A 57,671-nucleotide genomic window follows, 5' to 3' on the forward strand; every position below is an offset into this window, starting at 1 on the left:
GTAGCGAGCTTAAGCCGATAGGTGTAGGCGTAGCGAAAGCGAGTCTGAATAGGGCGACATAGTTACTGGTAGAAGACCCGAAACCGAGTGATCTAGCCATGGCCAGGCTGAAGGTGCGGTAACACGTACTGGAGGGCCGAACCCACGCCTGTTGAAAAAGTCGGGGATGAGCTGTGGCTAGGGGTGAAAGGCCAATCAAACTCGGAGATAGCTGGTTCTCCGCGAAATCTATTGAGGTAGAACGTTGCGTATTACCCTCGGGGGTAGAGCACTGGATGGGCTAGGGGGGCCCAAAGCCTTACCAAACCTAACCAAACTCCGAATACCGAAGGAGTATTAGCGCAGCAGACAGACAGTGGGTGCTAAGGTCCATTGTCGAGAGGGAAACAGCCCAGACCACCAGCTAAGGCCCCTAAATCGTGGCTAAGTGGGAAAGGATGTGGGGATTCCAAAACAACCAGGAGGTTGGCTTAGAAGCAGCCATCCTTTAAAGAAAGCGTAATAGCTCACTGGTCTAATAGAAACCCTGCGCCGAAAATGTAACGGGGCTCAAGCCACGTGCCGAAGCTGTGGGTGCATATTTAAGATATGCGCGGTAGCGGAGCGTTCTGTAAGCCTGAGAAGGAGACGGGGTGACCCTCTCTGGAGGTATCAGAAGCGAGAATGCTGACATGAGTAGCGACAAACAGTGCGAGAAACACTGTCGCCGAAAGTCCAAGGGTTCCTGCGCAAGGTTAATCCACGCAGGGTGAGCCGGCCCTAAGGCGAGGGCGAAAGCCGTAGTCGATGGGAACCAGGTAAATATTCCTGGGCCTGCTAGAAGTGACGAATGAGAAATGTTGTCAGGTCTTAATGGATTGACCTGGCTTTTGGACCATTCCGGGAAATAGCTCTAGCGAATAGACCGTACCCGAAACCGACACAGGTGGACTGGTAGAGTATACCAAGGCGCTTGAGAGAACGATGCTGAAGGAACTAGGCAAATTGCTCGTGTAACTTCGGGATAAACGAGACCCATGAGTGGGCAACCATTTATGGGTGGCACAGACCAGGGGGTAGCGACTGTTTAGTAAAAACACAGGGCTCTGCGAAATCGAAAGATGACGTATAGGGCCTGACGCCTGCCCGGTGCCGGAAGGTTAAGAGGAGATGTGAGAGCATTGAATTGAAGCCCCGGTAAACGGCGGCCGTAACTATAACGGTCCTAAGGTAGCGAAATTCCTTGTCGGGTAAGTTCCGACCTGCACGAATGGCGTAACGACTTCCCCGCTGTCTCCAGCATCGGCTCAGCGAAATTGAATTCCCCGTGAAGATGCGGGGTACCCGCGGTCAGACGGAAAGACCCTATGAACCTTTACTGCAGCTTTGCAGTGGCATCAGGAAAATTCTGTGTAGGATAGGTGGGAGGCTATGAAGCATGGGCGCCAGTCTGTGTGGAGCCAATCTTGAAATACCACCCTGACTTTTTCTGATGTCTAACCGCGGCCCATTAGCTGGGTCCGGGACCCTGCATGGCAGGCAGTTTGACTGGGGCGGTCGCCTCCTAAAGGATAACGGAGGCGCGCGATGGTGGGCTCAGGTCGGTCGGAAACCGACTGTCGAGTGCAATGGCATAAGCCCGCCTGACTGCGAGAGTGACAGCTCGAGCAGAGACGAAAGTCGGCCATAGTGATCCGGTGGTTCCACGTGGACGGGCCATCGCTCAACGGATAAAAGGTACTCTAGGGATAACAGGCTGATCTCCCCCAAGAGTCCACATCGACGGGGAGGTTTGGCACCTCGATGTCGGCTCATCACATCCTGGGGCTGGAGCAGGTCCCAAGGGTTCGGCTGTTCGCCGATTAAAGTGGTACGTGAGCTGGGTTTAGAACGTCGTGAGACAGTTCGGTCCCTATCTGCCGTGGGTGTAAGAGACTTGAGAGGATTTGTCCCTAGTACGAGAGGACCGGGATGAACGAACCTCTGGTGCACCGGTTGTCACGCCAGTGGCACAGCCGGGTAGCTAAGTTCGGAATGGATAACCGCTGAAAGCATCTAAGCGGGAAACCAGCCTTAAAACAAGGTCTCATAGAGCCGTCCAAGACCAGGACGTTGATAGGTCAGGTGTGTAAGTGTGGTAACATGCTGAGCTAACTGATCCTAATCGCTCATATCTCTCACACATCAAAACACATGCACAGTCATCTTTTACTCAAAAACACACTAACAACTTCTCCTCAGACCTAACTTTGTTAGGGTGAGCGGGAAGACCTGGTGGCTATGGCAAGGGGATTAGACCCGATCCCATCCCGAACTCGGCCGTAAAAACCCTTAGCGCCTATGATACTGCACCTTAAGGTGCGGAAAAGTCGGTCGCCGCCAGGTCCCCTCGCTCACCCAACTCTTTACCCACCCCCGCGGGGTGGAGCAGCCCGGTAGCTCGTCAGGCTCATAACCTGAAGGTCGTAGGTTCAAATCCTACCCCCGCATCCAATAGCTCTGACAGATTCCTATCTCATATCTATATGATCTGTTACTCTCTCTCTTATTATCAATCTATATATACTTCCAATAAAATACTTCCGTATAAAAATATAAAAATTACACAATACCTCCCATATTTTCTACATTGTAGTAGTTTGCCGTTCCAAGAAGCATTTTACGCTTCCTGTGTTACGCGTTGGCCTATGAAACAGACCATGCCATCTTATGTCGTCAGACGACGTAAGGCCCTCTATTTTTGTACGCGTATCGGAATAGAGCATGTATCTGTTTTGGGTAAGGAAGTCGTCGTCTCTTTAAAAAACGGCTGATGTGACTATAGCGTGTCAACTCGTGGCTTCGGTCTTAGCGACATTTCATGACTATATAAAACAAAGTGGTAAAATCACACGCGATAGCTCATTAAGAGCGTTGCAGAAGGCGGTGTTATCTACGGAGATGAGACCGGTGCGTGAATATTCGGGGGAAAAGATTTCTCGTATGTTGGAGATGTTTGCTCAGCCGGGAGTGGGTGAACTTCTTCGACATAATATGCGTAATGCGAGCAAGAAGCCGATCCCGCCCAAACCCGAACAGTCCGGCAAGAAAACGTCCTACACATTGGGCGACAGGCTGCTCAGAAACACGCAAGAGATTATTCATCAGAGCAGCAAAGTCGCCTAAGCGTCCGAGGAACTTTTGGTGCCCATGAAGGGCGGGGACGGGACAGAGCAAGTCGATACCAACCCGATCCAGCTTTTACAAGACATGCTTAGTCAGCTTGTCGAACTCGAATTGAGTAACGTTAAGCGTCTAACAGCCATAGAAATTGTCTTGAAAAGCTTGATGCGCAGCATCAAGAATTCCGTAAGAGCATAGGTATCGTTGAAAACACGTGCACAGTTAAGTTCGGTACGAAATTTAAAGTGTTTTCATAGCGAGGTTCTGGTGAAACAGCTTGATCATTAACAAAGCTTAGAAGGGAGAGGACGGCGGAACGACGCCCCAAACGATAAAATATGAGAGCAGCCCACACAGACGAGATACGTCATGACCAGGAGCCGAAAGCTCTTCAATAACAGTTCAACAAGTTTTTCTCATGCCGAGCCCGATCATAATTACACTTACAACTTTGTACTTCTTTAGACCGATCCTATTTTGAAGATATCTTCCCACGGAATGATGTGTGTGACCCCGTTTCTAGGAATATAGCCTATAGAGAAAAACGAATACTCGCTTATTATCATGGTTGTTATGACGGGGGCTGAACGACTAGTGCGTGCCACGTCATGGGTGGAGGTAGAGAACGGGCATATCACGGTCAGACTGAAAAAAGGCGATCAGTTCAGAGATTATGGAGAGCGGATGACCTGCCCAATTGGGGGATATTAAGCCCAGAACCGCTCGGGAAATAATCTTGTCAGCCAAAGCAAAAGGCTGGTCCGCCCTTGGGGTCACGGGGTCTCAGACTTTCAAAAATGAGATCGCTCTTCATGGTGCCCTTAACGATATACCCTGCGATCATAAGCTTTCAGAAGAAGGTGTAAGAATCTTAGAGGATATCTCTGAAGAGAGAAGCAAAAGATTGAGAGAAATGTTTTAGTCACTGTTTTGAGCGTGTTTTTGCGTGTAGTAAAAAGGTTCCGACAAGAATTGGTCGGCACGTTTTAAGAGAGAGTTTTTCAGATGATAAGTTCCCAGCAACGTCAAGCGTTACAAAATCAGATTTGGCAGATTGCGAATGATGTGCGTGGTGCTGTGGATGGCTGGGACTTTAAGCAATATGTATTAGGTACGCTTTTTTATCGGTACATCAGTGAGAATTTTTCAGATTATATTGAAGGAGGAGATGAAAGCATCACATATGCGGATCTTCCTGATACTGTCATCACACCAGAAATTAAAGCTGATGCGATTAAAACAAAGGGATACTTTATCTATCCTAGCCAACTTTTTAAAAATGTTGCGAGAGATGCTGGGACAAATAACGAGCTTAACACCATGCTTGCCGATATATTTACCTCCATTGAAAGCTCGGCCCAAGGCTTTCCCTCGGAGAATGATATTAAAGGGCTTTTTGCTGACTTTGATACAACAAGCAATCGCTTAGGCAATACGGTAAAAGATAAAAATGCGCGCCTTGCACATATTCTTAAAGGCGTAGAAAAAATAGACTTTGGGGCATTTGATGGTCATCAAATTGATGTGTTCGGCGATGCCTATGAATTCCTGATTGGCAATTACGCTGCCAATGCGGGGAAGTCAGGAGGGGAATTCTTTACCCCGCAGAATGTCTCTAAGCTCATTGCCCAGCTTGTTGTGCATAATCAGAAGAAAGTGAACAAAATCTATGACCCTGCCTGTGGGTCAGGATCGCTCTTATTACAGGCTAAAAAGCAGTTCGATGAGCATCTGATTGAAGATGGATTTTTTGGGCAAGAAATTAATCATACAACCTATAATCTCGCGCGTATGAATATGTTTCTGCATAATATTAACTATGATAAGTTTAATATCCAACTGGGCAATACGCTGATTGATCCTCATTTTGGAGAAGATAAGCCCTTTGATGCAATCGTCTCTAACCCTCCTTATTCTGTCAAATGGGTTGGGTCGGATGATCCAACATTAATCAATGATGAGCGATTTGCACCGGCGGGTGTGCTTGCTCCTAAATCAAAAGCTGATTTTGCCTTTGTGCTCCATGCGCTTAGTTATCTTTCAAGCAAAGGGCGAGCGGCGATCGTGTGTTTCCCCGGGATTTTCTACCGAGGGGGGGCAGAGAAGAAAATTCGTCAATATCTGGTTGACAATAACTATGTAGAAACCGTGATCTCTCTTGCGCCAAACTTATTTTACGGAACGACAATTGCCGTGAACATCCTTGTTCTTGCTAAGAATAAAAAGGATATGGATACGCAATTTATTGATGCCAGCAAGTTCTTTAAAAAAGAGACGAATAATAACGTTCTTACAGATAAGCATATTTCTGAAATTCTTGAGTTATTTGCAAGCAAAAAAGATAAAGAATACATCGCAAAGTCAGTGCGTTTTGAAGATATTCAGGCCAATGACTATAATTTATCGGTCAGCAGTTACGTCGAGGCAGAAGATACGCGGGAGGTGATTGATATTACCGAGCTCAATGCGGAACTTCTTACGACTGTGGCCAAGATTGATCAGTTACGGTCTGATATTGATGCGATCGTCGCAGAGATTGAAGGCGATGAGGTGACGGCATGAAGGCCCATATGCGTTATATGGAAAAGCTGCTTGAAGGTGTTGAGGTCGAGTGGAAGCCGCTGGGAGAGGTGCTCATAGCGAATATAGGAGGTGGAACGCCCTCTAAAGCAGAGCAGGCGTATTGGAGTGGTACAATTCCATGGGCATCCGTTGGCGATTTGAGCATTGATGATGCATTTGTTGAGAGAACACGTAATTATATTACTGACGAGGGTCTTAAGAAAAGTTCATCGAACTTAATTCCAAAAGGTTCTCTTATAGTGGCGATCAAAATTTCACCAGGAAAAGTTAAGATTGCTGGAGATGATATTGCGATAAATCAAGATTTGAGAGGGTTGATATTAAAGAACTGCATTTTGAATAAATATTTATATTACTATCTTAATACAGTTTCTTTTTTGGGAAACGGAACTATTGTAAAATCCGTAACGTCAAAATATCTTGAAAAGATAGAAATCCCCATCCTCCCGCTACATATACAATCTAAAATAGTCCAGATTCTAGACACATTCACAGCCCTTACAGCCGAGCTTAGGGTCGAGCTTAGGGTCGAGCTTACAGCACGTAAAAAACAGTACAACTACTATCGCGAGAAATTATTACAGTTCGGCGCTGATGTTGAATGGAAGTCGCTGGGGGAAGTGGCTACTTTAAAGCGGGGGCGTGTTATGTCAAAAAATTATTTATTTGATAATTATGGCCCTTATCCTGTTTATAGTTCGCAGACAGCCCGTAATGGGAAGATTGGTAATACAGATAACTTTGACTTTGATGGTGAGTATGTAAGTTGGACTACCGATGGAGCTAATGCAGGAACCGTTTTTTATAGAAAGGGGAAATTTTCAATAACTAATGTTTGCGGCCTTATTGAAATAAAGAATGTACATTTTTTATTACACAAATTTTTATTTTATTGGCTTTCAATTGAAGCAAAAAAACATGTCTATACTGGTATGGGTAATCCCAAGTTAATGAGTCATCAGGTCTCTAAAATTCCTATCCCATACCCCCACTATCAGAACAAGAACGCATTGTGTCGATCCTCGATAAGTTTGACGCGTTGACGCACTCTATTAGTGAAGGGTTGCCACGTGAGATTAAGCTGCGTCAGAAACAGTACGAATATTATCGGGATATGTTGCTAAATTTTCCGAAGCCAGAAAAAGCGTAAGCTGAAGAAGAAAATACTATGGCAGAGGAAAAAGTCCCAGATCTCTTAGATGCTTCGCTTTTGGATGTAGCGCAGCGTTTAAAAGATAACAACTTAAAAGCACAATTGATCTATGCGTTTAATGGAACGGGGAAGACACGCCTCTCAAAAGAGTTTGTTAAATTTATTTCTACAAGAAAAAATATAAAAGATGATGAGCATGATGAAATATCATCGTTATATTTTGATGAAATATTATATTATAATTCGTTTACAGAAGATTTGTTCTACTGGGATAAAGATTTAAATGATAATCCGAAGCTCAAAATTCATTCTAACATATTTACAAAATGGATATTGCAGGATCAGGGAAAAGGAGAAGCTGTTAAGGAAATTGTCCAGAAATATATAAATAGTAAGATAACCGCTGATTTTGATGAAAATTTTGATGGAGTTACATTTTATTTTGCAGGAGGTGATGAACGTGGGAAAAAAATAGTTAAGATTTCAAAAGGAGAGGAGAGTATTTTTATATGGAGCATTTTTTATGCTTTAATAGAAGAAATCATCAGTGAAATTGAGGAAGAAGAAGATGATTCTTCGCTAAATAAATTTAGCCAATTAAAATATATTTTTATTGATGACCCGATAAGTTCCTTGGATGAAAATCATCTTATAGAGATGGCTATTGATACGGCTGAACTTATTAAAAAAGGAATTAAGGGAAAAGAACTAAAATTTATTGTTACTACTCATAATGCCTTTTTCTATAACGTACTTTATCAGGAATTAAATAAATTGTCCTCTAAAAAGGGATTTTTGTTGGATCGAGATGGTACGGGGAAATTTTCTTTGAAAGAAAAGTGGGGAAATAGTAATCAGAGTTTTTCTTATCATTTACACATTAAAAGTATCCTCGACGAAGCACATAAGAAGAATGAGTTGGGAAAACATCATGCAATGTTATTACGCAATTTATACGAGAAAACAGCTAGCTTCTTAGGATATAGAGAATGGACTGATTTGCTGCCATCCCCTCAAGAGTCCTATGCTCAAAAGTTATTGAATTTTTATTCTCATAGTAGGCTTTCAGGTGAAACAGTTGTAAGCTTAGCAGAGCATGAAAGAAACATGCTGTCTATCTTGCTAGAAAATCTGAATCGTTATGGCTATTTCCGGTCGGGAGTAAAAAATAATGATTAAGAAAACGACACCGATTGCAGAAACCAATCAATTTATCGTTTTAGATCGTTATATTTCAGAAAAACAGACAGACGGAAGCTATCAGAGTGAAGCTGATTTAGAGCGTGAATTGCTTCATGATTTGGAGCAACAAGGTTATGAGCGTATCAACCTTAAAAGCCAAGATGATATGCTGGCTAATGTCCGGACACAGCTTCAACAATTAAATAATGTTTCTTTTACAGATAAAGAATGGATGCGTTTTGTTGGGGAGTATTTAGATAAACCGAGCGAGAATATTGTCGATAAGACGCGAAAGCTTCATGACGATTATATTTATGATTTCATTTTTGATGACGGAAAAATTCGCAATATCCATCTTGTGGATAAAAAGGTCATTTCGCGTAACAAGATGCAGGTCGTTCACCAGTTTGAACAGCGAGGGAAGCATCTTAATCGTTATGATGTGACCATTTTGGTAAATGGCTTGCCTCTTGTTCAGGTAGAGCTGAAAAAGCGGGGAGTGGCGATCCGCGAAGCCTTTAATCAGGTGCATCGCTATAGCAAAGAGAGCTTTAATAGCGATAATTCTCTTTATAAATATCTCCAAATATTTGTGATTTCAAACGGGACAGATACACGCTATTTTGCGAACACCACAAAGCGCGATAAAAACAGCTTTGACTTTACGATGAATTGGGCAAAGTCCAATAATGAATTACTTAAAGATTTAAAAGATTTTACGGCAACATTTTTCCAAAAAAATACTCTTCTTAAAGTTATGCTGCATTATTCTGTTTTTGACAGCAGCAATACATTATTAGTGATGCGCCCTTACCAGATTGCGGCGAGTGAGCGTATTTTATGGAAAGTGAAGAGCTCCTATGAAGCCAAAAATTGGAGCAAGCCTGACAGTGGCGGGTATATTTGGCATACGACAGGGTCGGGGAAAACGCTGACTAGCTTTAAAGCAGCGCGCTTAGTCACAGATTTAAAGTTTATTGATAAGGTCTTTTTTGTCGTGGATAGAAAAGACCTCGATTATCAAACAATGAAGGAATATCAACGTTTTTCTCCCGATAGTGTGAATGGCTCAGAGAGCACGGCAGGTCTTAAGCGGAATCTGGAGTTGAACGATAATAAAATCGTTGTGACCACCATTCAAAAGCTTAATAATCTGATTAAAAATGCAGATGAATTACCGATATATAATAAGCAAGTCGTTTTTATCTTTGATGAATGCCATCGGAGCCAATTTGGTGAAGCGCAAAAGAATCTAAAGAAGAGATTTAAAAAGTTCTATCAATTTGGCTTTACAGGGACACCGATCTTTCCTGAAAATGCTTTAGGGGCGGAGACTACGGCAAGTGTTTTTGGCAATGAGCTTCATTCTTATGTGATTACTGATGCTATTCGAGATGAAAAAGTTCTTAAATTTAAGGTAGATTACAATAATGTCCGCCCGCAATTTCAGGCGTTTGAGACGGAGCAGAATGAGAAAAAGCTCATTGCTGCGGAAGATAAAACAGCTTTGCAACATCCAAAGCGGATTGAAGAAATATCGGGATATATATTAAAAAACTTCCGTCAAAAGACGCATCGTCTTCAAGTGGGGGCGCGTGGCTTTAACGCAATGCTTGCGGTGAGTGATGTTCATGCTGCGAAACTTTATTATGAGACGCTTAATCGATTACAAGAAACAAGCGAAAAAAAGTTAAAAATCGCGACAATTTTTTCATTTTCTGCGAACGAAGAACAAGACGCCTTGGGTGACATTCAAGACGAAAGTTTTGATGTCTCGGCAATGAATAGCAGTGCGAAAGAATTTTTAGAGCATGCTGTTGAAGATTATAATAGCTTTTTTAAGACAAAATTTAGCGTAGATAGCCAAGGCTTTCAGAATTATTATCGCGACTTAGCTCAACGTGTGCGTTCTGGAGATGTTGATCTTTTAATTGTGGTAGGGATGTTCCTAACAGGGTTCGATGCGCCTAGCTTGAACACATTATTTGTTGATAAAAATCTGCGTTATCATGGTTTGATACAGGCATATTCACGCACAAATCGTATTCATGGGGCAACGAAAAGCTTTGGCAATATCGTCACATTTCGCGACTTGGAGCAGGCCACAATTGATGCGATTACGTTGTTTGGGGATAAAAACACGAGGAATGTTGTTTTAGAAAAAAGCTTTAAAGACTATATGGAAGGTTACGTGGATGAGGAAACCGGTAAAAAGAAGCGAGGCTTTGCTGATATTGTTTCAGATTTAAAAGAGAAATTTCCTAATCCTGAGAAAATTATATCAGAGAAAGAAAAAAAGGATTTTGCAAAGCTCTTTGGTGAATATCTAAGGGCAGAAAATGTTCTTCAAAATTATGATGAGTTTACCAGCTTAAAAGAATTGCAAGAAATTGATTTGCATGATTCTGAAGCTGTTGAAACATTCAAAAGTGAGCATAACCTAACAGATACGGAGTTAGATGATCTCAGATCTGTTAAGATGCCCATGCAAAGAGACGTGCAGGATTATCGGTCTACCTATAATGATATTCGTGAATCAGTACGGCGTGAGAAGCAATCTGACGAGAAAGAAACGTCCGACACTAATTGGAATGATATTGTTTTTGAAGTTGATCTCTTAAAAACGCAGGAGATTAATTTAGATTATATTCTGGAGCTGATCTTTGAGCGTAAGAAAAAGAACGAAAGCACGGAAGAGTTAATTACAGAAGTTCGCAGGCTTATTCGGTCGAGCCTTGATAGCCGAGCAAAAGAAAGCTTGTTTGTTGATTTTATTAATCAGACTAACTTGGACGATATAACGGACAAAGCTGATATTGTGGAAGCCTTCTATGAGTTTGCGCGGGTTGAGCAGAAACATGCGGCCCAAGAATTTATTCATGATGAAAATTTGAATGAAGAAGCGGCCAAACGCTATCTTATCGTTTCTTTAGAGCGTGGTTTTGTCAGTGAAAATGGGACTGGGCTGAATGAAATGCTTCCGAAAATGAGCCCTCTAAATCCTCAGTATCTTACAAAAAAACAGACTGTCTTTCAGAAAATTGTTGCTTTTGTTGAAAAGTTTAAAGGTGTTGGCGGTGAGGTTTGAGGGCTTTTATCGACGATATGGTTGAAGAAAATAGAAATTTTGTCTTCCCGAGAATTATTATGCGTGTTTCCTCTTACATAGCTCATCCTCGATTTTCATAAGGGACACTCTGCTATTTTTAATAGAGGAAGATGAGCATGACGTGTTACACATGTGTGATGCATGCAGGAAACGTCATACTCGTTGAGTTTCTGGGAGTATTGAGGTTTTGCGATTTTTGAATGTGGGGTCGATAGTGTCCTATCCCCGCATCCAATCTCTCTATATTATACCAAGCCCAGTTCGTATGTTAGAGAAATCAGGCTCCATTGCCGATAAACAATATACCGTGAAAAGCCAAAACCTCGGCTAAATAAACAGAGGTTTCCTGACGTTAAATCCCACTGAACAAATTTGTTGATAAATAACGCTCAGCAAATGACGGCGCTATCACCACTATCTCCTTATCTCCATAATCCCCCGTCCTCGCTAATTCTATCGCAGCATGCAAGGCCGCCCCAGATGAAATACCGATAGGTAGCCCCTCAGTGCGCGCACAGAGGCGAGAGGTTTCGATTGCTTCTTGTTCAGATGACGTAAGAACTTTATCAATAAGAGGTAGATCGAGCGTTTCGGGCTTAAAACCTGCTCCGATACCCTGAATTCCGTGCGGACCTGGATCATCGCCGTTAATAACAGCACTTTCCAGTGGTTCAACACCAAAAATTTTTAATGTCTCTTTACGAGGTTTCAAAGCTCGAGCAATGCCCGAAGCAGTTCCTCCCGTACCCAATCCGGCAACGATAACATCTACCGATCCTTGGGTGTCAATCCAGATTTCTTCGGCTGTGGTGTCTGCATGAATTTGCGGATTAGCTTGGTTTTCAAACTGGCTAGGCATCCAGGCATTTTCCGAGCTTTCAACAATCTCTTTAGCGCGTTTGATAGCGCCAGACATTCCTTGCGAGGCTGGAGTTAATTCGAGCTCAGCGCCCATTAATGTCATCATTTTCCGCCGCTCTAATGAGGCAGATTCTGGCATTGTGACAATGATTTTATAGCCCAAGGCAACGGCGGCAAATGTAAGGGCAATACCAGTATTGCCAGAAGTCGGTTCAACTAAAACTGATTTATGAGGAGATATAATTTTCTTAGCCTCAGCCTGGCGGATCATCGCTAAGCCAATGCGGTCCTTAACAGAACCGAGGGGGTTAAAAAATTCTAGTTTCAACAAAATAGGTCTTGAGAGACCTTTTTTTTCACTCAAACGATTTAGGGCCACAAGGGGTGTGCCTCCAATCGTCTCAAGCACTGAGTTATAAATACGACCCCGTGCAGGAGCATATAAATTTTTAATGGATGAATAAGAAGAATTTGAGGAAAAGTTATTATCAATCATTCGTGTATTCCCTCATATTTTATAGCTGATAGCACTTTTAAAAATGGTATTCTCTTTATTTTACTGTGTCAAATCGGGTAAAAGATTTAGAAAGCTTATTCTTTGCAAAAGAGTGCCATAATGTATCTTAAAAGAGACAGAATCCTAACAGCCTTAGCTATTATGTTTGATGTAGCCTTTTATGCTGGCCGATCAGGCGTGGTGAGTGGAACCGATATAGCAAAACGAAATGGTCTTATGAGGCGGGGTATTGAGCCGATTTTGCAGGCCCTTTCGCGAGCACAGCTTCTTGACAGTGTAAGAGGGCCAAAAGGAGGCTACAGGCTTGCACGGTCTCCGCGTGTCATTTCTCTGAAGGAAATAGCTCAGGTAGTTGGCACGAAAGAGCACGGAAAAGGTAACGAAATTCAAAATCAGCTTTTTGAACGTGTGCTGGCACCTTATTGGAACCAATTAAATGTTGTTATTGAGGATAGAATGCAAAAAGAAACACTAAGTGATTTTCTTCAGCTGGCAGAAAAAGAAGGTTTGTCCCGCCCAAGCCAAGCGCCACTCACATTTTCGATATGAAAAGATTACTCTAATAAACGAAAATATATAGGGTTTTTTTATAATTACGTATTTATTTGGTTGATTTTTCTTAAGGATCAGTCAAAATCGTTTTATTATGAAGACTCTTTCGCCATATCTGCCTTTAGCTTTTAGGCTAGATACAATTTCTGTCCTTATTATTGGGGGAGGAGTTGTAGCTTTAAACAAACTTCGTCTTTTTTTGGGGCGGGGTTGTATCATTCACGTATGGGCAAAAGACGTACATTCTGAAATTAAAAAAGCTTATGATGATGGGAAGATCAGCCTTCATATAGGTCCCTTTTCGGAAAAAGAGTTAGATCGGTTTTTCCCGGATATTGGGCTAATTTTTGCTGCAACTGACAAAGAAGAGATAAATTTACTTATCTCTGAAAAAGCTTTTCAATATCGTGTTCCAGTCTGTGTGGTAGATAACCCAGCTCTTTCGAGTTTTATCACCCCTGCTTTCGTAAATCGTGATCCGGTACAGATAGCAATCACGTCAGGTGGAGCCTCTCCTGTTTTGGCACGACGGCTTAGGCAAAAAATAGAAGCCGAATTACCAACTAATTTGGGACAGGCAGCGCAATTTATGCAGGCACAGCGCTCTTGGCTTAAAGAAAAGATTCCTCATATTGAGAAGCGTCGGCATATTTGGGAATCTTTTATTGATAGTGCTCATTTTGAAGATGCTTTGGCTGGTGATTATTGCAAAGCAAAGCACGCTCTGGAAGCGCTCGTTAATAATGAGGAAAAGCAAGGAGAGGTTTGGTTAGTCGGAGCCGGACCTGGTCATGCAGATTTATTAACTCTGGCGGCATTGAGGCTCATGCAAAACGCTGATTCTGTTTTGTATGATAATCTTGTGTCTGATGAAGTTTTGGATCGTGTAAGGCGTGATGCTGAGCGTGTTTATGTTGGCAAGGAACGTTCAAAGCATAGTTTACCCCAGGAAGATATTCATAAAGAATTGTCTCGCCGCGCAAAGAGAGGTGAAAGAGTTCTTCGTTTGAAGGGCGGGGATCCATTTATCTTTGGCCGTGGGGGAGAAGAAATGGAAGCTCTCCTGAAAGAAGGTATTTCTGTACGCGTAGTACCTGGAGTGACGGCAGCTAATGGATGTGGTGCTTCAGCAGGTATTCCTCTTACACATCGTGATTGCGCGCAAAGTTGTATCTTTTTAACGGGCCATGCTCGTGCTGATGGAAGTTTAAACCTTTATTGGCCAAGTCTTGCACGTAAAGGGCAAACCCTTGTTATTTATATGGGTCTCGCGCCATTAGAGACTTTGTGTGATCAGCTTATAAAACATGGGTTACCTGCGACTTGGCCTATTGCTGTTATTGAAAAAGGCACATGTTCTGATGAACGTGTTGTGACAGGCCAGCTGCGTAATATTGCTGCTAAAGTACAGGCAGAGAATATCAAAAGTCCTGCACTTCTTATTGTAGGAGAAGTTGTCTTGCACCGTGCTAAAACGAATATGATCACGTCTCAATTTTTCGCACCAAAGGAGGGGCGTTATGAAACGTCTGTCTCGCCCAGGGCCTGGAGAGGCTCTTTTATTAACGGCTAACCGCCTTTTAGATGGGCGGATTATCTGGTGTGATTCTGCTGGGAACTGGCATGAGGATATCCGCAGAGCGGCTCAAATGACGCTTGAAAAAGCGGAGATGGCATTAGAAACAGAAGCGCAGCAGGCCCAGAAAAAAGGGTTGGTTGGCTTATATGAAGTTCTTGTCAAAGTAGGACCTGTTCCTCAACCAGTTAGTGTACGTGAGCGGGTTCGCGCTTTTGGCCCAACTGTTCATCCTGATTTTGCTTATCCTTCGGCTGGCGCACAGCCTTCAATTTTGGAGGAGTCCCATGAAGGCTTCTATCGGTCATTATAATTACGAGCAAAAAGATCGTGAGTTTCTTGAGGAACGTATTGCAGAATTTGAAAGTCAGGTGCAGCGTCGTCTCGATGGTTCTTTAAGTGAAGATGAGTTCAAACCTTTACGGCTTATGAACGGTATTTATCTTCAACTTCATGCCTATATGTTTCGTATTGCCATTCCTTATGGGATTATTGACAGTCGTCAGCTTCGTAAATTGGCTGAGATTTCGCAACGTTATGACCGGGGATATGGTCATTTTACGACGCGACAGAATATTCAGTTTAATTGGATTGCCTTAGAAGATGCCCCCGCCATTTTGCGCGAATTAGCATCTGTAGATATGCATGCAATCCAGACGAGCGGAAATTGTATTCGTAACGTAACGTCTGATGAATATGCAGGCGCTGCGGCAGATGAATTAATGGATCCACGTGTGCATGCCGAAATTCTGCGTCAGTGGTCAACATTGCACCCGGAATTTTCATTTTTACCGCGTAAATTCAAGATCGCCATCTCCGGTAGCCCAGAAGACCGGGTTGCTGCTCGTTTCCATGATATTGGTGTTTTGGCACGTCCTGGTGAAAATGGCCCATTGTTCCGTATTTTTGTAGGTGGAGGATTAGGACGTATTCCCGTTGTCGGGCAGGAAATTTTTGATTCTGTTACTGAGGAGCAGTTACTGGCAACGCTCGAAGCTATTTTGCGCGTTTATAATGCTTATGGCCGCCGTGATAATCTCTATAAATCACGTATCAAAATTCTGGTCCAAACTATAGGCATTAAGGCTTATCGTGAAGCGGTTGAAGCTGAGCTTTCTCAAATGGATCTTAGCCGATATCGTCTCTCTCCCGAAAAGGTAGATGCAATTAAAGCACGTTTTGCTACACCAAAATTTGTGGATGTTGAAAAAGCGGGCGAGGTTCTAGAAGCACAGGAAAAACAAGATCCGGCTTTTGCTCAATGGGTTAAAACAAATACGCAAAAACACCGTCATGATAGCTATATTATCGCCGTGATTTCACTAAAATCACCAGGTGAAATTCCTGGCGATGTTACAACAGCACAAATGAATGGCCTGGCAGATTTGGCCGAAAGTCATTCATTTGGCGAGATACGAATTACTCACTTACAAAATGTTGTTTTAGGACACGTGCGTAAAGATGAATTATATATTTTGTGGAAGGGTCTGAAAGCGCTTGATCTGGCAACGCCAAATCGTGGTTTAATTGGTGATATGGTATGTTGTCCTGGCCTTGATTACTGCTCTTTGGCAAATGCCCGTTCTCTTCCTATTGCACGAAAAATTGGGGCCCGTTTTGGCGATGCAAATCTTCAGGCAGAAATTGGCGCCTTAAATATTAATATTTCTGGCTGTATTAATGCTTGTGGCCATCATCATGCAGGAAATATTGGTTTATTAGGAGTTGATAAGCGAGGAGAGGAGTTTTTCCAAATTCTCTTGGGGGAAAATTTGGAGAAGATGCCGCTATTGGCACAATATTAGGTCCTGCTTTGGCTGAAGACGAAACAGTTGATGCCATTGCTCGTATTATAGAATGTTATCTTACCCGGCGTTTAGAGGGAGAGGCATTTCTCGATACTGTTCAAAGAGTAGGTCGTGAGCCATTTAAGGAGGTCGCTTATGCAACTATTTAATCTTGGCTCTCGTAAAGCTCATATTTATGACAAGGTGGTCTCTGTTGCAGAGCTTGCCGAAAATCATGGCGCAGAGGCTGTACTTTTAAAGCCCGAAGAATCGGCAGAAATAATTAGGCCTTTCATAGGTCAGTTAAAGTTGATTTTGTTGCAGTTTCGGAGTTTTAAAGATGGAAGAGCTTTTACCCAGGCTCGAACTTTAAGGGAATATCTGGGCTATAAGGAAGAAATACGCGTAGAAGGTCACATTCTTCCTGATCAGGCAGAGTTTTTAAAACGCTGCGGGGTTGATAACGTTGTGCTTTCGTCTGATGCTGATCCTGCAATATGGCAAGAGCGTTTAAAGCGCTTTTCTTTTAGCTATCAATCTCTGTTAAAAGGCCACTAGTCTTTGCTCTGCTGATACGAAATATTTATGTTTTCACGTGAAACAAAATTTCACTCTGCAGACACAGTGTTAAGTGACAATAGAAATTTGAGAACCCTTTAGAACGAGGTAACTCATTATCTTACGTCCTCGCAAAATAGGAGGGTTTGATAATGAGTTACCTTTTCGCGTTACGGTAATTGTAAGGTTCCTGGAGGGGGAGAGTGAGGCTGCGCAATGGGCGTAGGAGCATTTACACTTGGCGCTGGTGTTGTTTGCCCATTTGAAATTGGATTTTGTAAATCTTGCAGTGCAGTTGGTGTTTGAACTGGTTGCAATGCAGTGTTGCTAGTTCCGTTTGCAGGAACAGAAGTGGTATTGTCTATAGTATCGAGATTTTGAGTAGCAATAGCACCGTTAAGAGGGGTGCCAGTTGCATCTGTCAGCCAGTAACCAAGATTTTTGCGAATTTGATATTCCAGCTCAACATTCATGTCATCCATCAAATGACGGTTTAATTCATAGAGATTATGACGTTTTGAATTCTTTTCTGATACATTATCTTGGTGAGTGACCTGGGCTGTAACGTCCCCATGACTTGAGCGCGTTGGATCATCAAGTGTTAGGTGAACAACTAATTTCCCGGCAAGAACGTTATCAGTGGGTTCGGTAATATCTGCTTTTACAATTGTAAAAACGCCACGGCCCGTGCTGCCTGTAGGATGAAGGCGTTGCTGGGCCATGAGGGTTAAGGACTCGTTGGGAGATGTAGGGCTTTTAGCGGCAAGGCTGTCATGCAGAGGTGCGGCCTGATCTATGATTTCCAGCTTGGAAACGCTAAGATTCATTTTAGGAAGGTAGCTATAATCAGGTGATGCAAAGGTTTCTGGTGGGTGGTTCGAAGTACACCCTGCAAGCAGAGAAAATCCGCCAACGCAACAAAGCAATCTCCAAAAAGAAGAATGGGAGGAAAGAACAGAACGCATAATCATGGGGCTGATCCTCTAAATCTTTTTAGATTCATTGATAGAGATAGTGCTGCTAAAAGGAGATGCCGATTCTTGCCAGTTTGGAAGGGGCGAAAATGGCAATTTGTTACCTTCGGGTATTGGTTCTTCAGAAGGTGGTAGTTCAGCATTTTCAAAAATATCCCAATCTTCTGAAATATGCCCGAATTTGATGTTGTCTAGATCTGTAGCAATTTCAGATTCAGACTGTTTTATCTCATTATGGTGAATGAGAAAGAGCATAATCAACCATAAAGGGACCAATCCGCTTATAGGATTTTCCCCTATGATTAAGTCGCGTTTAGGATAGTAGAATATTGGCTCAAGAGCGCTATCGGGAGGCAAATCTTTATTAACTGGGTGGCGATGCCAGAAAAGATAAAAAACAGCTTTATAGCTTGTGTCTGTAAAGCGTACAAAGGTTCCTTCAGAACAACTTAATTTAAGTTTCCCCATAATAGGTAATCCTGAAAATGGAGACGTTGTAGCAGTAGAATCTTTGGCGCTGTAAGGCGTGGCAAGAAGATGATTGATTTGTTCAGGAGAGACATAAACAGACTGATTCTGATCCATTATGACTTCAGCCCTGACGAATTGGTCAGGGGTAAAAGTCAGTAATCGAGAAATATTGTGAGTGCCCCATATTAAAATAATTTCAAAAAGCACAGTATAGGGCATAGTAAGAAGAAATGCTCTAAGCTCCTGCGCTTCTTCTGTTAATGATTCTACTATGGGCGAATGCAGACTGCGCTGTATTGGTTCTAACAAAAGGCTGAAATGGCCAAGAAGCTTTTTTTGATCTTCTATATTTAAAGCAAATGTATGGCTGGCTAAGTAAATACCTTTATTATTAAGCCACCAACATGCTTCCTTGCCGGTTTCACTTTCCTTAAAAAAGACAACATCAAAGTCAGGCGTGACTTTATATCGCTGCACAGCCTCCCATCCAGGATATAACCTCTTTACTGGTTCATCATTCAAAATAATGGAAGATAGATCGACAGAGGTCATAATTTCGTACCTCCCGTGCTAGGGAGACTCGCTTTTATTAGATGAGTGGATCATATCACGCGGGAAAGTAAAATTTGTATTACAAAAACCACAATCCATCGTGATAACGCCGTCTTTGGTCATATGGTCAAGATCATCTTCACTAAAACGTTCCAAAAGAGCTGCCAAGCGTTGTTGGTGACAGCGACAGCCAAAACTAAGGGTTTTAGGTTGCCCGATAACGACATCTAAAGTCCCAAAAAGGCGTTTAACCAGGTCTTTACCCGATAAAGACTGATCAAAAATTTCTTTATTTTTTAAAGTTTCTGCAAAGGTGCATGATGTTTCCCATGCATCATCTGGATCTAACTCAGTGTCAGAAACAGAGAAATCGTCATTTTGGGCATATCCACCTTCACCGGCAATACGTTCCAGTACAAGTGCACCGGCGTGCCACTCGTCATTTTCCTGTGTGGCAAAGAGATGGATAGAGCAGGCATGTTGTTCGCTTGTAGAGAAATAATGTTCGGCCATTTCGGCCAGATTTGTTCCCTCTATGGCAACAATACCTTGATGCCTTTCCATATCAGGGCCTTGATCGACCGTAAAAGCAAGAAAACCTTTTCCTAAGAGAGCAGAGTCATCTTGGGGTAAAGAAGATGTGGCGCTCTCATCAAGACGTGCTGTAAAACGCAGGGCGCCTGACTCTGTACAATCTGCCAAAAGAAGTGAAACCGGCCCATCTCCTTTAATTTGGAGAGAAAAAGAGCCGGTAAATTTGAGTGCTGTAGCCATGGAGGCAACAAGTGCAAGGGCTTTTCCTCCCAGCTTCAGAACCTCTGGCGGAAAATCATGGCGTGATAAAAGGGTATGGGCCAAAGGGCCAAAGCGAATAAGGCGTCCTCTGACGGGGGCGTGAGCTAGATAAAAAGGCAATACAGCATGTGGCACAGCAAGGTCAGGGACTCCCGCTGGGCGTGATGTATTAAGTGATGGAGCTGTATCGTTCACACTATAGGCCTTTTTGTTTTTGGGTGACTGAAGAAATATAGAGGCAACCATTCCTCTTTTAGAAGGCAGATGGGATGGTTGCTCTCTTCTTGCAAGTGGCGCTCTTAATCTGGTGTTATTTCACTTTATTCCTGGCCCAAACACCATAATAAAAGACCTTTCTGACTATGAAGGCGGTTTTCAGCTTCATCAAAGACAACTGAATGAGGGCCTTCAAAGATTTCTTGGCTGACTTCTTCACCAATATGAGCAGGAAGACAATGCATAAAAATAGCATTGGGTGCAGCATGGCTCATCAAAGCTTTGTCAACGTGATAAGGTTTAAAAAGCATATGGCGTCGTTCAGCATCTGTATCACTCATACTGACCCATGTGTCAGTGATAACGGCATCAGCCCCTTTTACAGCCTGAAGAGGATCGCGCATTGTTTCAATCAAAGCACCTTGTTGACGTGCCCATTTGATGGCGCTCTCAGATGGATCAAAGCCTTCAGGTGTGGCAAGACGGAGTGTGAAATTAAGAAGCGCTGCCGCCTCAATGAGTGATGTGGCAACATTATTGCCATCACCTACCCATGCCAGAGTCCGCCCTGAAATAGGGCCTCTATGCTCTTCAAAAGTAAGGACATCAGCCAAAATTTGAATGGGATGAGAAACAGGCGTCAGTCCGTTAATGACGGGCACGGAGCTCCATTTTGCTAATTCACGCAGATCATCATCATTGCCAGTACGCAGTACGATAATGTCTAAAAAGCGTGATAAAACACGTGCTGTATCAGCAATGGTTTCGCCTCTGCCTAATTGCATATCAGAAGGGGAAAGTACGCTCACTGCCCCCCAAGCTGCTCCATGCCAACTTCGAAAGAAACACGCGTACGTGTAGAAGGCTGGGCTAAAATAAGCCCAAGAGTGCGCCCTGCCAATGGCTGTTTGGGATGAAGGGGATAGCGACGATTATGCTGGCATAATTTTACATCGGCAGCGAGATCTAAAATAGCGCGTAATTCCGTAGCGCTAAGATCTTTGAGGTCAAGAAAGTGACGTAGTTCTTTATTATTTTGAGGGCGTAGAGTGGAGGCTGTCACGCAGTTTTCTCCTTATGCTGAGAAAGTGTGTGGGAGAGTGTTTTGCAGGCACGTCTAAGGCGCGTTATAGCTTCTTGGCAGTCCGCTTCCGAAACGATAAGAGGAGGGACGAGCCGCAGAACATTATCACCAGCTCCAACGGCTAAGAGACCCTCATCCATTGCAGCAGTGATGACGTCACTTGATGGGATACGGCATTTGAGGCCGCGCATGAGGCCGCGTCCACGAATATCTATAAATATTTCAGGATAATCTTTTGCAAGACTTTCAAGCATGGCGCCAAAAGACTCACTGACCTTGCGCACTTGTTCTAAAAAGCCTGGGCGTAAAATTTCTCCTACAACGACGAGGCCGGCAGCACAGGCTAGGGGATTCCCGCCATAAGTTGTGCCGTGTGTACCTGGTGTCAGATATTGGGCCAGTTCAGCGCGTGCCAAAACAGCCCCTAAGGGAAATCCGCCGCCAATTCCTTTTGCTACAGAAATAATATCTGGCTTTATGCCAGAGACTTCATGCGCAAATAAAAAGCCAGTGCGGCCCATTCCAGTTTGAACTTCGTCAATTGCAAGAAAAATTCCATGTTCATCACAAAGGTCTCGCAACCCTCGCAAAAACTCCGGATCAGCAGCCTTAATGCCACTTTCACCTTGAATCGGTTCAATTAGAATTCCTGCAGTTTCAGGGGTAATAGCTGTTCTGACAGCATTGAGATCATTGAAGTCAACATGGTCAAATCCCTCTACGCGTGGGCCAAAACCCTCCAGATAAGCGGGGTTACCTGTAGCAGAAATCATTGCCAGAGTGCGGCCATGAAAGGCGCCATTAAAACAGATAATGCGATTTTTCTCAGGGTGGCCCTTCATGTACTGGGTGCGTCGAATGATTTTGACCAGAGCCTCATTTGCTTCGGCCCCTGAGTTACAAAAAAGCACTGAATCGGCAAATGAGTTCTGCACTAACAAATCTGCAAGCGCTTCTGCCTGAGGGGTGCGATAGAGATTGGAGACATGCATAACCTTGGCAGCTTGTTCGGCAATTGCCTTAACAAGCAGAGGGTGATTATGCCCCAGGGAAGAAACAGCAATTCCCGCTGCAAAATCAAGATATCGTCGCTTGTCTGTGCCGATAAGCCAAGGGCCTTCACCATGAGTGAAAGCGAGGTCAAATCTTTTATAATTAGGCATGATCGACGAGATCATAGACAGACGATCCTTAATGATAAATTCGTGTTAGAAGGCCGTGTGAACAATGGATTACCCTAACAGGAATGATTATTTTAAAACAGAAAGCCCCGCTTTCTAAAGGTGAAAGCAGGGTCTCATACCCTTCGGGGGGCAAAACCATACGAAACAGACTATAATATCACAAAAATGCTATTGGGAAGCATTTGTAACAATTTATGTTAGAAATTGTAATTAAGTGGGTTGTTTAACTTTAAGTGTGAAGCCTCGGGTGAGTATTAAAAGAAATAATCTTGGATTAAAGGTTTGAGGCTATTATTGAGTTTATATGAAAGATTATTTGCCCCTTTTGACTGCACAAATTTTGCGTGAAGCAGCCTTGGCGCATGTGGCACGTTTTGCTGCAACACGACAGGGATTGCGCCAGGTTTTGCAGCGTCGTGTCAAAAGATGGGGCATGAGGGCTCTACGTTCCGGTATTGAACCCGATGAAATTACCGCTCAGGAGCAATCACTCGCGTTAGAAATTGAGAAAATTCTTGATGCGATGGAAGAACTGAAAGTGATTGATGATGAAAGTTTTGCCCGGTCTCGGACAAGGAATTTAATGCGAACTGGGCGATCTCGGCGCGCTGTTCAGGCCCATTTACTGACGAAGGGTGTTGATAGTGATCTGGCTGAGGAGACAGTCAAAGAAACCTTGGAAACACTCACAGAGGCAACAGGAGAAGAAGCAGAGTTTGTTGCAGCTTTGATTTTGGCACGCAAACGGGGATTAGGTGCTTTTCAAAGAGTAGATAGAGAGGGAAAAGATCCTCATAAAATTCTTGCTATTTTTGCCCGAAATGGCTTTTCCCATGAAATAGCAAAAAGAGCCCTTGCGATTGAGAAAGATGAAGCCGAAGACATTATTTACCGCTTTCGGTCTTTATAAGGGGCTGAGTGCATGGAGCGTATAGTATAAGGTAACAGAACATGAGGCTAAAATTTTGGAGCGGGCTTTTTTTACTGCTATCCTTAGTAGCCTGTGCAAGCAATCCGGGCCGTTTTGGTCATTATGGCGTTAGAGGGAGCTATCACGGTCCGTTGCAATGTGCGCCTTATGCTCGTTCCCGAACTGGTGTCATGTTGCGTGGTAGTGCTGCGAGCTGGTGGTGGAAAGCAAGAGGACACTATAGAAGGGTCTATCACCCTCAGCCTGGAGCCATACTTGTTTTTCGTGCAACACGTCATATGCCTTATGGTCATGTCTCGATTGTTAAGAAGCAGATCTCTCCTCATCGGATTTTAGTGGAACATGCAAATTGGGTTCCGGGGAAAATTGAATATAATGCGCCTGTTGAGGATATCTCAGCACAGCATAATTGGAGTCGGGTTCGTGTGTGGTGGACTCCTATAAGACGGATGGGAAAAAGAGCCTATCCAACCTATGGCTTTATCCTCCCAGCGCGGTAGGGTAAGGCAATAACACTATTGTAAGTTGCTTATCTGGTAAACAATTGCCACATAAGTCATTCTTACATTTTGGGGAGTGGTCTCTAATGGGCAGTTTTAGTATTTATCACTGGGTAATTCTTGCAATCGTTGTGCTTGTTTTGTTCGGCGGTGGTGGAAAGATTAGCAGTCTTATGGGAGATTTTGCCAAAGGCATAAAATCTTTCAAAAAAAGCATGGCTGAAGATGAAACCACTTCAACACCAAATGAACCACAAAGCCATATTGCTCCACCGCAACAAGCAGCACCTCCAGTAACAAAGCAAACTTCTATGAACGAAGATGCCCGTATGACGGATGATCATCCTTCTCATCCGTCTAAATAAGAAAAGCTGCGACTTCTTGAGCCGAATCTGAGTATTTATGAAGTTATTTACTGACTGGCGCCATCTTTCTGGAGCGCCGCAACATGCAGCTATTGCTCTGGGTAATTTTGACGGTGTTCATCGTGGGCACGTTTATCTTCTGGAGCAACTTCGCAAAGCCTGCCCTGACTGCCCTTTGGGTGTGCTAACATTTGAGCCTCACCCTCGTGTTTTCTTTCGCCCGCAAGATCCAAATTTTCGGCTTATGGGGGCAGAGGAAAGGTTAAACGCTCTTAGTAATTTGGGTGTGGAATTTGTAGTGCAAATTCCTTTTGATGAGCCTTTTTCTCAGTTTTCGGCAGAGACATTTGTCAATGAGATTTTGATTGGCGCTCTTGAAGTGAAGCAGGTAGCTTGCGGCGCTGATTTCGCTTTTGGACACAGGCGCCAGGGTGATGTAGCTTTTTTAGAAAACACCCTTAAAGCTCACGGTGCTGGACTTACGGTTGTCTCCCCCCTATCTGACTCTAATGGTCCAATTTCCTCAAGCCGTATTCGTCGTTTATTACAAGAAGGGTATCCCGAGCAGGCTGCCGTCTTATTGGGAAGACACTGGTCAGTACGGGGAATTGTTGAAAAAGGAAATCAGCTAGGGCGTCTTTTGGGGTTTCCAACGGCTAATATCGCCTTACGCTCATTATTAGAACCTGCTCGCGGTGTTTATGCTGTACGGGTGCGCCACCCTGATGGTCGTGTTATTAAAGGTGTTGCCAATATAGGCCGCCGCCCTACCATTAATGATGGTAATGAAGAAAGCCGCCTGGAAGTGCATCTATTTGATTTTGATGAGGATTTGTACGGTAAAATCCTAGAGGTCTCATTTATTGCGCTATTGCGTGAAGAAAAACGTTTTAATGGTTTAGATGCCCTAAAAGCGCAGATCGCCAAGGATGCGACCCAGGCGCGTGAGATTTTAGGGTAAATTTATTTATAAATCTTCTTATCTGTAGGGGTTGACCCTTTAGGTGAGTTTTCCCCATATGACGGGGCATTTATTGTTCTAGAACTGGCGCGCTTATTCATGTCTCATCCTTCTGATAAAGCCGATTCGACTTTCCGCGAGCAGCAAGATCGCTATCGCGATACAGTCTTCCTTCCAAAAACCTCCTTTCCTATGAGGGGGAATTTGCCCAAGCGTGAGCCCGAAATGCTCAGGCGATGGGAGCAGTCAGCTTTAGATGAAAAGATAAAAAAAGCAGATCAGCAAAAAGACGCTATTTTTACGCTTCATGACGGCCCTCCTTATGCAAATGGCCATATTCATATTGGCCATGCGCTCAATAAGGTCATGAAAGATGTCATTAATCGTGCACAGCGTATGGCAGGTTTTCAGGTCCGTTATATGCCGGGATGGGACTGTCATGGTCTGCCAATTGAATGGAAAGTAGAAGAACAATATCGCAAAAAAGGTAAGGACAAGGACGCTGTTCCGGTTCTTCAATTCCGTGCAGAATGTCGTGAATATGCTGCCAAATGGGTAGAAGCCCAGCGTGAAGACTTTAAGCGTATTGGCATCCAGGCAGAATGGGACCATCGTTATGTAACGATGGATTACAAATCTGAGGCGCAAATTGTTGAAGAGATTGGTAAGTTTCTTCTAAATGGTCGCCTATATCGTGGTTTGCGGCCTGTAATGTGGAGCCCTGTTGAAAAAACGGCTCTTGCTGAGGCGGAGATAGAATATCACGATATCGTCTCCCCAACGATTTACGTTGCTTTTCCGGTTATTGAAGATAAAACTCCCCAAAATGTCCTGAAAGACGCCTCGGCTGTTATATGGACAACAACGCCTTGGACCATCCCTGCCAACCGTGCTTTGGCCAGCGGAGCGGACATTCTCTATGACGTCATTGAAATCACAGAGGTTACTGAAGACAGTAAAGTCCCGGTCGGCAGTAAACTTATAATCGCTCAGGAAAGATTAAAAGCTTTTGCCGAAGAGGTCGGTCTTACATCCTGGAAAGTTTTAAGCACAGTTCTCGGTAAGGAGCTGGAGGGCAGCTTATTTGCCCATCCTTTGCGCGGCCGGGGCTATGACTTTAATGTGCCCATGTTCCTTGGTGAGTTTGTTACAACTGACGCGGGCACAGGCATTGTGCACATGGCGCCGTCTCATGGACAAGATGACTTCCAACTCTGTACATCTCATGGGCTGGAAGTTCCTGAATTGGTTCAGGATAATGGTTTATATGCCCGTGGGTGCCGGAATTAGCTGGCATTCATGTCTTTAAGGCGGCTGATCCGGTTTGTGCCTTGTTAGATCAGGCACGTCTTGAAATGGCACAGAAAAATCGTGCTGCTGGTCTTATGGCCAGAGGCAGTATTGAGCATTCATATCCTCATTCTTGGCGGTCTAAAAAACCCATTATTTTCCGTGCAACACCACAATGGTTTATTGCAATGGATGAGGGGCATGAAAAAGGCTTGCGCCAAGAAGCCCTTGCAGCTCTTGAGCAGGTGACTTTTGTGCCAGCCACCGCACGTCGTCGCCTGACAACCATGGTTGCTCAGCGTCCTGACTGGTGCATTTCACGCCAGCGTTCCTGGGGTGTGCCTATTGCGGTTTTTGTTGAAAAACGCACAGGTGAGGTTCTTCGTGATCCTGAAATCATGCATAGGGTTGTTGAGACTTTCAAAGAACGCGGAGCCGATGCTTGGTATGATACAGATCCGGCCTTCTTCTTAGGTGAAGGGCGCGATCCTGAAAATTATGAGCAGGTTTTTGATATTGTCGATGTCTGGTTTGAAAGTGGATGCAGCCACCGTTTTGTGCTTCATCAGGAAGGGGTCAATTTCCCGGCTGACCTTTATTTAGAGGGTTCTGATCAGCATCGTGGCTGGTTCCAGTCTTCTTTATTAGAAAGTGTTGGGGCCGAAGGGCTTGCTCCTTATAAGGCAGTTGTCACAAATGGTTTTGTCCTTGATGGGCAAGGCCGTAAAATGTCCAAATCATTAGGCAATACAATTGTCCCTGAAGATGTCACGAAAACTCTTGGGGCTGATGTACTTCGTTTATGGGTGCTTAATTCTGATACGAACGAAGATTTGCGGATTAGTCAGGAGATATTAAAGCAGCAAGGTGAGCTTTATCGGCGTCTGCGCAATACGCTGCGTTGGTTATTAGGGGCTCTGGATGGTTTTGAAGAGACTGAAAAGCTCCCTTATAATGAACTCCCATCTCTAGAACGTTATATTCTTCATCGTTTGAGTGAAGTTTATGACCGTCTTGCCACGGCCATCAAGACACATCAGTGGAATGGAGTTTATCCTGTTTTACATGGTTTTTGTAATAATGATCTGTCAGCTTTCTATTTTGATATCCGCAAAGATTCGATCTATTGCGATGATATCAAATCACCAACACGTCGTGCGGCACGAACGGTTTTAGATATCCTTCATAGAGCCCTTTCTACCTGGCTTGCTCCTGCTCTGGTCTTTACGGCTGAAGAATCCTGGCAGGCCCGCTTTGGAGAAGAGGAAAGTGTGCATTTGCAAAGCCTCTTTAAGCCAGAGCCAGAATGGCTTAGCTCAACTCTAGCCCAAAAGTGGGATAGTCTTCGTCAAACACGCAGGCTGATTACAACAGCCCTTGAAGGGGCACGCCGTGATGGTCTTATCGGTTCGTCACTAGAGGCCAAGGTCATACTTCCCTTAACTGCGGAAGAGAAAAAAGCCTCAGAGGGAATTGATTGGGCTGAGTTAAGCATAGCGTCTCAGCTTGATATTCAAGTTGGTCAAGGTAATGAGGATGTTCAGGTCATGCAGGCTGACGGGCAAAAATGTGCCCGCTGTTGGCGTGTCCTGCCTGAAGTAGGGCAAAATATGGAGCATTCTGCCTTATGCTTGCGCTGTGTGAAGGCTGTAGAAGGCTGATATGGCGCAGCATCGGTCTCAGATAGCTGGAAAGGCCTCTCATCGTCTTGCTGAGAGGCTTGCTGGCCTAGTTATTATTTTTCTTGTTTTATTAGCTGATCAGGTTAGCAAATACTGGATTCTTTACGGGCTGAAACTTCCTGAAAAAGTTAGTGTCCCGGTTACAGCTTGGCTTAATTTTACCATGGTGTGGAATCATGCCGTGACCTTTGGCATGTTTGGCGGACATGGGCCGTGGATATTCATTACCATTTCGCTCATAGCCGTTTTGGCTCTTTTTATTGTCCTTTTGCGTAGTCACCGCTGGTTGGTGTGCATAGCTTGTGGAGGGATCATAGGTGGGGCTATCGGTAATGTGATTGACCGCTTAAATTATGGTGCCGTTGTAGATTTTCTACATTTTCATGTAGGAAATTGGTCTTGGTATGTCTTTAACATTGCGGATTCTGCTATTGTATGTGGTGTTGGTTTGTGGATCATTGACTCATTTATTGCAGACAGGCGTAAAAATATTTCTGTAAAGTAAAATGGCGTTTCCATATTTTAAGATATGGTAGGACGCTTTCCGTTACTTGCCCAAAGGCTTTAAGGACGTTAGGACTAGATAATATTATGAATGCAGTGCGGGAACTGGTCATGCGGCGTGTAGCTCCTTTCGTTTTGAGATATAGCGTTCAAGTGGGTCTTATTGGCGTTATTGGCTTTTCTTTAACAGCGTGTTCTGGAAGCGACGTTTCGCGGGCTTTTGGCCTGAAACGCTCTACACCTGATGAATATACCGTCACAACGCGGACACCACTTTCAATGCCACCATCTGAGACGTTTGCCTTACCTGGCTCAGCCAAAGCAAACCGGCCAGAAGAAAGCCCTCGTATGCAGGCTTTGGAAACATTGGCTCCTGACGTTGCTCTTAATCCTACAGAAGGCAAGGCTAGTGAAGGGCAGAGCGCGCTGGTTGGTGAAATAAAGCAATCTGCCCAGGGACCACAAAATGCTGAACTCGGCGATGCAGATGCCGGTTTTGTTGATAGCCTTATGTTTTGGCAAGGTGGGCGTGCCGGCTCTGTTGTAGATGGCGAAGCAGAAAATCAGCGTATTCAAAAAAATATGGCGCTAGGTCAGAAGCTGGATAATGGTGCTACCCCCACTATGCGAGGAAAATGACAACGTCTTTTGACAAGTCTGGCGAGCATGTTCGTGCTTCTATCCATCGTCTTTCAGACCATGTTGTTGATCTGATTGCAGCAGGTGAAGTGGTCGAGCGGCCCGCAGCTGCTTTAAAAGAACTTGTCGAAAATGCCTTAGATGCTGGTGCAACCCGTATAGAAGTTGATTTGTGGGGTGGTGGTTGCGAGAGCATTGAAGTTACCGATAATGGTAGTGGCATTGCGCCTGATGAGTTGGCCCTGGCGGTTGAGCGGCACTGTACTTCCAAACTTAATGATAATCAGCTCGTTCATATTCGCACACTTGGCTTTAGGGGCGAGGCTTTGCCTTCAATAGGGGCTAGTGCTCGCTTATCTTTGATATCCCGCCTTAAAGGGGCCGAGACAGCCTGGTCAATCACGGTTGAGGGGGGCGTTAAATCTGAGCCCATGCCTTCGGCAGGTGAAGAAGGCACAATTGTTATTGTGCGAGACCTTTTCTTTGCGACGCCAGCAAGAAGAAAATTTCTTAAAAGTGCTCGTGTTGAAGGTAGCCATGCCGAAATGGTTATGCGACGTGTTGCGCTGAGTGCCCCACATTGTGCAATTCTTTTTCGGTCAGAGGGGCGAGACGTCTTTAATCTTCCACCTCAAGATCTTAAAGATCGCGTCGCTTTTATTCTCAACGTGCCATCTGATAGTTTGTTAACTTTAGATGAGCAACGTGGGGCTATGAGATTAACAGGTTTTTTATGTAATCCTGGCCATACCCGCCCTACGGGAGCGGGACAATTTATTTTAGTTAATGATCGTCCTGTCATTGACCCCGTTTTGCGAACGGCAGTACGGGTAGGCTATCGTTCTGTTATAGAACGGGGGCGTTTTCCAATTTTGTTTTTGCATTTGCACGTTCCTTTTGAGCGTGTAGATGTGAATGTGCATCCAGCCAAGACGGAATTACGTTTTGCAGATGAGGCAGAAGTAAGAGCCTTTGTTATAGGCGCTATTGGGCGTGTTCTGACGCGTGGTGCCAGCCAGGTTGGTGGTATTGAGGCTGATATTACACATTTCACAACTCAAACTCTGCCTTCTATATCGACCCATACAAGACCTGCTCATTTTGGGGTATCTGCTTCGGCCTCATCTACACCGCAAAAGAAAATTTCTTCATCTGAAAATAATAAGGCCGATTTGGGATTTTCCCCTTCTGTACGACGTTTTCCAGAGGAAAGTGTGCAGGATTTGGGAGGGTTTGCCGAGTCACAGAAATCATATACAACGCCGCAGGATAGCCTAAGGGAAGAGCTGGAGTCTGTTGAATTTGAGCAAGAAGATTATCCGTCTCAGCCGCTAGGTGTGCCTATAGGTCAGATACATACAACTTATATTTTATCTGTAGCTCCTAATGGCGATTTAATACTGACCGATCAGCATGCGGCGCATGAACGCCTAACTCATGAGCGTTTAAGAAAGCGCTTTGAGGAAGGAAGAATTTCGGCGCAAGTACTTCTTCTTCCTGAGGTTTTGGATCTTTCCAAAAGTGAAAGAGAGGCGCTTTTGGTATGCCAAGAAGAATTATCCCGACTCGGACTTGAGATTGAAGCCTTTGGAGAGGGAAGCCTCCTTATCCGCACCATACCAGCTCCTCTTAAAGGAGGAGACGTAACAGCTCTTATACGCGACATAGCAGAAGAGCTCATTGAAGAGGGTGCAAGTTCAGCACGACAGACTGATAGTTTAGACCAACGTTTTGAAGCTATAATGGCGCGTATGGCATGCCATGGTAGTATTCGGGCGGGGCGAAAGCTCAATTTTGAAGAAATGGGCGCACTCTTGCGCGATATGGAGCAGCATCCTCGCTCTAATACATGTCCTCACGGGCGGCCTACATGGTTGCGCCTTACAAAAGATGCGCTTGAAAAAATGTTTGGTCGCGTAAAATAAGCAAAAGAAATTTTATTTTGCTGGTAAATTATTTCTATAATTATCTTGCGATCATGAGCGCTTTTTCATGATATTATTAATAGTCAAATAATGATGGCTAAATTAGCCGTGCTCTGTGAAGAAATCAGAAAATAAATTGTGATTCTTCAAACGTGCTTATTTTAGCAAATATAAAGAGGATCCAATGGACGATTTAATGACGAGTCTGTGCGATATTGTGGGAAAACAGCATGTTTTGACACGCAAAAGCCAGACTTTTCGCTTTCAACGTGGTTTTCGTTTTGGAGGAGGACCAGTAGAGGCGGTTGTCGTCCCCGCTAGCCTCGTAGAATTATGGCGTGTGGCGCAAAATTGCGTAAAACACAACCGTATTCTTATTATGCAGGCGGCTAATACAGGCCTTACAGGAGGGTCAACTCCTGATGGCGAAAATTATGATCGTCCAATTATTGTTGTTAGCACGAAGCGCCTGAAGGGCATTCATTTATTAGAGCAAGGGAAGCAGGTCGTTTGTCTTCCTGGCGCTACACTTAATGAGCTTGAAAAACGTCTAAAACCAATTGGGCGTGAGCCACATTCAGTTATTGGATCATCCTGCATTGGGGCTTCCGTTTTGGGTGGGATCAGTAATAATTCTGGCGGAGCGCTTGTGCAGCGTGGCCCTGCTTATACTGAGATGGCACTTTTTGGCCGTGTTAACGAAAAAGGTGAGCTTGAGCTTGTTAATCATTTAGGTATTAAATTAGGTGATGATCCCGAAGCTATTTTGGAAAAACTAGAAAAGGGCACTTTTACAGGCGATGATATTGTAAATGATGCGAGAAAAGGGCACGACAACGATTATGTCCGTCGGGTCAAAGATGTAGAGTCTGACACTCCGGCACGTTTTAATGCCGATCCCGACAGGCTTTATGAAGCTTCAGGCTGTGCAGGAAAGTTAGTTGTCTTTGCAGTGCGACTAGACACCTTTCCAAAAGAAGAAAAGACCAGCGTTTTTTATCTAGGTACTAATGACAAGCAGGTTTTAGAAAAAGTAAGACGTGCTCTATTAACAAAGTTTGATGAATTACCTATTGCAGGCGAGTATCTGCACCGCGATACTTTTGATATTGCTGATCGTTATGGTCGCGACACAGTGGCAATGATTAGGCTTTTAGGTACTGAAAACCTTCCCTTCTTTTTCTCAATAAAAGCACAGTTAGATCTTTTGCCTCATCGCTTTAAGTGGTTGCCTTACGCATTTGGAGATCGCCTATTGCAGATGCTGAGCTCTTTTCTTCCGTCCCAGGTGCCAGAACGCTTAAAAGCATATCGTGATCAATATGAGCACCATCTCATTATTCAGACATCCGAACATTTGGCAGAAAAATTACGCCCCTGGTTTACGACTTTCTTTAAAGAAGAAGCGGAAAATAAAGGGAATGTCTTTGAATGTACGCCAAAAGAGGGACAATTAGCTTTACTTCACCGTTTTGCAGCTGCTGGTGCCGCTGGGCGCTTTAATATTATTCATCGCAAAGAAACAGGCGGGTTATTAGCTCTGGATGTGGGCTTAAGGCGTAATGATTGGGAATGGTTTGAAACATTACCACCAGAAATAGAAGATAAACTGGCCATAAAACTATATTACGGACATTTTCTTTGTCACGTTCTGCATCAGGATTATGTTGTCAAAAAGGGTGTGGACCCTATGGCCGTAGAGCATGCTATGTGGCCAATTTTGGATCAAAGAGGGGCGCGTTATCCTGCTGAGCATAATGTAGGGCATCTTTATAACGCTCCAGATTCAATGGTGAGTCATTATAAAACGCTAGACCCGTGTAACTGCATGAATCCAGGTATTGGTAATACAACAAAACGCAAAAATTGGGCAGCAGAAAGCGTAGCCCCTCAAGCTAGCGTAGCTGAGCAGGGTCAATAGAAATAGGTAATAAAGCAGAGGGAAGATAAAGCGGATGCTCAGGTCGTCCGCCTTTCCGGCTTAAACGCATGGCCCTAAGGGGGACACCTGCTTTCGCAAGCATTAAGGCCACATTTGTCCCTCTTTGTTGCAAGGTTTTGGCTTGCGGAGTGCCATAGGCCAAAATCACAAATTCTGCTTGCTGAGCCATTTCTAATAAATAATGATCATTAAGAGGGCCGACGGGATCAGTTACCTCTAAAAGACGTTTTTGATCGGTGCAGCGATAAGCAAAGCTATTGCCTACAAACATGCCGCCATAGCCCCAGCTTCGAGTATAACGCTGACATTTTGCAACGGTGCGGTCATCACCAAATTCAGTAGCGACTGAGGGATTCATCATAAGCCACATGATAAGTGGCTTATTTTCTTCCCAAACGCGCTTTAGGGTATAACGGTAACATTTGCCAGCTCCATCATAGATGGCAGTACTGACAACGTCATCTTTCAAACTGAGTGGTTGAGATGAGCCTACAAAATGGTCTGAAAAAAGATCAGTTTTAGTTAAAGACATAATTCCAGTGTTAAATTTATGGTGAAATTGCAAAGCAGGGCGTAATAGCTGTCAGACGCTGGCAGCTGCTATAGGCTTGAGCTCGTGTAAGCCCGGTATAGCGGGCGCGATAAAGAACGCGCCCTTTTACGTGTACGGCCATAATTGTCGTGCGCGTTTTGCCTTTGGAAGAAACAACAAAATGGCGTAATTTATTGGCCACTACAGATGCCTGTTTTTTGCTTGCATAACTACCTATTTGTATAGCCCAATCGGTGCGTGCAGATTGGATAATATCAGTAGCGCGCCCTCTTTTTCGTGTTGGATGGGCCAAAGGAATGGAACGTACTTCTACAACATGCTTGGGTTCAGGAGCAGGACGAGGTTTTTTTGCACGGACCGGAGGGCTTGCAGGAGAAAAGCCACGCGAGGCCCAAACTGAGCTTACGGACTGGTTGTCAGACGGGGCTGCTACAGAACTTGATGAGCTATCTGTCAAACTTTCTGCTGCAGAGGCCCCGTCATCTAAGGATGTTGTGTTGAGAGAAGATGTGTCCACTGAAGAGCGACGTTGGGCTGTGCGGTCGTAACGGGCGACCATGAGGTCTGCCTTTGAACGATTTTTAGGCCAGATGCCGGCAATTTTAGGACCAATAGCCTTAACATAATTACGCGTTTCTTTAGGAAGGGGCCTATTTTGTCGTAGGTAATGATCTACATTGCCAGGTCCGTCATTATAAGCGGCAAGAAATCCAGGCGAACCATAAATTTCATACATTTGTCGAATATAAGCGGTCCCAGCAAGAATATTATCACGGGGATTATAGGGGTCAGGACCAAGATTATATTGATTGCGCAAATCATCATAGGCGGGGGCATGAGTTGCATAAGGCCCATAGCACCAGGGGCAGACGTAATGAAATGACCACTACTATCATAAAGATGTCCGCCAGATTCCTGTTTTATAACGGCTCTTATCCACGTATCAGGAACATCAAATCGTTCTGATGCTTCCATGATATAAGGCCCCATGGGTCATCGGGGGTACCTGGCGGAGCGTAATAGGATTGAGCATGTTCCTGATAGTCTGCCTGCTCCTGCATGACAGGAATACCAGGGCCTACAGGTACAGTACGGGCACAAGCAGCAAGTAAAACAAGTACACCAAAAATTGATATTTGCCGAATAATAGACCGTAAACGAGGTATTTCTCTATTATAATAAAAAGATCTAATCATCTGAATCAGGAATCTCGTTAAGGCTGGTGCATTTAGTTATAATGCTATCATGATTACGTTTTATGACATAAGCAATTAGGTCTTCACAAACCGAATTTTAGAATGCCGCTTCAAAAAGTCTAAGTTTTTTGCGTTCAGGCAGGCTTATTAGAAAAAAAATTAGTAGAACTCTAATTTCAAAAAAAGATTTTCTTACCCGTGTTAAGGGAGTTAAGAGCGGTTTTTTAATCTGTTAAGTAATAAATACGAAACTATTACGTTATATGGAATATTGAAAATCTTAAAACGCTGTGAATTTGCGTTGAATGAGCTAAAGTGTTATAACTATATTAGGTTTATCCGTCTATCGATTGGTCGAAATGTAGTTGTTAAGAGAGGGACGAGAATGTCTTTTGCTGCGATTGATGCTAGCAGAGTTGAAAAAGCTGCGGGGGCTTCGCTTCAAACACTCAGGTCGGCACCTGAGCCGACTGAGGCTTATCAGCGCAAGGTTCTTATGATAGAGCGTATTGAGGCTCTGGCACGTGCAGCAGCCGAAACAAAAGGTCAGGGTGTTATCACATTAACATCTGAAGAATTTTGGTTAATATCTCGAAATTGGTAATTCTCTAAAAAAGAATAATTTTCGTAACACTTATTGGTTCTTGATTTAGGGGCAGCTAACTGCCTGTGTAAGTATATTTTTGAATGATGGTGGGTATTGGGGACGTATCAGGATGAAGTGGTTTTTTGCTATTACCGAACAAACGCTTTCCAATGATCCGGATCATGGTTTTATTGATTGTATTCGGGTTGCTGTTCAGTCAGCTAAAGAAAATACAACGCTTATTCCGCACATGGTATTTGATGGGCAAGAATGCGAATTTACCCGTGAAATGCGTGAAGCTGGTGTAAAGGTAATTTTCCATAGGCTGCATTTTTATGATCGCCTTTTAGAGGCACAAAAAAAACAAAAGCCCGAATGGCCAAATTATATGATGACGGCCGCTGGTGCGTTTATGCGTCTGGAACTCCCGCTTTTAGAGAAAGAAGATAAGTTTGTTCTCTATACAGACTGTGACGTTATGTTCCTGCGTGATCCATGTGTAGAATTTTGCCGACCTGAGATTTTTGCAGCTTGCGGGCAATTTAATCAGCAGGACTATTACGTTGATATGAATTCAGGGGTCATGGTTATAAACCTGGAACGTATGGGTAATGACCTGCCAGCAATGGTCGATTTTTTATGTGATAATCTGTATCATGTTTCTGGTTATGATCAGGAATTACTGCGTATCTTTTATAATGCGAACTGGTCACCACTCTCGGCTCGCTTTAACTGGAAGCCCTATTGGGGCGTTAATGATGACGCCACTATAGTGCATTTCCATGCTGGTAAACCCCAGCAGCACGCCACTTACTGGATGACCATACTTATCGTGAGCATGATCCTGTTTTCCATACATGGCGTCACTGGTTCTTTAAAAATACGGCCGGTTATGCACATTATGTCCCTTTGTGGGAAGATTTTTTGCGTAAAAGCAAGTCAGCAACGCCTACGACTGATCCTGTAGGAGAATTTGATGCTTTGCGCGAAGGAGAATAAATTCCTTCATTAATGTGATTATTTTGGTGGAACCTCTCGTTTTAACGAGAGGTTTTTCTTTTTGGTGAATGGTTTTCAAGCCAGCGTCCAACTGGTTTGGCAATCAGAGGACCGAGGGCTAGCACAGCCAAAAGCCGTGCTGTTTGTAAAGAGATAATAAATGGAAGATCGACAGGTGCTCCAGCACTGATAATAATAACAGTATCTAGGCCTCCCGGACTCGTTGCTAAATAAGCACTCAAAAGATCAATGTGAGCGAGTTTTGCAACTGGAATGGCGATTAAGGCGCACGTTCCTACAAGAATGGTAGATGAGAAAATAACCGCCGGCAAAGCACGCATTGCGTGTTGTAAAACGGGCAGAGTAAAACGCAGCCCTATAGACCAACCAATAATAAGATAGGCTGGAATGCGCATCCATTGAGGGGTTGAAATGGCAAATAAGCCTGAAAGTTGAATAACAGCCCCTATAACCATTGTAAGGAGCAAAGGTGCGGCGGGAAATTTGATGCGGGTGCTTATTAGTCCTGTCACAACCACAAAAATCAATGTCGGGAGCAGATCGCCTTTGGGAACAGGAGGTAAATAAGGGATATTGTGCCCTGCCGACACCAGCCACGCGACAATAGATGTCGCAAAGGCAACCAGAATTACACGAAAATAAAGCATAAACGCGGCTAGGCGTGGGTCGGCACCAAAAGAGCCACAAATGAGCATCATGGTTGAGGCCCCGCCCGGTGACGAGCCCCATAAAGCTGTTGTTCCAGGCATAACACCAAACCAAGCGAGGGCGGCGCCTGTCGCAAAGCTTACGATAATGACTGAGAAAACGCTAAAAAGCATGAGCCACCAATTATGCGCTATGTCGATTAAAACAGTCATATTGAGACTGCTCACAACCAAGCAGGCCAATACAGCCTGTGATAGTGCAAAAACAGGGCGGCTGATCGTCACATTCTTGCCTCTGATAGCCATAATAATGGCGGCTATCATTGGGCCTAACATGAGACCTGCTGCTAAATGAATAGCTAAAAAAACACCAATTAAAATAGCAGAGAGAGCTAGGAGACATATCCAACGAAGGCTAATCTTGCGAGCCTGTGCCAACTTAGGCAGAAAGATGTTATCTGACCCGCCCTGTCTATTTTTAGGTGTTTCCATTAGGAGTGTTATCTTCTGTACTAGGGTGCCGCTTGCGGAAAGCAGCCAGACTTACCACTTCTGCTTCCTGGCGTTTTTCGGGAGAAATGGGAGTTTTTTTCGCTTCTATAGAAGAAGGCTGTAAATCGTGAATCATCGTTACACTATCCCTATCTTCAGTAGAAGGAAGGGCTTCGGTGTTATCATCTTCGCTAAATGTAGGAGCAGAAAATCTGAGACCAAATTGTACATGAGGATCAGCAAATGCGATAATGGCATTTATTGGAATAGTCAGTGTGCTTGGTATGCCGCCAAATGACAGCCCTACAGACATAGTTTTGTTCTGGCGATCAACGTTAAGATTTTTAAATTGATGCTGTAGAACAATTGTCATTTCACGTGGATAACGGTCTTTAAGGCGTTGCGGAATATCAACGCCTGTAAGATTAGTCAAAAATGTAATGTAAAAATGATGCTCACCGGCTAAACCATTTCGGCTTACATATTCCAGCGCGTCAAGCATGACGTTTCGATGAGCGTTTTCTAACCACGTCTCATACGGGATGAGACTGTCTGGTGTAGTAGGGTCGAAATCATCGGGTCCGTTAAAATCGTCGGTCATAACCTGATCACTATGGCTTGTGCGAGTTTGTTTCGAACTCTTTAATTTTAAAGAGACGGCCTTATGCTGGTCTGAAATGCCTTAGAAAGCAAGGGCTTCGGTTTTAGCCCGGTTTTAAAAGTGGGGGGATTCTGTTGCCCGGTTCCCCCGAACCGCGCTTATCGCTTATGCTGCGACAGCGAGCACCTCAGTATTATCGTTGGCACTTGTAAGTTTAGCCCGATAACGGCGGTACAATGCCGGGCAAAAGATAGATCTTTACCATGCGTGTCGAGCCTGTTTCGTCCCCAAAAGTGGAAGAAATTTGGTGGAGACGCCGGGTACTGCCCCGGGTCCACAACACTTATTCCATCTACCGTTTATCGCCATAGCCAGAGTAAAACCCTAGGCAGTTGTGAAGATAAGAAGCAAAGCATGTTTTTGCAAGAGATATTAAGCATTGATGAGTGATAAAATCTTTATAAGGGTCTATTATGCGTTTAAAAGGCATAACCTAAATACCAAGTGAATTCAGTGAGGAGGCGCTCCCGTGGCCCTGACAAAAGAACAGCGTGCAGAGATTACAGCTCAGCGTAATACCCCTCAAGAAACGTCTAGGCCCACAGTTCCCGCGATGGAAGCACTGCTTTTTGAACCCTTAGAGGTTTTAGATCATGGCTTTATTCGTGTTGTTGATTATATGGGTGATGATAGCGCTATCGTGCAGGCAGCGCGTGTCTCTTATGGCAAAGGAACCAAACGCGTTTCAGAAGATGCGGGTTTAATCCGTTATTTAATGCGTCATCGTCATTCTTCTCCTTTTGAAATGTGTGAAATTAAATTTCACGTAAAATTACCACTTTTTGTAGCCCGGCAGTGGATTCGTCACCGCATGGCCAATGTGAATGAATATTCTGCACGTTATTCTGTGCTGGACCGTGAATTTTATATGCCTGACCTTACCCAGGTCTCGACGCAAAGTTCCACCAATAACCAAGGTAGGGGCGAAGCGCTTGATGCCTCACAGGCTCAAGAGGTTCTAGACATTTTGCGGCGCGATGCTGCACAGTGCTATGATGATTACGAGCATATGCTTTTGCCAGAAAATGGGGGTGTAGCTAGGGAGTTAGCTCGTATTAACTTAACGCTCAATATGTATACTCAGTGGTACTGGAAGATTGATTTGCACAATCTTATGCATTTTTTAGCGTTGCGTGCTGAGTCTCATGCGCAGTATGAAATTCGTGTTTATGCCGAAAAAATGCTTGAGATTCTAAAGGCCTGGGTTCCACAGACAGCCGCCGCATTTGAAGAATATCGTCTTGGTTCCTATAGTTTTTCTGCTAGTATGCTAAAGGTTTTACGCCGTCTTTTGGCAGGCGAATCTGTTACACAGGAAACGTCTCATCTTACCAAAAGAGAATGGGCAGAGATGATGGCAGTTTTAGAAAACAAAGCGCTATAAATACAGCGCAGCTAAGTGAGATGACACTAATAGATGAATAATTTGAATAAGCTTTTGGAAGAAGGAAAAGCTTTTCAGAGAGAAGAAAATATTCCGGTTCCGACAGGTCGGTTACCTTCTCTCATACCCTGGGCTGTTTTGGCGTTTTCTTTAGTCGTTGTTTCTCTAGGAATAGAAGTTTTTTGGTCATTACCGTCGCATAGACCTCTTCCACTTTGTGGAGAGGAGACAAAGCATTTAACGTCATGTCAAAAAACGGTAAATCCAGCCCACTCCTCTCACAAAACATGAAGTAATGAGCGGCTTTTCGATATTAAAATTATCGAAAAGCTATCGTTTTTCCGCGTGAACCAAGAGTAATGAAAGATTGATGAAGACGTTCAATAAGGCTTAATTCACCGGCGCGCACCCATCGGCGCGGGTCATAAAGCTTTTTAAGAGGTTGGCCTGTTACAGGGCTGACCTGGTACTCAAAAGCTTCTTGATTGTCTTTTATATAATGGCCAACACCCTGGGCGTAGGCAAATTGTGTGTCTGTATCAATATTCATTTTAAAGACACCGTAAGAAATAGCCTGTTCAATTTTTTCTAGTTCCGAGCCCGACCCACCGTGAAATACAAGATGTAACGGTTTGGGACCTGTATGAGAAAAATGCTGAACGAGTTCCTGAGAGGCCTTCAATATTTCAGGGTTGAGATTAATTTTCGTTTTATAGACCCCATGAACATTGCCAAAGCTTGCAGCAATGGAAACTGTACCAAGCGGACTAAGTTCCTGCCATGCCTTTAGGACATCTTCGGGTTGAGTATATAAATGAGCGTTGTCGGTTGTATTTTCATTATATTCTTGTCCAATCCCGTCTTCCTCTCCACCTGTAAGACCCAGCTCAATTTCCAGCCCCACACCGAGAGGGGTTAATCGTTTCAATATTATGGCGCATTCTTTTATATTGTCTTCTAAAGGCTCTGTAGAGAGATCAAGCATATGGGACGAAAATAGAGGCCGGCCCGTATTGGCATATTGAGTAGCGCTGAAGTCAATGAGATCATTAAGCCACGGAATAAGGGGGCGATTTGCATGATCGGTATGTAATATGACTGCAATACCATATTCTTTGGCAACCATATGAATATGCTGTGCTAGGGAAAGGGCGCCATAAACAGCTGCCTTATGGTCGTTCTTTAAGCCACGGCCACCGTAAAAACGGGCACCACTATAAGAAAGTTGAATGATAATATCAGATTTGTTATGCGCTGCTGCCTCAAGTACAGCATTGGCTGTACTTGAACTCGTTACATTTATGGCTGGTAAGGCGTAGCACCCCTCGTGACAGGCTCGTAGCAATGTCAAATAGTCATTGCCTGTAGCGATTCCGGCTGGAATGCCTACAGATTGTAATGAGTCGGTCATGAGTTTATCTATCAATTTCTAGCGAAAAGGGCACTCTAGTAAGTTTGTCAGCTTAAATTATCTCTTAAAAAAATAAAATTAATTTTAGAAAAATAAGACGCTATTTCCTTAATATTCTGATCAATTTTTCGTTTGTAGTATGCCGTTATAGTCAGGTCTAACAGGCGAAATCTTTAAAAGAATTAACAGTTATTATCATCTGCCCTTGTTAACAGTGCCAAAAATTCTCATTTGTGAGATAAGCACGCACCGAAAAATCAAGGGTAAACAGAACTCTTATGTTGATTGACATTGAAACGACACCTAATCCGGCAACACTTAAATTTTTGCCGGGACGGTCCGTTATGGGAAATAATACGCCTCTCAACTTCTCGTCACGTGATGAAGTTGAAGGACGCTCTCCTCTGGCTGAAAAACTATTTTCTATTGCAGAAGTAAAGCTGGTTTTCTTAGGGCATGACTTTGTTTCTGTAACAAAAGCTGACAATGCAGACTGGTCAGAAGTAAGGCCATTAATCTTGGCTGCACTGACCTCATTTCTTGAATCTGGCCAGGCCTTTTTTATTGCTCAAAACTCTCCTGAGTCACAAGATGTCTCTCTGCCACCAGAAGAGGAAGAGGTCATTTCCCGTATCAAGGATTTACTCGATACGCGGGTCCGTCCGGCAGTAGCAGGTGATGGTGGTGATATTGTTTTTAGGAATTTTAAAGACGGTATTGTATATTTAACAATGCATGGGGCCTGTGCGGGTTGTCCCTCATCTAAAGCAACATTACGCCACGGGGTAGAAACGATGCTACGCCATTATGTGCCGGAAGTTTCAGGTGTTGAGCAAGTAGAAGGATAATAAATAAATGCCTTCAATCGGTTATGAGCACCTTTTTACAAAACATCATACGCCACAAAAGCTCTCTTCGCGCCCTATAGAAGAAGGAGTTCTAAAAGAACTATATGATGTTGTTAAATTAGGCCCCACTTCGGGAAACTGCCAGCCTGCTCGGTTTGTGTTCTTGACATCGGGATATGCGCATGAGCGTTTAAAACCAGCTCTTTCTGCTGGAAATGTTCATAAAGCCATGGAGGCACCCGTAATTGCAATTATCGCTCATGATCCGCTTTTTTTTGAGCAGCTGCCACGCTTAAATAAAACAAAGGATTTGCGTGAATGGTTTGCTGGTGATGTAGGGCTAAGTGAGGAAACAGCTTTTCGGAACGGCACTTTACAGGGTGCGTATTTGATTCTGGCAGCACGAGCTTTGGGGTTAGCCGCAATGCCAATGTCAGGTTTCGATAGCACTATGGTTGAAGAGGAATTCCTTAAAGATACAGGCTGGCGAGCGAACTTTTTAGTTGCACTTGGCTATCCTCATGAAACTTCGGCTCAAAACTCTGAACCACCTCAACGGGCGCCTCGCCTTACTTTTGAGGAGGCATGTTTATGCCTCTAATAAATGAGCGGTGTATCATTATTAATGGAGCAGGTGCTGGCTCTGGGCAAAGTAATTTGATCGCCTTAATTGAAAAAGGCGAAGTTGTTGCGTCTATGTCCATGGCAGGGCGTGGTGCTTCTGAGCGTTTTGCTCCTGGTATTAAAGCACTTTTAGAACAAGTGCACTGGAAGAATGCGCCAGACAAGGTAATAGCGGTTACTGGACCAGGGTCTTTTACGGGGTTGCGCGCCTCTCTTTCTTTGGCGTCTGGTTTGGCCCGGGGTTGGAACTGCCCCACCATAGCTGTGCGCCTGGGAGAAGCCCTGCGTATGACAATGCACTCACCCGAGGCCGTGATTATTTGTTTAGCACGACGGGGTCGTGTTTTCATCGACCCCCCTGGGCAGGATGCTTTTGCTGTGCAGATTGACGAACTGTGCAATGTAAATTGGCCACTCATAGCAGGAGACGCAGTGTGGGGTGAGGATGCCTTGAAGGAGCTTATAGAGAAAAAGGGGCACTTTTTTAGCGAGAATACAAAAATTTTGCCTTACGCTGCGCCTGACGCTTTAGGTATTTATCGTGCAGCGCAAAATAGAACACCTTCTGCTCTTGAACCATTATATATAGATCCTCCCGAAGCGCGCTTACCTAGTCAGGGCTTGCGTCCTCTTCCTGTTTAAAAACAAGAAAAAATGATTATTCATGAAATAGGATTAGAGGGGGCGGCTCTTTTTGCCACTCTGCACCAGGAAGCCTTTAAAGGTGCGGAAATATGGAACGAAGCTGCTTTTAGAGAACTACTTTCTTTGCCTAATGTTAAAGGCTGGGTTGCGAGTCGAGACGATCAGCCTCTCGGCTTTCTATTAGTCAGGACAGTTCTCGATGAAAGTGAAGTTTTGACAATAGGCGTTCTGCCTTCTGTTCAAAGATCAGGAGTAGGGTGTGCTCTGATTGAAAATTTTGTGGTTTCAGTAAAAGAAATTGTCAAAAATATTTATCTTGAAGTGAGTCTGAACAACAAAAAAGCCTATCTTTTTTATCAGTCTCAGGGTTTTTTTGAAATTGGACGCCGTCCTTGTTACTATAGTGACGGGACAGATGCGTTTCTTCTTAAACGAGAAATCCCGTAAAATTGGTTTTTCATTGTTTTTTGGTGTTTCTAAAAAAAGGAAATAGGAATAAAATAATCTTTATTATTTAATCGCCTTTTAATTCTATTCTGGGAAACTACATATCTATGAGCTTCACCTAAGCACTAAACCTGTGTAAACAAGATTATAGCTCTGATTTCGTCGGTCTAATCGATTATTAGACTGTAATCTTTTTGGAGAAGATTGTAAGAGTGCTTTTTCCTTGAGACTTTTTCATTTGTTAGACAATTAAACTCATTTGAGAGGATAGGTATTTTTATGTCATCAGAGTCTGATCTTCCGAACCTTCGGAATCTTACTGCGCAAATTGTTACGGCTTATGTCGGTAGTCATGATGTAGCTGCAGAAGTTGTACCAGATCTTGTGCGTTCAGTTTATGCAGCTCTTGCTGGTGTTAATGACCAGTCTGCTGCCCCACAGGAAAAGCCAGTTCCTGCGGTTCCTCCTCGTAAGTCAGTTTTCCCTGACTATATTATATGCTTAGAAGATGGCAAAAAACTGAAACTTTTAAGACGTCATCTTAAAACAGCCTATAATATGACGCCTCAAGAATATCGCGAGCGTTGGGGGTTACCTCCAGAATATCCGATGGTTGCTCCTAATTATGCAAATCATCGCTCTTCGCTCGCTCGTCGTATTGGTTTAGGGCGTCGTCGGGGCGAGTAACGCGATCTGTTGAAGAGAGGAAATATCTGTGTGGAGGGGTAAAATAGCGTTTTGCCTGATTTTAGGATTGGACATAATTGCATTTAATCGGCTAGGCCCCTCTATATGGTTATGAGCAATAATAATACAGGACGGCGGCGTTCTCCTCCCAACGGGGAGGTTGTAGGTGATTCTCCTATAGCCCGTCTATGTATCGAAAATGGTTTAAAAATGACCGGGCAGCGCCGCGTCATTGCCTATGTACTTTCTCAAGCTGATGATCACCCCGACGTTGAGGAACTTTATCGCCGGGCTTCTATGCTTGATAGCCGAATTTCGGTAGCAACCGTTTACCGGACTGTTCGGTTGTTAGAAGAAAAAGGCATACTTGAGCGGCGTGACTTCGGTGGAGGACGGGCTCGTTACGAGGCGACAGAGCATGGGCGCCATTATCATCTTATTGACATAGATAGTGGCCGTGTCGTGGAGTTTGAAGGCGACGAGCTTGTTCGCCTTTTAAGCCAGATAGCATCCAAATTTGGTTATGAACTCGTATCCAATCATGTAGAACTCTTTGGAAAAAAGTGCGATTCTGAAAAAAAGGAAACGCGTGAAGCTTCTATGACGAAGTCGCAATCACACGGAGGGAGTGGATTGCAAGATGAGGGATGACCGTTTATGACGCAAAAAATTTTATCACAGGGTCATCTTTCAGATAGATTAGTGAGTGTTTTGGAAAAAGAACAAATTTCGAATAGTGAAAATGAGATCCGTATTTTAAGTAGCGAGACTGCGCGGGAGCAAATGGAAACGCTGGCCAGTCTTTCTCTGGACCGGGAAGGTGGGTTTCAGGAGTTGCGTGGTGGTTCACTTGGTGTGAGAATTGCGCGCACTCAGGCTGAGCGTGAAGCTGCTCAGGCATTGCGCTATAAAGTTTTTTTTGAAGAAATGGGTGCTCACCCTGATGAGCATACCCTTAAAACGCGCCTCGATGCTGATGAATTTGACGAAGTTGCGGATCATCTTCTCGTTATTGATCACGCCAAATCATCCGAGGCCGAAGGTGTTGTCGGCACATATCGTCTTTTGCGGTCTGAAGTTGCAAAAAAGATTGGGCGTTTTTACACGTCGTCTGAATATGATATCTCGCCCTTAACAGATTTTCCCGGTCATTTACTTGAAGTGGGCCGGTCATGTGTTGCTAGAGAATATCGTGGTCGCGCTGCCATGCAGCTTTTATGGCGTGGTATTGCTTCTTATATCTTTCTTCATCGCATAGATGTACTTTTTGGTTGTGCAAGCCTGTCTGGCACAAACCCAGATGCTTTGAATGATGAGCTTACCTGGCTTTATCATAACCACCTGGCTCCTCCGGCTTTGAGGGTAAAGGCTTTACCAGAGCGTTACGTTAGTATGCAGCGCACTGACCCGACCAAATTAGATAAGCGTGCCTGTTTGAGTCGTTTACCGCCTCTTATTAAAGGTTATTTGCGTTTGGGCGGTTATGTTGGTGATGGCGCTGTTGTTGACGAGCAGTTTAACACAACCGATGTTGCCGTGCTTGTCAAAAGCGAATTGCTAGCTGATAAATATTATCGCCATTATGAACGCCGTTTACGGGACGCACTTGATTAAGTCTCGTACATGTATTTTTTTATAGAGCGTTATTTGCCTCAATCGGGTTGGCGGTTAGGGGTAGTCCTACTATTTGTAGGTGCCCTTACCGCTTTGGCCTTACCGCCTTTAAATATTTTTCCCATATTAGTGCTGACGTTACCTTGTCTTTATCAAGCAGCGTTAAAGGCCCCAACAGCCCGTAAAGCAGCCTTGAGAGGGTTTCTCTTTGGGATGGGGTTTCACAGTGCGGGGCTTTATTGGCTAACAAATGCTATTTTGACCCGCGTTCATGATTATTGGTGGGCTGTACCCTTTGCCGCTCCTGGTGTTGCTTTTGTTATTGCTCCTCTCATAGCTGTTCCTGCGGTTTTATGTCGCTACGTGGCTCCTGGTTGGCCACGTATTTTTTTGTTTGCAGGGAGCTGGACACTGGCTGATATGAGCCGAGTCCTAATATTTTCTGGCTTCCCATGGAATCCGTTAGGGAGTGCATTAGAAGTACCATCAATCATAGGCGATATTTTAATTCAGCCTGCCAGTATTATAGGGGTTGATGGTTTAACACTGGCTTTGGTCCTTTCCTCTTTGGGTTTTTGGGAAGGATACAAAGGAAAATTTTTTGTTTTACTAGGAAGTATTATTTGGGTTGCAGGAGGAGGATGGTTGTTTACCCATCCTCATTATAAATCTGTAGAAAACCCGAAATTAGTTGTGGTGCAAGGAAATGTTTCTGAACGTGAAGTTCTGGGACGCGATGATGCGTTTAAACAATTTCAATCTTATCTTTTACTAACACGTACAGGCGTAGAAAAAGCGCGAAAAGATATAGGCAAATCTCCCATTGTTGTCGTTTGGCCTGAATCGGCTTTTCCTGGTCTTTTAGATGAAGATAAATGGGCTCGCTCTGCTATTGCTCAAGCTGCTGATGGTGCGACAAGCCTAATAGGCTCTGATCGCAGAGATGGAAAGCATTGGTACAATAGCTTAGAAGCAGTCGGGCCAGATGGAGCCATTAAAGCGATATATGACAAAAGCCGCCTGGTTCCTTTTGGCGAATATCAACCATGGATTATTCCCTTTAATATTTTGCCTGGCGTTATTACGCCAGGAGACGGGCTAAAAACATGGGACTTTCCTGAAGTGGGGCGTGTTGGCCCTATGGTTTGCTATGAAATTATATTTTCCGGTTCTGTAACCGCACCTCATGATCGACCAAACTGGCTTTTAACAATTTCAAATGATGCATGGTATGGCCATAGTGCCGGCCCCTATCAGCATTTGGCAACAGGGAGAATGCGTGCTGTCGAAGAAGGTTTACCCGTTGTATTTGTGAATAATCGTGGTGTTTCTGCAATATATGACTCACGTGGTCACGAGATGCAAAGGACGCATTGGGGTGCAGAGGAAATCATAGTTTCTACTTTACCCAAGCCGAAAAATAGGCCCTTATTTTCTTATCTGAGTAAGTCGATTTCGCTTTTTATAGCAATCTGCATGGCTGTATTTTCATTTTTATGGCGAAAAAACGGCATATTTACTAAATTTTAACTAATTTAATTTGCTTATTAACCAATTATAAACTATCTTTACAATGCTTTGTTTAAACAGGCCTTCACTTCATTTGGTGGAAGCTTTAGTGAAGGAGCTGAGGAAGGGATGTCCGCTCCAACTTCAATAGATACTCATGTTGGAAATCGAATACGCCTTATTCGTATTCTCCGCGGTCTTACTCAGGGGAATTTGGCTGATGCTTTGGGTATAACATTTCAGCAAATTCAGAAGTATGAGCGCGGGGCTAATAGAGTAGGGGCTAGCCGCTTATACGAAATGTCTAATGTACTAGATGTGCCGATTGGTTTTTTCTTTGATGACTTAAGAGAGCCGTCAGTGAGCCTATCTATGCATGAAGAGCAGCAACCACTGCGACCGACGGCAAAAAGTAAGCTTTTAAAGAAATCTGAGGTTGTTGATGAGGCAAAATTATTTACGAGCGCAGAAACGCTGGAATTAGTTCGAGCTTATTATCGCATTGAAAATGTTTCGGCACGGCGTCAGGTCTTAGCTTTATTGCAAAGCCTTGCGGTTCCAATAACCGAAGAACGGGATCATTCTCGTCTCAAAACATGATCTGTCAGAAGGTGGCTCCACAAACCTGCCTTAAACTCTTCACGTAGTTTTTGTTCGTCATAATATGACCGAACCCACTCTATAAAAGGCATTTTTCCTTCTGCTTCTCTTTGATAGAGCAGAAAAAAGGCATCTAGAACGCCGGTGCGGGAGCGTTTGAAATGCAAATAGCGCCAATTTAGATGTTTTAAGGCTTCGTTTGCCTTTCCCCCTTCAAAAAGAATAATGAGGCCGCTTGCCAGGCCTGCGCGATCTGCTCCTGACTTACAGTGAATAAGGGTAGGAGTTGGTATAGTCTTATAAATTGAGTAGAATTTTAATATCCGCTCGCGATGTGGTGCGTTGCGACTTTCAAAAGCCATATCAATATAAGGCAAGTTAATGCTATGGCAAAAAGCTCTTCCCAAGGCGTCCGAGCCGCATTGTCTGTGCCCCCGTAAATTTATAATGCTTTTTAAGTGTAGTTTATTTTTCAACTTTTTGATGCGTGCGGGAGTGGGGTGATTAGAGCGCCACACTTTACCATTTATAACGGGTGCCAAATTTGTCCATAACAGTCTAAAAATGGCGTGATCAACAAAAAGACTATCAATCCAGGCTTGAAAAAAGTTGTAAGGGGTAGAGAGCGGATTATTAAACATGAGCACTTTCTTTTCATGCCATGAAAGATGCGTCAATAATGAAAATCATGCCGGAGGTGCAAATATGAATAAACGATTTATGATCACAGTCGCTTTTACTTTAACCTTAGCTGGCTGTTCTGGTGGAGGTTCTGGCTTTAATGGCCCAAAAGCAGACATGACAGCCTCTTATCCAGATCACACTATAAATATTAATAAATCTCGTCACAAAAATTCTGCTGATAAAGTACCATTTTTATCTATGCCGGCTGATACAGCACAAATGAATGATACTGACCAGAAAGGCCATTTAATGGTTAATGGAATGGACGGGCAAAATGCAGACATAACACCTCATCCCGCTCAGACAGACACTGAAGTGTCTTATGGTGCGCAAAAATAGAAAAGGTTAGGGCGATTCTGGCCAGCTTCCTTTTTTAACTATCCAGATTTTGCATTTAACTCAAAGTAATAGCAGTTTTTTTCTGGCGCATTTTTCCTTTTTGACCGAGATAGTACCCGATTCTGTAGTCTGTGTTACGCAGGCTATGGTATTGGCTGTACGGGTGTGATCTCGCAATAAGACATGCCCTGTTAAAAGTTGCAAAAGCCTCATCAGCCAAAATTATGCGACTTTTTAAAATGAATATGGGACATAGTTTTATATTTTCAAAAAACATTAAAAATTATGAAAAAAACGAAAAAACTGTTTTTAGGGGCTTGCACTAAAAACGGTTTTCGCGCATAACTCCTTCACCGACAACGGAGCGCGGGCGTAGCTCAGGGGTAGAGCACAACCTTGCCAAGGTTGGGGTCGTGGGTTCGAATCCCATCGCCCGCTCCAGTTGATTAAAGAAGATGTTTTGAAATAGATAAACTTTTTCTTATGTCGGGCTAATCTTTTAATTTAACTTTTACGACTAATGTAGTTAAGACAGTATTGGCTGTCTTACGATATTTTGTCTCGGTTTTAATGAAATAGCTCTAATGAGAGGGCCAAACTAGGCTAGTTTTTCTCATTGAAGTCTATAAAGTTATAAATTGCTATCATGACCTATAAAATAAGTAAGAGGATTTGTGACATCTACTATTAGGTCACTAGTAAGTATTTAATAGTGATTAAACAAATCTCATCTGATAAAGACTGGTTTAACTGTTATCCGTTTTTCGTTTAGAGTAAAGTTTCAACTGTCAGTTCGGTAAAATGATTACCAGCTTTACCATAAGCATTACGTGAAAAAATCAGCTTATGTTGAAACGGTAAGAATTTTTTTAAATTGATAGAAAAAACGGCATAACTTTGCAGATCGTCAATAAGGACAGCGTATTTTTGAACTAAAAATAAGCTTGTACCGACTAATCACTCAAAGCTATGAAGCTATGAAAGTTTTGTGAGCTTGAAAAAGGTCGCAATTTTTATTTTCTTTAATATGACTCATAATTTAACAAGCTAAATATCAGCTTCACGTGTTGTGAGTAAATAACGTTAGAAAATTGCATCCTTATCAGTAGTCGCGCAATTTTTTGGTTTTATAGCGACTTAAATTACTCTTTTTTGGGTTGGTTTTAAAAGAGTAACTCATAATAATTCAGCTTTTTAGATAAAATTATAAGTGCGTTATTATGTATTGATGGTCAATGTTTGAGCCTGGAGTTGATGCGGCGCGCGCGTCCTGCTTTTTATGTGCAGATCATAATCTAAAAAGCGTGCAAAATTATGCGATATTTTGCACGCTTTTATAGTTAGAGACCTTAAAAAAGCTGAATATGGGATTTAAACCCTAACATGGCAGCATCCTTTAAAGCTTTCTGAGCACCGGGATGAATGTAATATTGGAAGTCCGGGGCAAATGTAACGCCACGCATTACATGAATACGATACATAGCTTCGATTGTGCTGCCTGAACGCTGAATGCCATAAGAGCCATTCATTAAGCCAGGACCACCATTAATAGTCGAGCCTCCAATAATACCTTCCTGAAGGCGCTGGGTGCGAGCAACGCTGCCGCTTACACGGTGATAGCCATAGTTAATACCAAAAGCGTCAAGGGGACGTGCCGACCAAAATCCCGTATCGACAAGCCCGATCTGATATTCTCTTTCGCGTGTAGAAGCGCGAGGCTGGTTGAAATAGGCACCAGCAATTAAGAAGAGACCACCTTCAGCAGTGTCGGGTGTGTTATTACGCATTAACATTTGGTCTGCAATGACCCATGCACCCCAGGCATTGTGATTCACACGTTTTTTTGCACCTGTAATAGCCCAGGGGCGACCATTAACATCGTAATAATTATCATCATGATCAGCTGTATCTTCATCGAAGCCTAGCTTATAATTACCTGGTAATTTGTCTTTGCCGAACTCAGGTGTCCAACCTATTTCTATAGGAATAGTTTGCCCACTAATATCACCACCATTGAATTTAAAGCCGGTGCGGTTCTGAGTGGGGTAATAAATACCTTTTTGCGGGAAATAGATACCTACCTGGATATAAGTGTGATCAGTCGGACGCACACGAATACGCGTACCCCAGCTTGAAGCAGGATATGAAGAGCGAGCATAGTTATCTGAAGAAGGCTTTAGGTTCCCGCAAAAGGCATTATTCATAAAGTTACAATAAAGCGCATCAGACGAGAAGTCAGAAAGGAAGGACGGATGGCCCGCAATGATATCAAGGCGGCCATTGAAAAGTGTCTCTTCGGCATAAAAATAAACTAAGTGGAAAAAAACGTTACCGCCACCGCCATAAATTTCTGAGCTGGGGTTAAGGTTGTCACCAAACATATTACTGCCAGGTATACCATAGCGCCCAACACCAACAACATGTGTTGATAGTCCTGTGGCACCGGCCAATTTTTCCCAGTCAATGTCATTTTCAAAGCCATATTGACCAGCATTACTTCCACCTTGCTTTAAACCACCACCATGGCGGGGGGTGAAACGTTTGGTAGGGCTTGTAATCGCATTGGCAAATTCATTTGTGTTATCTAATAAAATTGCAATGCCATGATCGCGCAAATAAGTGTTCCACCCAAATGGATCGGGTAAAAGTGCTTCGGGCCGTGGCAGAGCAGGAACAGAACTTCCTTTATCAAAAGCGATATTATTTAGAGACGTGTGTACGCGTTCAGGCAAATCCATCGCGTTTTGGCCGAAAACGCCATATTGGATAGGTTCGTAACCATAATTAGGTGTGTTAGATGGTGTAGGATTAAGATGTACAGGAGCTAGCTTTTTAAGCATCTCTGGGGGCGCTGGATGTACAACCTCACCTTCTAATGGTGCTGAAACCGTTAAATTAGCTGTTGGAACGACCTTATATATGTCTTCTGGGACAGACTTAGAGTAAGCATTGTCGGCGTAGAATGCGGCTCCCCAAAAAAGCGTAACAGTGCAGGACGAACCCAAAAGAGTGCGTCTCAAAGAGCGGAATGTGGTAGGGCCTAACTTGCTCCCCATAATGACTTTGTTCCATAGATTGTAAGGTTGCCGATAGATTACATTTTATAAAGAATTTTTATAATGGCTATAGGCAGATCTGAACACAAATTCATGAGCGCCCATTATTTTTACAAATTGTGATAAAATTGACCGGCCAGTTTAAGGATTTTACTGGCCGATCTTAATGACTAAGCTAAAAGAACTTATTTTTTAGCAGCATTTAAAGCTTCAATAATTATTTTCCCTGCTTCTTCTTTACTGTCCCACCCTGAGACTTTGACCCATTTATTAGGTTCCAGGTCTTTGTAACGCTCAAAAAAATGGGCGATAGCCTTACGTGTGATTTCGGGAAGATCCTCAATGTTATTTACATCATGAAACTGAGGATGAATTTTGTCATGGGGCACGCAAATGATCTTTTCATCGCGGCCACTCTCATCTTCCATTTTCAAAACACCGATGGGGCGGGCGCGAATAACACAGCCTGGCACTACAGCGGCAGGAGCCAAAACGAGTGCATCTACAGGATCGCCATCTGCAGCCAGGGTATTAGGAATAAAACCGTAAGCTGTTGGATAAGCCATTGGTGTGAAAAGGAAGCGATCTACAAAAATAGCGCCGCTTTCTTTGTCTACTTCATATTTCACCTGAGAACCCTGAGGAATCTCAATAACGACATTAACGTCATTGGGCACATCTTTGCCTGAAGAAATTTTAGAAATATCCATGGTCACTCTACTTATAAAAAATTGAAAGGGCGCTCAGTGCGCTGTCTCTTTTCTAACCAGAGAAAGCCAAATTGCACAGAGAAAGCGGGTTTCTATATTAAATTCTGCATATTTTGCTAATTATTTGTAAGTTTGGGGTTGAAAAAAAGATCAATTTGGGCGATTTCCATCTTCTACCTGGGCGCCTGTAGCTCAACTGGTTAGAGCTGGCCGCTCATAACGGCTAGGTTGCGGGTTCGAGTCCTGCCGGGCGCAGGGTGTTTTTACACCTTAATCCAGGTTGACCTTACTAAGGGTTAAATTGTGTTTCTCTGTCATTTGCACCTATCGCGTTAAAGGAGACCCCCCATGGCCGCCTATCAGTATGTCTATGTCATGAAGGATCTCACCAAGGCTTATCCTGGTGGCCGGGAAGTCTTTAAAGGCATTACCCTATCTTTTTTACCAGGTGTAAAAATCGGTGTGCTCGGCGTAAATGGCGCGGGTAAATCAACCCTTTTAAAAATTATGGCCGGCATAGATAAAGAATATGGCGGTGAGGCATGGGCTGCCGAAGGTGCCAAGATTGGCTATCTTGAGCAGGAACCTCAGCTTGATCCTAATCTTACTGTTGGTGAAAATGCGGCGCAGGGTTTTGGCGAACTCAAACACGCTGTAGATCGCTTTAACGAAATTTCTGCCAAATTTGCCGAACCTATGTCTGACGAAGAGATGAATGATCTCTTGGCAGAACAGGCTGAGCTGCAAGAAAAAATTGATGCTGGTGATGGATGGGAGCTTGATCGTAAGCTTGATATCGCTCTTGATGCGTTGCGTTGTCCTCCGGCAGATAGTGCTGTAACGCATCTTTCGGGTGGTGAGCGCCGCCGCGTTGCTTTGTGCCGTCTTTTGCTAGAAAAGCCTGACCTTTTATTGCTCGATGAGCCTACCAACCATCTTGATGCAGAAAGCGTTGCTTGGCTTGAAAAAACCTTACGTGATTATTCTGGCACAGTAATGGTCATTACCCATGACCGTTACTTCCTCGATAATGTAACAAATTGGATTTTGGAAATTGAGCGTGGCCGTGGCTACCCGTTTGAGGGCAATTATTCTTCTTGGCTAGTGCAAAAACGCAAACGTCTGGCACAAGAAGAGAAAGAAGAAAGTTCTCGCCAGCGTGCCTTGGCAGCGGAGCAGGACTGGATTGCAAGCTCACCCAAAGCCCGACAAGCGAAAAGTAAAGCCCGTATCACGCGCTATGAAGAAATGCTTGCGGCTGAACAGGAACGCGTTAACGGCACGGCTGAAATTGTTATTACACCAGGTCCACGCCTTGGTGGTACTGTCATTGAAGCCGAAAACCTCAGTAAGGGATTTGGCGAACGCCAGCTTATTGAGAATCTGAGCTTTAAACTTCCTCCCGGGGTATTGTTGGTGTTATTGGGCCTAATGGTGCTGGTAAATCAACTTTATTTAAGATGATTACGGGTCATGACCAGCCAGATGCGGGGTCACTTACGATTGGTGATACCGTAAAGCTTGGTTATGTTGATCAGTCTCGCCACACGCTGGATGATAATAAGACTGTGTGGGAAGAAATTTCCGGTGGTACGGACGTTATTTATCTTGGTAAACGCGCCGTCCCGTCGCGGGCCTATGTTGGGGCCTTTAACTTTAAAGGGTCTGACCAGCAAAAACGTGTTGGTGTTTTATCAGGCGGTGAGCGTAATCGTGTTCATCTCGCTAAAATGTTAAAACAAGATAATAACGTTATTTTGCTTGATGAACCGACCAATGACCTGGATGTTGATACATTACGTGCTTTGGAAGAGGCCCTTGAGTCCTTTGCGGGCTGTGCCGTGGTGATTACCCATGATCGTTGGTTCCTTGACCGTCTGGCTACTCATATTCTGGCTTTCGAAGGAGATAGCCATGTGGAATGGTTTGAGGGTAACTTCCAGGATTATGAGGAAGATAAACGTCGTCGCCTTGGGCCTGACGCCACTGAACCAGGCCGCATTCGTTACCGCCCTATTGCGCGGTAATAGTCAGTCTGTAATCATAAGTCGCTGTGCTGGGTTATGAATTACAGACAGCGCGCCTCATGCTCCGTCCTGTCAGTTGGCAGGATATGGAGCCGATGGTTCGCCTAAAAAAAGACATTGGTGCTTTTGGCACAATGCTCGGCGGTGTGCGCAATCGTGTTCAGGCAGAGCGGGAAATGGCGGAGGACATCGCTTTTTGGGCTGAACGAAAAGTTGGTATTTTTTCCATATTTGAAAATGGCCAGTTTGTTGGCATGACTGGCGTTCATGAGCGCCCGGATGGGCGTGGTCTAGGCCTGCGTATTGCCTTATTCCCTTATGTTTCGGGACGAGGCATAGCCAGAGAGGCTGCCGGCAGAGTGCTTTCCTTTACATTCGAAGCGGGAGAAAAGCGCGTTGTGGCTGTAACGCGTGAAGATAATCTGGCATCTCGTATCGTTTTAGGTAGTATAGGCATGACGCTCAGTGAGCAGTTCCAACGAGATGGCCAGACTATGCTCCTTTATGAAAAAAGTCAGGCCCCTCTAAAATGGTCGTAATTAATTAAAGAGACAGGGCATGACGACTCGAATTTTTATCGATGGTGAGGCTGGTACAACGGGTTTAGGTATTCGCCATAGATTGGAGTCTCTGCCTGCTCATTATGGTTTTGAACTCCTGCATATTGATCCGGCACAGCGTAAGGATCCTCAGGCTCGTCGTGATTTAATGCGACAAGCAGACATAACAGTGCTTTGTCTCCCTGATGATGCTGCGCGTGAGGCTGTGTCTTTAGGAGAAGGGCTGACGCGCTTTTTGGATGCCAGTACGGCTCATCGCGTTGATAAAAATTGGGTTTATGGCTTACCAGAGCTTACGCTAGAGCAGAGTGGCAAAATCCGTTCTGCGTCACATGTGAGTAACCCTGGTTGCTATTCCACTGGAGCCATCGCTCTTTTAAGACCTTTGGTTAAATCTGGCATTATTCCACCAGATTATCCTATCTCCATTAATGCAGTCTCTGGCTATAGTGGGGGAGGACATAGTATGATTGAGGCACATGAGCGTGAGAAAGGCCCTGCTTTTCTGCTTTATGGTCTGAACCTTGAACATAAGCATTTGCCAGAAATTACTCATTATAGCGGCTTATTACATCGTCCCATTTTTGTGCCTTCAGTAGGACACTTCCCTCAGGGTATGATTGTTTCCATTCCGCTCCATTTAGTCAATCTTCCAGGATTTCCGAGTGTTGAGGATGTGCGCGAGGTTTTAGCTTCTGCCTATAAAGAGGCAAAGACGATTCGGGTTTGTCCAGATCAGACAACACTCACGGCCGATGAGCTTGCAGGTAAAGATGATATGGAGCTTCGTGTACATGGTCATGGTGGGCAGGTGGTTCTAACGGCACGGTTGGATAATCTGGGTAAAGGTGCTTCTGGAGCTGCTGTGAGAAACCTCATATTAATGAGTGGGCAAGATTAAAATGCTGGGTCAAAGCCAAAATCACTTAAATAATGGCTTGATCATGCATTTTTTTATTAATCTACTATAGCTCTTTTGGAGCGAATATATTACTGTTCGCTCCACATCACTGATTGCCTATATTTTAGGTAAGGTCAGATATAAAAGCGAGAGTGGCGGAACTGGTAGACGCAGTCGGCTCAAAATCGACCGCCGCAAGGCTTAGGGGTTCGAGTCCCCTCTCTCGCACCATATTTCCTATTATAAAATAGCTATTACGGGTCTGTTCTGGTTGCGCAGGATTGTCCTTAATTTCTTGACGCTTAAAGAGCACTATGACACCTAGTGAGCTGTGTGTTAATATTTTACACAGCGGGAAGCTCACGTGATAAATGACTTAGTAACGAGGGTTTCTCTCTATAGGGTGCCTTGTAGCACAATCTCTTTTTGCTGATGGATTCACCTTTGGCTATGTCCTGCTCTAAACCATCTATTCGTCCCGCCCGTCCTTTCTTTTCCTCAGGCCCTTGCGTTAAACGGCCTGGTTGGTCCCCCGAAGTTTTAAAAGAAGCTTTATTGGGTCGGTCGCACCGTGCCCCCGAAGGGCGTGCCAAGCTAAAAGAAGTTATTACGCGCTCAAAATCTTTATTAGCTATACCCGAAGAGTGGCGTGTGGGTATTGTTCCAGCCTCTGATACAGGTGCTGTAGAGATGATACTCTGGGCATTAGGTGGCCAGAGAGGAGTGGATGTTCTGTCCTTTGAAAGCTTTTCAGGAACGTGGGCTAAAGATTTAAAAGATGAACTTAAGCTTGAAGATTTGCGTGTACTGAGTGCCCCTTACGGTCAGTTACCCGATCTTGCCCAAGTTAATTGGTCTCGCGATGTCGTTTTGACGTGGAATGGCACAACATCCGGCGTTTGTATTCCAAACTCCGAATCTATTCCTGCGCAGCATGATGGAGTTGTGATTTGTGATGCAACTTCTGCTGCTTTCGCGATGGATTTGCCATGGGACCGTTTAGATATTGTCACCTGGTCTTGGCAAAAAGCCCTGGGTGGTGAGGCGGCTCATGGCATGGTAGCTTTAAGCCCCCGCGCTGTTGAGAGATTAGAGCAGGGTGCTGTACGTCCTCTCCCTAAAATATTTCGCCTGACAAATAAAAAGGGTCTTATTGAGGCTATTTTTGAAGGTGATACGATCAACACACCTTCGATGTTATGTGTAGAAGATGCGTTAGATAGTTTGAAATGGGCCGAACAGATAGGTGGTCTTCCTGCACTTAAAAAGCGTGCTCAAAAAAATCTTTCTGTGGTAACGCCATGGGTTGAGCGTTCTGACTGGGTGGCTTTTTTAAGCGATGACCCTGCTACACGCTCTTGCACATCGATCTGTTTAAAAATTATTGCTCCCTGGTTTGAAGACCTTTCTGAAGAGAAACGGTCATCGGCTGTTAA

49 protein-coding genes, 4 tRNA genes, 2 rRNA genes, 1 other RNA gene and 6 pseudogenes (2 of these 62 only partly in view) are annotated in these 57,671 nt (G+C 44.0%); 45 read left to right on the top strand and 17 right to left on the bottom strand.

Going from position 1 to position 57,671, the window contains the following annotated elements; genetic code table 11:
* From GT348_RS00185 to GT348_RS00225, 10 genes and pseudogenes are all read left to right on the top strand, one after another.
* Nucleotides 1–2,164, top strand: a 23S ribosomal RNA gene (locus tag GT348_RS00185); it begins 577 nt to the left of the window's first position.
* Nucleotides 2,165–2,249: 85 nt separating this feature from the next.
* Nucleotides 2,250–2,364, top strand: a 5S ribosomal RNA gene (gene rrf / locus GT348_RS00190).
* Nucleotides 2,365–2,395: 31 nt separating this feature from the next.
* Nucleotides 2,396–2,472: transfer RNA gene (locus GT348_RS00195), tRNA-Met, on the top strand.
* 194 nt (nt 2,473–2,666) lie between these two features.
* The gene (locus tag GT348_RS09545; RefSeq protein ID WP_256375722.1) at nt 2,667–2,792 is read left to right on the top strand and encodes a hypothetical protein; all 126 of its coding nucleotides are present in this window, start codon (nt 2,667–2,669) and stop codon (nt 2,790–2,792) included.
* 22 nt (nt 2,793–2,814) lie between these two features.
* A complete protein-coding gene (locus GT348_RS00200; protein ID WP_160618033.1) occupies nt 2,815–3,144 on the top strand; it encodes a hypothetical protein in 330 nt (109 codons plus the stop codon).
* A 561-nt stretch (nt 3,145–3,705) separates the two neighbouring features.
* Entirely contained in the window at nt 3,706–3,852 is a 147-nt protein-coding gene (locus tag GT348_RS00205) for a hypothetical protein (RefSeq protein ID WP_160618034.1), read from the top strand.
* Between the two features lie 294 nt (nt 3,853–4,146).
* Complete coding sequence (locus tag GT348_RS00210; RefSeq protein ID WP_160618035.1) at nt 4,147–5,703, top strand: type I restriction-modification system subunit M; 1,557 nt, start codon at nt 4,147–4,149, stop codon at nt 5,701–5,703.
* Between the two features lie 17 nt (nt 5,704–5,720).
* A pseudogene (locus tag GT348_RS00215) lies at nt 5,721–6,874 on the top strand (restriction endonuclease subunit S).
* Between the two features lie 18 nt (nt 6,875–6,892).
* Nucleotides 6,893–8,056 (top strand): ATP-binding protein, encoded by a 1,164-nt coding sequence (locus tag GT348_RS00220; RefSeq protein ID WP_160618036.1) that lies wholly within the window; start codon nt 6,893–6,895, stop codon nt 8,054–8,056.
* The gene (locus GT348_RS00225; RefSeq protein ID WP_160618037.1) at nt 8,049–11,147 is read left to right on the top strand and encodes a type I restriction endonuclease subunit R; all 3,099 of its coding nucleotides are present in this window, start codon (nt 8,049–8,051) and stop codon (nt 11,145–11,147) included. Before GT348_RS00220 ends, GT348_RS00225 begins: the two co-directional genes overlap by 8 nt.
* Before the next feature lie 373 nt (nt 11,148–11,520).
* Here GT348_RS00225 and cysK read toward each other — a convergent pair whose 3' ends face one another.
* Nucleotides 11,521–12,525, bottom strand: a complete 1,005-nt coding sequence (gene cysK, locus GT348_RS00230) for a cysteine synthase A (protein ID WP_160618038.1) — start codon at nt 12,523–12,525, stop codon at nt 11,521–11,523.
* A gap of 120 nt (nt 12,526–12,645) precedes the next feature.
* Between cysK and GT348_RS00235 the strand changes: the two genes are divergently transcribed.
* From GT348_RS00235 to GT348_RS00255, 5 genes and pseudogenes are all read left to right on the top strand, one after another.
* Nucleotides 12,646–13,095 carry an RrF2 family transcriptional regulator gene (locus GT348_RS00235; protein ID WP_160618039.1) on the top strand — a complete coding sequence of 150 codons (450 nt, stop codon included), beginning with the start codon at nt 12,646–12,648 and terminating at the stop codon, nt 13,093–13,095.
* Nucleotides 13,096–13,192: 97 nt separating this feature from the next.
* Nucleotides 13,193–14,671 carry a siroheme synthase CysG gene (gene cysG, locus GT348_RS00240; RefSeq protein ID WP_160618040.1) on the top strand — a complete coding sequence of 493 codons (1,479 nt, stop codon included), beginning with the start codon at nt 13,193–13,195 and terminating at the stop codon, nt 14,669–14,671.
* On the top strand, nt 14,619–14,987 hold the full coding sequence (locus GT348_RS00245; protein WP_160618041.1) for a DUF2849 domain-containing protein: 369 nt from the start codon (nt 14,619–14,621) through the stop codon (nt 14,985–14,987). Before cysG ends, GT348_RS00245 begins: the two co-directional genes overlap by 53 nt.
* Nucleotides 14,962–16,631: pseudogene (locus tag GT348_RS00250) on the top strand (nitrite/sulfite reductase). The gene GT348_RS00245 and the pseudogene GT348_RS00250 overlap by 26 nt, the downstream one beginning before the upstream one ends.
* On the top strand, nt 16,618–17,019 hold the full coding sequence (locus GT348_RS00255; RefSeq protein ID WP_160618042.1) for a DUF934 domain-containing protein: 402 nt from the start codon (nt 16,618–16,620) through the stop codon (nt 17,017–17,019). The pseudogene GT348_RS00250 and the gene GT348_RS00255 overlap by 14 nt, the downstream one beginning before the upstream one ends.
* A 170-nt stretch (nt 17,020–17,189) precedes the next feature.
* On the opposite strand, the gene GT348_RS00260 is transcribed toward GT348_RS00255, so the two are convergent.
* The 5 genes and pseudogenes from GT348_RS00260 to GT348_RS00280 form a co-directional block, all read right to left on the bottom strand.
* On the bottom strand, nt 17,190–17,990 hold the full coding sequence (locus GT348_RS00260; RefSeq protein WP_160618043.1) for a hypothetical protein: 801 nt from the start codon (nt 17,988–17,990) through the stop codon (nt 17,190–17,192).
* A 12-nt stretch (nt 17,991–18,002) separates the two neighbouring features.
* The gene (locus GT348_RS00265) at nt 18,003–19,016 is read right to left on the bottom strand and encodes a hypothetical protein (protein ID WP_160618044.1); all 1,014 of its coding nucleotides are present in this window, start codon (nt 19,014–19,016) and stop codon (nt 18,003–18,005) included.
* An 18-nt stretch (nt 19,017–19,034) separates the two neighbouring features.
* A complete protein-coding gene (gene hslO / locus GT348_RS00270; RefSeq protein WP_160618045.1) occupies nt 19,035–20,057 on the bottom strand; it encodes an Hsp33 family molecular chaperone HslO in 1,023 nt (340 codons plus the stop codon).
* A 74-nt stretch (nt 20,058–20,131) separates the two neighbouring features.
* Nucleotides 20,132–21,090, bottom strand: a pseudogene (gene argF, locus GT348_RS00275) (ornithine carbamoyltransferase).
* Nucleotides 21,087–22,289 carry an aspartate aminotransferase family protein gene (locus tag GT348_RS00280; RefSeq protein ID WP_160618046.1) on the bottom strand — a complete coding sequence of 401 codons (1,203 nt, stop codon included), beginning with the start codon at nt 22,287–22,289 and terminating at the stop codon, nt 21,087–21,089. The pseudogene argF and the gene GT348_RS00280 overlap by 4 nt, the downstream one beginning before the upstream one ends.
* A 310-nt stretch (nt 22,290–22,599) precedes the next feature.
* Here GT348_RS00280 and GT348_RS00285 point away from each other — a divergent pair, with 310 nt between their 5' ends.
* The 9 genes and pseudogenes from GT348_RS00285 (at nt 22,600) to dld (ending at nt 33,013) form a co-directional block, all read left to right on the top strand.
* Nucleotides 22,600–23,205 (top strand): regulatory protein RecX, encoded by a 606-nt coding sequence (locus GT348_RS00285; RefSeq protein WP_160618047.1) that lies wholly within the window; start codon nt 22,600–22,602, stop codon nt 23,203–23,205.
* Nucleotides 23,206–23,246: 41 nt separating this feature from the next.
* Nucleotides 23,247–23,726: a CHAP domain-containing protein gene (locus GT348_RS00290; protein ID WP_160618048.1), complete on the top strand. Its 480-nt coding sequence runs from the start codon at nt 23,247–23,249 to the stop codon at nt 23,724–23,726.
* An 86-nt stretch (nt 23,727–23,812) separates the two neighbouring features.
* Nucleotides 23,813–24,091, top strand: a complete 279-nt coding sequence (locus GT348_RS00295; protein ID WP_160618049.1) for a twin-arginine translocase TatA/TatE family subunit — start codon at nt 23,813–23,815, stop codon at nt 24,089–24,091.
* Between the two features lie 37 nt (nt 24,092–24,128).
* Complete coding sequence (locus GT348_RS00300) at nt 24,129–25,052, top strand: bifunctional riboflavin kinase/FAD synthetase (protein ID WP_160618050.1); 924 nt, start codon at nt 24,129–24,131, stop codon at nt 25,050–25,052.
* 99 nt (nt 25,053–25,151) lie between these two features.
* Nucleotides 25,152–28,003 (top strand): annotated as a pseudogene (gene ileS, locus GT348_RS00305) (isoleucine--tRNA ligase).
* A 1-nt stretch (nt 28,004) separates the two neighbouring features.
* On the top strand, nt 28,005–28,529 hold the full coding sequence (gene lspA / locus GT348_RS00310; protein WP_160618051.1) for a signal peptidase II: 525 nt from the start codon (nt 28,005–28,007) through the stop codon (nt 28,527–28,529).
* Nucleotides 28,530–28,615: 86 nt separating this feature from the next.
* Nucleotides 28,616–29,167: a DUF3035 domain-containing protein gene (locus GT348_RS00315; protein WP_201740047.1), complete on the top strand. Its 552-nt coding sequence runs from the start codon at nt 28,616–28,618 to the stop codon at nt 29,165–29,167.
* Nucleotides 29,164–31,092: a DNA mismatch repair endonuclease MutL gene (gene mutL / locus GT348_RS00320; RefSeq protein ID WP_160618052.1), complete on the top strand. Its 1,929-nt coding sequence runs from the start codon at nt 29,164–29,166 to the stop codon at nt 31,090–31,092. Before GT348_RS00315 ends, mutL begins: the two co-directional genes overlap by 4 nt.
* Nucleotides 31,093–31,276: 184 nt before the next feature.
* Nucleotides 31,277–33,013: a D-lactate dehydrogenase gene (gene dld, locus GT348_RS00325; RefSeq protein WP_160618053.1), complete on the top strand. Its 1,737-nt coding sequence runs from the start codon at nt 31,277–31,279 to the stop codon at nt 33,011–33,013.
* Here dld and GT348_RS00330 read toward each other — a convergent pair.
* From GT348_RS00330 to GT348_RS09635, 4 genes and pseudogenes are all read right to left on the bottom strand, one after another.
* A complete protein-coding gene (locus GT348_RS00330; protein WP_160618054.1) occupies nt 32,988–33,566 on the bottom strand; it encodes a DUF1643 domain-containing protein in 579 nt (192 codons plus the stop codon). The genes dld and GT348_RS00330 overlap by 26 nt on opposite strands.
* A 16-nt stretch (nt 33,567–33,582) precedes the next feature.
* A complete protein-coding gene (locus GT348_RS00335; protein WP_369692604.1) occupies nt 33,583–34,404 on the bottom strand; it encodes a transglycosylase SLT domain-containing protein in 822 nt (273 codons plus the stop codon).
* 71 nt (nt 34,405–34,475) lie between these two features.
* Nucleotides 34,476–34,523 (bottom strand): annotated as a pseudogene (locus tag GT348_RS09630) (hypothetical protein); the annotation flags it as partial.
* Nucleotides 34,520–34,783, bottom strand: a complete 264-nt coding sequence (locus tag GT348_RS09635; protein ID WP_369692606.1) for a hypothetical protein — start codon at nt 34,781–34,783, stop codon at nt 34,520–34,522. The pseudogene GT348_RS09630 and the gene GT348_RS09635, both read right to left, overlap by 4 nt.
* A 385-nt stretch (nt 34,784–35,168) precedes the next feature.
* On the opposite strand from GT348_RS09635, the gene GT348_RS00340 reads away from it, so the two are divergent.
* On the top strand, nt 35,169–35,387 hold the full coding sequence (locus GT348_RS00340) for a hypothetical protein (RefSeq protein ID WP_160618055.1): 219 nt from the start codon (nt 35,169–35,171) through the stop codon (nt 35,385–35,387).
* A gap of 112 nt (nt 35,388–35,499) precedes the next feature.
* Nucleotides 35,500–36,336: a glycosyltransferase family protein gene (locus GT348_RS00345; RefSeq protein WP_160618056.1), complete on the top strand. Its 837-nt coding sequence runs from the start codon at nt 35,500–35,502 to the stop codon at nt 36,334–36,336.
* Nucleotides 36,337–36,409: 73 nt separating this feature from the next.
* Here GT348_RS00345 and GT348_RS00350 read toward each other — a convergent pair whose 3' ends face one another.
* The 3 genes from GT348_RS00350 to ssrA all read right to left on the bottom strand — a co-directional run bounded on the left by GT348_RS00350 (nt 36,410) and on the right by ssrA (nt 38,559).
* A complete protein-coding gene (locus GT348_RS00350; RefSeq protein ID WP_160618057.1) occupies nt 36,410–37,528 on the bottom strand; it encodes an AbrB family transcriptional regulator in 1,119 nt (372 codons plus the stop codon).
* Nucleotides 37,515–38,129, bottom strand: coding sequence for an SspB family protein (locus GT348_RS00355; RefSeq protein WP_160618058.1), 615 nt, complete (start codon nt 38,127–38,129; stop codon nt 37,515–37,517). Before GT348_RS00355 ends, GT348_RS00350 begins: the two co-directional genes overlap by 14 nt.
* Nucleotides 38,130–38,248: 119 nt before the next feature.
* Nucleotides 38,249–38,559: a transfer-messenger RNA gene (gene ssrA / locus GT348_RS00360) on the bottom strand.
* 99 nt (nt 38,560–38,658) lie between these two features.
* On the opposite strand from ssrA, the gene thyX reads away from it, so the two are divergent.
* Together thyX and GT348_RS00370 are read left to right on the top strand one after the other, a co-directional pair.
* Complete coding sequence (gene thyX, locus GT348_RS00365; RefSeq protein ID WP_160618059.1) at nt 38,659–39,573, top strand: FAD-dependent thymidylate synthase; 915 nt, start codon at nt 38,659–38,661, stop codon at nt 39,571–39,573.
* Nucleotides 39,574–39,606: 33 nt separating this feature from the next.
* On the top strand, nt 39,607–39,864 hold the full coding sequence (locus tag GT348_RS00370) for a hypothetical protein (protein WP_160618060.1): 258 nt from the start codon (nt 39,607–39,609) through the stop codon (nt 39,862–39,864).
* A 28-nt stretch (nt 39,865–39,892) separates the two neighbouring features.
* On the opposite strand, the gene fbaA is transcribed toward GT348_RS00370, so the two are convergent.
* A complete protein-coding gene (gene fbaA / locus GT348_RS00375; RefSeq protein WP_160618061.1) occupies nt 39,893–40,984 on the bottom strand; it encodes a class II fructose-bisphosphate aldolase in 1,092 nt (363 codons plus the stop codon).
* Nucleotides 40,985–41,262: 278 nt separating this feature from the next.
* Between fbaA and GT348_RS00380 the strand changes: the two genes are divergently transcribed.
* From GT348_RS00380 to GT348_RS00420, 9 genes are all read left to right on the top strand, one after another.
* On the top strand, nt 41,263–41,832 hold the full coding sequence (locus tag GT348_RS00380) for a NifU family protein (protein WP_160618062.1): 570 nt from the start codon (nt 41,263–41,265) through the stop codon (nt 41,830–41,832).
* 7 nt (nt 41,833–41,839) lie between these two features.
* Nucleotides 41,840–42,433 carry a malonic semialdehyde reductase gene (locus GT348_RS00385; protein ID WP_160618063.1) on the top strand — a complete coding sequence of 198 codons (594 nt, stop codon included), beginning with the start codon at nt 41,840–41,842 and terminating at the stop codon, nt 42,431–42,433.
* On the top strand, nt 42,424–43,098 hold the full coding sequence (gene tsaB / locus GT348_RS00390) for a tRNA (adenosine(37)-N6)-threonylcarbamoyltransferase complex dimerization subunit type 1 TsaB (protein ID WP_236646515.1): 675 nt from the start codon (nt 42,424–42,426) through the stop codon (nt 43,096–43,098). Before GT348_RS00385 ends, tsaB begins: the two co-directional genes overlap by 10 nt.
* Nucleotides 43,099–43,110: 12 nt before the next feature.
* A complete protein-coding gene (gene rimI, locus GT348_RS00395) occupies nt 43,111–43,548 on the top strand; it encodes a ribosomal protein S18-alanine N-acetyltransferase (RefSeq protein WP_160618064.1) in 438 nt (145 codons plus the stop codon).
* 279 nt (nt 43,549–43,827) lie between these two features.
* On the top strand, nt 43,828–44,235 hold the full coding sequence (locus GT348_RS00400) for a MucR family transcriptional regulator (protein ID WP_160618065.1): 408 nt from the start codon (nt 43,828–43,830) through the stop codon (nt 44,233–44,235).
* A gap of 111 nt (nt 44,236–44,346) precedes the next feature.
* The gene (locus tag GT348_RS00405; RefSeq protein WP_236646516.1) at nt 44,347–44,886 is read left to right on the top strand and encodes a Fur family transcriptional regulator; all 540 of its coding nucleotides are present in this window, start codon (nt 44,347–44,349) and stop codon (nt 44,884–44,886) included.
* Nucleotides 44,887–45,018: 132 nt separating this feature from the next.
* Entirely contained in the window at nt 45,019–45,849 is an 831-nt protein-coding gene (locus GT348_RS00410) for a GNAT family N-acetyltransferase (protein WP_160619370.1), read from the top strand.
* Nucleotides 45,850–45,858: 9 nt separating this feature from the next.
* The gene (lnt, locus tag GT348_RS00415) at nt 45,859–47,379 is read left to right on the top strand and encodes an apolipoprotein N-acyltransferase (RefSeq protein ID WP_160618067.1); all 1,521 of its coding nucleotides are present in this window, start codon (nt 45,859–45,861) and stop codon (nt 47,377–47,379) included.
* A 108-nt stretch (nt 47,380–47,487) separates the two neighbouring features.
* Entirely contained in the window at nt 47,488–47,958 is a 471-nt protein-coding gene (locus GT348_RS00420) for a helix-turn-helix domain-containing protein (protein WP_160618068.1), read from the top strand.
* Here GT348_RS00420 and GT348_RS00425 read toward each other — a convergent pair.
* Nucleotides 47,937–48,599, bottom strand: coding sequence for a protein-tyrosine phosphatase family protein (locus tag GT348_RS00425; protein WP_160618069.1), 663 nt, complete (start codon nt 48,597–48,599; stop codon nt 47,937–47,939). The genes GT348_RS00420 and GT348_RS00425 overlap by 22 nt on opposite strands.
* Here GT348_RS00425 and GT348_RS00430 point away from each other — a divergent pair.
* Nucleotides 48,598–48,981, top strand: a complete 384-nt coding sequence (locus GT348_RS00430) for a hypothetical protein (RefSeq protein ID WP_160618070.1) — start codon at nt 48,598–48,600, stop codon at nt 48,979–48,981. The genes GT348_RS00425 and GT348_RS00430 overlap by 2 nt on opposite strands.
* Before the next feature lie 366 nt (nt 48,982–49,347).
* Nucleotides 49,348–49,422, top strand: a tRNA-Gly gene (locus GT348_RS00435).
* A 908-nt stretch (nt 49,423–50,330) separates the two neighbouring features.
* Here the strand turns inward: GT348_RS00435 and GT348_RS00440 are convergent.
* A complete protein-coding gene (locus tag GT348_RS00440) occupies nt 50,331–52,037 on the bottom strand; it encodes a carbohydrate porin (RefSeq protein ID WP_236646517.1) in 1,707 nt (568 codons plus the stop codon).
* A 185-nt stretch (nt 52,038–52,222) separates the two neighbouring features.
* Nucleotides 52,223–52,747, bottom strand: coding sequence for an inorganic diphosphatase (ppa, locus tag GT348_RS00445; protein WP_160618071.1), 525 nt, complete (start codon nt 52,745–52,747; stop codon nt 52,223–52,225).
* A 181-nt stretch (nt 52,748–52,928) separates the two neighbouring features.
* Between ppa and GT348_RS00450 the strand changes: the two genes are divergently transcribed.
* From GT348_RS00450 to GT348_RS00475, 6 genes and pseudogenes are all read left to right on the top strand, one after another.
* Nucleotides 52,929–53,002, top strand: a tRNA-Ile gene (locus GT348_RS00450).
* A gap of 93 nt (nt 53,003–53,095) precedes the next feature.
* Nucleotides 53,096–54,774, top strand: a pseudogene (gene ettA / locus GT348_RS00455) (energy-dependent translational throttle protein EttA).
* 59 nt (nt 54,775–54,833) lie between these two features.
* Nucleotides 54,834–55,313 carry a GNAT family N-acetyltransferase gene (locus tag GT348_RS00460; protein WP_201740048.1) on the top strand — a complete coding sequence of 160 codons (480 nt, stop codon included), beginning with the start codon at nt 54,834–54,836 and terminating at the stop codon, nt 55,311–55,313.
* Nucleotides 55,314–55,332: 19 nt separating this feature from the next.
* A complete protein-coding gene (gene argC, locus GT348_RS00465; RefSeq protein ID WP_160618073.1) occupies nt 55,333–56,235 on the top strand; it encodes an N-acetyl-gamma-glutamyl-phosphate reductase in 903 nt (300 codons plus the stop codon).
* 146 nt (nt 56,236–56,381) lie between these two features.
* Nucleotides 56,382–56,466, top strand: a tRNA-Leu gene (locus GT348_RS00470).
* Between the two features lie 219 nt (nt 56,467–56,685).
* Nucleotides 56,686–57,671 carry the 5' portion of a phosphoserine transaminase gene (locus GT348_RS00475; protein ID WP_160618074.1) on the top strand. The gene runs 178 nt beyond the window's last position, so the window shows 986 of its 1,164 coding nt (coding positions 1–986); it begins with the start codon at nt 56,686–56,688; the stop codon falls past the right edge of the window.

It is taken from the genome of Aristophania vespae (assembly GCF_009906835.1).
Taxonomy (GTDB): Bacteria; Pseudomonadota; Alphaproteobacteria; order Acetobacterales; family Acetobacteraceae; genus Aristophania; species Aristophania vespae.

What these genes read in the sequence shown, in the direction of transcription:
- GT348_RS00340 (WP_160618055.1), top strand. Translation starts at nt 35,169, where the DNA reads ATGTCTTTTGCTGCGATTGATGCTAGCAGAGTTGAAAAAGCTGCGGGG.
- GT348_RS00405 (WP_236646516.1), top strand. Translation starts at nt 44,347, where the DNA reads ATGAGCAATAATAATACAGGACGGCGGCGTTCTCCTCCCAACGGGGAG.
- GT348_RS00330 (WP_160618054.1), bottom strand. Translation starts at nt 33,566, where the DNA reads ATGTCTTTAACTAAAACTGATCTTTTTTCAGACCATTTTGTAGGCTCA.
- cysK (WP_160618038.1), bottom strand. Translation starts at nt 12,525, where the DNA reads ATGATTGATAATAACTTTTCCTCAAATTCTTCTTATTCATCCATTAAA.
- GT348_RS00385 (WP_160618063.1), top strand. Translation starts at nt 41,840, where the DNA reads ATGCCTTCAATCGGTTATGAGCACCTTTTTACAAAACATCATACGCCA.
- GT348_RS00220 (WP_160618036.1), top strand. Translation starts at nt 6,893, where the DNA reads ATGGCAGAGGAAAAAGTCCCAGATCTCTTAGATGCTTCGCTTTTGGAT.
- GT348_RS00460 (WP_201740048.1), top strand. Translation starts at nt 54,834, where the DNA reads ATGCTCCGTCCTGTCAGTTGGCAGGATATGGAGCCGATGGTTCGCCTA.
- GT348_RS00380 (WP_160618062.1), top strand. Translation starts at nt 41,263, where the DNA reads ATGTTGATTGACATTGAAACGACACCTAATCCGGCAACACTTAAATTT.
- GT348_RS00210 (WP_160618035.1), top strand. Translation starts at nt 4,147, where the DNA reads ATGATAAGTTCCCAGCAACGTCAAGCGTTACAAAATCAGATTTGGCAG.
- GT348_RS00255 (WP_160618042.1), top strand. Translation starts at nt 16,618, where the DNA reads ATGCAACTATTTAATCTTGGCTCTCGTAAAGCTCATATTTATGACAAG.
- GT348_RS00260 (WP_160618043.1), bottom strand. Translation starts at nt 17,990, where the DNA reads ATGATTATGCGTTCTGTTCTTTCCTCCCATTCTTCTTTTTGGAGATTG.
- mutL (WP_160618052.1), top strand. Translation starts at nt 29,164, where the DNA reads ATGACAACGTCTTTTGACAAGTCTGGCGAGCATGTTCGTGCTTCTATC.
- GT348_RS09635 (WP_369692606.1), bottom strand. Translation starts at nt 34,783, where the DNA reads ATGATTAGATCTTTTTATTATAATAGAGAAATACCTCGTTTACGGTCT.
- GT348_RS00315 (WP_201740047.1), top strand. Translation starts at nt 28,616, where the DNA reads ATGAATGCAGTGCGGGAACTGGTCATGCGGCGTGTAGCTCCTTTCGTT.
- GT348_RS00205 (WP_160618034.1), top strand. Translation starts at nt 3,706, where the DNA reads ATGGTTGTTATGACGGGGGCTGAACGACTAGTGCGTGCCACGTCATGG.
- dld (WP_160618053.1), top strand. Translation starts at nt 31,277, where the DNA reads ATGGACGATTTAATGACGAGTCTGTGCGATATTGTGGGAAAACAGCAT.
- GT348_RS00285 (WP_160618047.1), top strand. Translation starts at nt 22,600, where the DNA reads ATGAAAGATTATTTGCCCCTTTTGACTGCACAAATTTTGCGTGAAGCA.
- rimI (WP_160618064.1), top strand. Translation starts at nt 43,111, where the DNA reads ATGATTATTCATGAAATAGGATTAGAGGGGGCGGCTCTTTTTGCCACT.
- GT348_RS00370 (WP_160618060.1), top strand. Translation starts at nt 39,607, where the DNA reads ATGAATAATTTGAATAAGCTTTTGGAAGAAGGAAAAGCTTTTCAGAGA.
- lnt (WP_160618067.1), top strand. Translation starts at nt 45,859, where the DNA reads ATGTATTTTTTTATAGAGCGTTATTTGCCTCAATCGGGTTGGCGGTTA.
- cysG (WP_160618040.1), top strand. Translation starts at nt 13,193, where the DNA reads ATGAAGACTCTTTCGCCATATCTGCCTTTAGCTTTTAGGCTAGATACA.
- GT348_RS00350 (WP_160618057.1), bottom strand. Translation starts at nt 37,528, where the DNA reads ATGGAAACACCTAAAAATAGACAGGGCGGGTCAGATAACATCTTTCTG.
- lspA (WP_160618051.1), top strand. Translation starts at nt 28,005, where the DNA reads ATGGCGCAGCATCGGTCTCAGATAGCTGGAAAGGCCTCTCATCGTCTT.
- GT348_RS00425 (WP_160618069.1), bottom strand. Translation starts at nt 48,599, where the DNA reads ATGTTTAATAATCCGCTCTCTACCCCTTACAACTTTTTTCAAGCCTGG.
- tsaB (WP_236646515.1), top strand. Translation starts at nt 42,424, where the DNA reads ATGCCTCTAATAAATGAGCGGTGTATCATTATTAATGGAGCAGGTGCT.
- GT348_RS09545 (WP_256375722.1), top strand. Translation starts at nt 2,667, where the DNA reads ATGAAACAGACCATGCCATCTTATGTCGTCAGACGACGTAAGGCCCTC.
- hslO (WP_160618045.1), bottom strand. Translation starts at nt 20,057, where the DNA reads ATGGTTGCCTCTATATTTCTTCAGTCACCCAAAAACAAAAAGGCCTAT.
- GT348_RS00355 (WP_160618058.1), bottom strand. Translation starts at nt 38,129, where the DNA reads ATGACCGACGATTTTAACGGACCCGATGATTTCGACCCTACTACACCA.
- GT348_RS00400 (WP_160618065.1), top strand. Translation starts at nt 43,828, where the DNA reads ATGTCATCAGAGTCTGATCTTCCGAACCTTCGGAATCTTACTGCGCAA.
- ppa (WP_160618071.1), bottom strand. Translation starts at nt 52,747, where the DNA reads ATGGATATTTCTAAAATTTCTTCAGGCAAAGATGTGCCCAATGACGTT.
- argC (WP_160618073.1), top strand. Translation starts at nt 55,333, where the DNA reads ATGACGACTCGAATTTTTATCGATGGTGAGGCTGGTACAACGGGTTTA.
- GT348_RS00430 (WP_160618070.1), top strand. Translation starts at nt 48,598, where the DNA reads ATGAGCACTTTCTTTTCATGCCATGAAAGATGCGTCAATAATGAAAAT.
- GT348_RS00245 (WP_160618041.1), top strand. Translation starts at nt 14,619, where the DNA reads ATGAAACGTCTGTCTCGCCCAGGGCCTGGAGAGGCTCTTTTATTAACG.
- GT348_RS00265 (WP_160618044.1), bottom strand. Translation starts at nt 19,016, where the DNA reads ATGACCTCTGTCGATCTATCTTCCATTATTTTGAATGATGAACCAGTA.
- GT348_RS00290 (WP_160618048.1), top strand. Translation starts at nt 23,247, where the DNA reads ATGAGGCTAAAATTTTGGAGCGGGCTTTTTTTACTGCTATCCTTAGTA.
- GT348_RS00440 (WP_236646517.1), bottom strand. Translation starts at nt 52,037, where the DNA reads ATGGGGAGCAAGTTAGGCCCTACCACATTCCGCTCTTTGAGACGCACT.
- fbaA (WP_160618061.1), bottom strand. Translation starts at nt 40,984, where the DNA reads ATGACCGACTCATTACAATCTGTAGGCATTCCAGCCGGAATCGCTACA.
- GT348_RS00345 (WP_160618056.1), top strand. Translation starts at nt 35,500, where the DNA reads ATGAAGTGGTTTTTTGCTATTACCGAACAAACGCTTTCCAATGATCCG.
- GT348_RS00225 (WP_160618037.1), top strand. Translation starts at nt 8,049, where the DNA reads ATGATTAAGAAAACGACACCGATTGCAGAAACCAATCAATTTATCGTT.
- GT348_RS00295 (WP_160618049.1), top strand. Translation starts at nt 23,813, where the DNA reads ATGGGCAGTTTTAGTATTTATCACTGGGTAATTCTTGCAATCGTTGTG.
- GT348_RS00410 (WP_160619370.1), top strand. Translation starts at nt 45,019, where the DNA reads ATGGAAACGCTGGCCAGTCTTTCTCTGGACCGGGAAGGTGGGTTTCAG.
- GT348_RS00300 (WP_160618050.1), top strand. Translation starts at nt 24,129, where the DNA reads ATGAAGTTATTTACTGACTGGCGCCATCTTTCTGGAGCGCCGCAACAT.
- GT348_RS00420 (WP_160618068.1), top strand. Translation starts at nt 47,488, where the DNA reads ATGTCCGCTCCAACTTCAATAGATACTCATGTTGGAAATCGAATACGC.
- GT348_RS00280 (WP_160618046.1), bottom strand. Translation starts at nt 22,289, where the DNA reads ATGATCTCGTCGATCATGCCTAATTATAAAAGATTTGACCTCGCTTTC.
- GT348_RS00235 (WP_160618039.1), top strand. Translation starts at nt 12,646, where the DNA reads ATGTATCTTAAAAGAGACAGAATCCTAACAGCCTTAGCTATTATGTTT.